This window comes from Kitasatospora sp. NBC_01287 (genome assembly GCF_026340565.1).
Taxonomy (GTDB): Bacteria; Actinomycetota; Actinomycetes; order Streptomycetales; family Streptomycetaceae; genus Kitasatospora.
The window spans coordinates 3,565,247-3,621,543 of sequence record NZ_JAPEPB010000001.1 but is presented as its reverse complement, the minus strand read 5'-3'; the positions used below and the strand labels follow the sequence as shown (position 1 = coordinate 3,621,543).

Sequence of the window (56,297 nt, the reverse complement as noted above, 5' to 3'; positions counted from 1 at the left end):
GGCAGGCCTACGGTCTGCGAGTCTCCGGCGGCGGCGCGGCACCGGACGCCCCGGTCCGCCTCGACCTCGGCACCACTCCGGTGCGGCTCTCGCCCGAGGGCGAGTCCGAGGTGGTCTGGGGCCGCCGGCTCGACCCGGCGCGGGTGGAGGTGCTCTCCATCCCGTTGCCCTCCTCCGGGCGCCGCTGGGGCGAGGTGGTGCTGCACGACGGCGCCCCGCACGGCGAGCGGGTCTCGGCCGGCACCGCCTACCCCGTCTTCGACGAGATCGAGCTGTGGGCGCCCTCGCCGGTGCCCACCTACGTCGTGCTGCTGCAGGCCGCCACCGAGGCCGACCGGGACGCGCTGGAGCGGCTGGTGGCCGAGGCCGGCTACGCGGCCGAGGACTGGACCTCCTCGGTGCGGCTGCTCTGCCGGGCCTGTTCGGAGAGCCGGATGGCCATCGACGACGGTCGCACCGTGCACCACGATCCGCACGACGACGGCGACGCCGCCCACCCCGGCCACCTGAGCCACCTGAGCCAGGGCAGTGGCGGGATGGCCTGGCTGACCGAGCGCGAGTGCGGCATCGCCGCGCCGGCCGGGCTGGTCCGGCTGCTGCTGGACCGCTGGGTCGCGGCCGCACCGACCACCCGGGCCTACCGGGACGTGGAAGAGGTCTGCTGACCGGCGCTCCAGGGCCGCGGTACTAGGCTGGGGAGGTTCCTGAGCAGGCCCACAGAAGCGGAAGAGCGATGGCGGAGCAGCACGAGCACACGCACGACCACGATCACGAGCACGAGCACGATCACGACGAGGCGGCGCAGGCCGAGCAGGCCCCGGCCGAGGTGGTCGGCGAGGAGCCCGATCCCAGCAAGGGCACCGCACGCCCGATCACGGTGGTCGGCAATCCGGTGCTGCACCGTGCGTGCAAGGTCGTCACGGAGTTCGACGCCGAGCTGTCCGCGTTGATCGACGACATGTTCCAGTCGATGTACGCGGCCGCCGGGGTGGGCCTGGCGGCCAATCAGATCGGCGTGGACGCCAAGGTGTTCGTCTACGACTGCCCGGACGACGAGAACGTGCGGCACATCGGCCACGTGATCAACCCGGTGCTGGAGGACCTCCCGGTCGACCGCCGCACGCTGGACGACGGCAACGAGGGCTGCCTCTCGGTGCCCACCGCCTACGCCGAACTGGCCCGCCCCGACTACGCGGTGGTGACCGGGCAGGACAAGGACGGCAACCCTGTCCGGGTCGAGGGCACCGGCTTCTTCGCCCGCTGCCTGCAGCACGAGACCGACCACCTGAACGGCTACCTCTACATCGACCGGCTCTCCAAGCGCGACCGCAAGGACGCGCTGCGGCAGATGGCCGAGGGGACCGCGGCCTACGCGACGGTGCCCAACGACTGACGGGTGCTCGTCGTCCGGGACGCCCGAGGGGCTGGGTCGCGATGTGCGACCCAGCCCCTCGGGCGTCTTGACGATCGATCGGAGTCGTCGGCTCAGCCGTTCGTCGGCTCAGCGGTTCGTCGGCTCAGAAGTCGTCGTCGAAGGCCACCGAGCCCTCGACGGCCACCTGGTAGGCGGAGACCCGGCGTTCGAAGAAGTTGGTCAGCTCCTGGACGTTCTGCAGCTCCATGAAGCCGAACGGGTTGCTCGAACCGTAGCGGATCGGCATGCCCAGCCGGGCCAGCCGCTGGTCGGCGACCGCCTGCAGGTACTCGCGCATCGACTCGGTGTTCATGCCGGGCAGGCCCTCGCCGCAGAGGTCGCGGGCGAACTGGAGCTCGGCCTCGACGGCCTGCTCCAGCATCGCGGTGACCTGCTCGGCCATCCGGTCGTCGAAGAGGTCGGGCTCCTCCTCGCGGACCGTGTCCACCACCGAGAAGGCGAAGTCCATGTGCATGGACTCGTCGCGGAAGACCCAGTTGGTGCCGGTGGCCAGGCCGTGCAGCAGGCCGCGGCTGCGGAACCAGTACACGTAGGCGAAGGCGCCGTAGAAGAAGAGGCCCTCGACGCAGGCGGCGAAGCAGATCAGGTTGAGCAGGAAGGCCCGGCGGTCGTCCTTGCTCTCCAGCGAGTCGAGGTGGTCGACCGCGTTCATGTACGTGAAGCAGAACTGGGCCTTCTGGTGGATGGAGGGGATGTTCTCCACCGCGGCGAAGGCCGCGTTGCGGTCGTCCGGGTCGGGCAGGTAGGTGTCGAGCAGCGTCAGGTAGAACTGGACGTGCACGGCCTCCTCGAAGAGCTGCCGGGACAGGTAGAGCCGGGCCTCGGGGGAGTTGATGTGCTTGTAGAGGCTCAGCACCACGTTGTTGGCGACGATCGAGTCACCGGTGGCGAAGAAGGCGACCAGGCGGCCGATCATGTGCCGCTCGCCCTCGCTGAGCTTGGCGAGGTCGGCGACGTCGGAGTGCAGGTCCACCTCCTCGACGGTCCAGGTGTTCTTGATCGCGTCGCGGTACCGGTCGTAGAAGGACGGGTAGCGCATCGGACGCAGGGTCAGTTCGAAGCCCGGGTCGAGCAGCATCTTCTGGCGGCCCTCGGGCTGGTCGAGGGGGGCGGAACTCACTGGCAGGCCTCGCAGGACTCGGGGTTCTCCAGGGAGCAGGCGATGGCGTCCTGCTCGGCCTGGCTCAGCGTGGGAGCGGGGACGCCCGCGGTGGGGCCGCTGACCGGCACGGCCGCGGGGCGGGCGGCGCCGGAGGCCGCCTGGGCGATCCGGGTGGCCGGGCGCGAGCGCAGGTAGTAGGTGGTCTTGAGACCGACCTTCCAGGCGTAGGCGTACATCGAGCTGAGCTTGCCGATGGTCGGCGCGGCCATGAAGAGGTTCAGCGACTGGCTCTGGTCCAGGTACGGCTGGCGGGCGGCGGCCAGGTCGATCAGCGCGCGCTGCGGCAGCTCCCAGGCGGTGCGGTAGCGCGAGCGCAGCTCGGCCGGCAGCCAGGAGAGCTCCTGCACCGAGCCGTTGGCCTCGCGCAGCGCGTCGCGGGTCTGCTGGTCCCAGACGCCCAGCTCCTTCAGCTCGCGCACCAGGTACGGGTTGACCTGGAGGAACTCGCCGGAGAGGGTCTCGCGCTTGAAGAGGTTGGAGACCTGCGGCTCGATGCACTCGTAGACGCCGGCGATCGAGGCGATGGTCGCGGTCGGCGCGATCGCCAGCAGCAGCGAGTTGCGCAGGCCGGTGCGGGCGATGGTGGCGCGCAGCGCCTCCCAGCGCTCGGTCCACTGCGGGGTGGCGTCGGCGAAGTGGTCGATGTGCAGCTGGCCGCGGGCCGCGCGGGTCTCGGCGTAGGCCGGGTGCTGCCCGAACTGCTCGGCGAGCTCGCTGGAGCGCTCGTAGGCGGTCAGCATGATCCGCTCGGCGATCAGCGTGGACAGCTTCTTGGCCTCGGCGGAGTCGAAGTCCAGGCCCAGCTGGAAGAAGACGTCCTGCAGGCCCATCACGCCCAGGCCCACCGGGCGCCAGCGGGAGTTGGAGGTGGCGGCTTCGCCGGTCGGGTAGAAGTTGATGTCCACCACCCGGTCCAGGAAGGTGACGGCGGTGCGCACGGTGGCGTCCAGCCGCTGCCAGTCCATGGCGGTGAGCAGGTCGGTGGCGGTCGCGCCGGCGGCCACGTGGGCGCCGAGGTTGACCGAGCCCAGGTTGCAGACCGCGGTCTCGGAGTCGTCGGTGACCTCCAGGATCTCGGTGCACAGGTTGGAGGAGTGCACCGTGCGGCCGGGCAGCGCGGTCTGGTTGGCGGCGCGGTTGGCGGCGTCCTTGAAGGTCATCCAGCCGTTGCCGGTCTGCGCCAGGGTGCGCATCATCCGGGCGTAGAGGGTCTGCGCGGGGATGCTGCGGACGGCCTTGCCGGCCTGCTCGGCCTTGAGGTACGCCTCGTCGAACTCCTCGCCCCACAGGTCGACCAGCTCGGGCACGTCGGCCGGGGAGAAGAGCGACCAGTCGGCGTTGGCGTTGACCCGGCGCATGAACTCGTCCGGGATCCAGTGCGCCAGGTTGAGGTTGTGGGTGCGGCGGGCCTCCTCGCCGGTGCTGTCGCGCAGTTCGAGGAACTCCTCGATGTCCGCGTGCCAGGTCTCCAGGTAGACGCAGGCCGCGCCCTTGCGGCGGCCGCCCTGGTTGACGGCGGCGACCGAGGAGTCCAGGGTGCGCAGGAACGGCACGATGCCGTTGGACTGGCCGTTGGTGCCGCGGATCAGGCTGCCGCGCGAGCGGATCCGGGAGTAGGACAGGCCGATGCCGCCGGCGTGCTTGGAGAGCCGGGCGATCTGCGCGTAGCGCGAGTAGATCGAGTCCAGGTTGTCCAGCGGCGAGTCCAGCAGGTAGCAGCTGGACATCTGCGGGTGCCGGGTGCCGGAGTTGAAGAGGGTCGGCGAGGAGGTCAGGTACTCCAGCCGGCTCATCAGGCGGTAGAGCTCGGCGACCTCGGCCACCGACTGCTCGTTGTCGCCCACCGCCAGGCCGCAGGCGACCCGGAGCAGGAAGTGCTGCGGGCGCTCGACCACCTTGCGGGTGATCGGGTGGCGCAGCAGGTAGCGGGACTGCACGGTGCGCAGGCCGAAGTACTCGAAGCGGTCGTCGCCCCGCTCGTCGATCAGCGCGTCCAGCGCGGCGGCGTGCTTGGCCACGAAGGCGGCGGTGACCTCGCCGATCAGGCCCTCGGCGTGGCCGACGGCGATCGAGGCGGTGAACGAGGTGGCGCCCTGGCCCACCGCCTCGTCGGCGATCTCCTGGGCCAGCAGCCGGGCGGCCAGCTTCGAGTACTGGGGGTCCTCGGCGATCATCGAAGCGGCGGCGTCCACGGCCAGCCCGCGCAGCTCGGCGAAGTCCGAGCCGGCGTGGCGGCCGCGCAGCGCGGCGGCGGCGACGTGGCCGGGGTCCACCTGGGGGAGGTCGGCGCTCTTGTCGGTGAGCAGCCGAAGCAGTGCCGCACCGGGATCGGTCTGGGTGGCATCGGCGGCGTGTCCCTGTGACGGCAGGGCAACTGAGGCGGCGACGGTCAAGGCGCTCTCTCTCCTGGGGCGGCGGCGGACTGGGGGAGGTCCGTGGCTCGCGCGCGGGGCAGGGGAGATGGGCACGCCGGTCTGCTCCGGCGCGCGCGTCGTCACCCTGGCCTGCCCGCGAGGCCGGACGGTACAGCTGTGCGTGAGAGGCCTCTGCGGGGAGGCCGGGCGGCACACCGTCGGCAGGTATTCGGACTCGCGGAAACCCCATGGGGGCAAGCGCTCACCGCTGCGGGGCAGTCCCGGACTCGCACCGGGTTCCCCTGCGTCGACAGCGAGAGTGAGCATACATGTAGTGGTGGCCGCTTCAAGCAGCACCATATGTAGTGTCGTGCGGAGTGGCGAAGCCAACACTCGATGGTGCCCGGCGTCAGCTGCTGCCGGGTGCCATCTGGACGTTGTGGTCACCCAGGTCGTCCGCCACCGAGGCCCGGCGGGAGGGGTGGACCCGGCTCAGCAGGACCAGTCGGACCCAGGGCAGGCTGTCGGTCCTGGTGGTCTGGAACTGACTGCGGAGCACCTGCGCGGTCTGCGGCGGGAGCGCCGCCAGCGGGTCGGCGGCGGGGCCGGTGGCCACCAGCCAGATCCGGTTGGTGTTCGCCGCGCAGGCGTCCGGGTCGTCGCACTCCTGGGCCGAGTAGAGGCCGATCTCGGCGGCCGACTTCTGCAGCAGGATATCCTTCGGCGCGGTGCGGACGTCGCGCAGCTCGTAGGCCATCGACATCCGCTCCTGCAGCGTCCCGCTGTAGACGATGCCGTCGCCCGGCTGCTGGTCGTGCAGCATGATCCGGGTGAGCCGGTTGTAGTCCGGCTCGCCCGCCAGGTCCTGGTGGGTCGCTCGGATCCCGGGCCAGGCCGTCCAGCCCAGTCCGGCCACCGCGGCGGCGACCAGCACCCAGCTCAGCAGCCGGCGCGGCAGCGCGGGGGCGGCGCCGCTGGTCAGCGGTCCGCCGACCCGGCACACCGCCGCGGCGGCCAGCAGGGTCCAGGCGGGCAGGGTGAAGAGCAGGTAGCGGTTGAGGAAGAGGTGCAGCCAACTCGCGGTGGCGAAGGTGACCAGGGGCGGCAGCAGCGCCCAGGCCGCGAGCAGCGCGGCGTGACGGCGGGCCGCCAGCAGCCCCAGCAGGCCCACGGCCAGCACCGCGAGCCCGACGTGCCAGGAGAGGAAGAGCGTGTCCGGGTAGGCCTTGAGATCGGCCGGCCCGGTCTTGTTCCAGGCGATCTGGGCGCTCTGCGACCGGCCCTGCAGCACCATCGGCACGGTGAGCGAGCCGCCGGCCAGCACCGCGGCGGTGAAGGCCCAGCGCGGGACCAGGTCGGCCCTGCGGGTCCTGGTCAGCACCGCGGCCAGGTGGCCGGCCAGCACCGAGAGGGTCACCAGGTGGGTCCAGCCGAGCAGCGGGATGGTCACCGCGTACCCGACCCAGCTCTTCAGCGAGGGACGGTCCAGGGCCCGGACCAGCAGGTGGGTGGAGGCGATCGCGACCAGGACCGCGAAGGCGTACGGGCGGGCCTCCTGGCCGTACCGGGTGGTGCTGGGCAGGACTGCCAGCAGCAGGCCCGCCAGCAGCCCGGTGGCGGGCGTGAAGAGCCGCCGGCCGAGCAGTGCCAGCCAGCCGGCCGCCACCGCCATGGCGATCGCGGACGGCACCCGCAGCGCGGTGGGCGAGTCGCCGAACAGGTCGATCCAGCCGTGCAGGAACAGGTAGTAGGGCAGCAGCACGATGTCCACGTTGTGGATCAGCTTGCTGAGGTCGCCGATCGACAGGGTGGACGCCCACCAGCTGGCCTGCTCGTCCCGCCACATCTGCCGCTCGCCGATGTCGTGCAGGCAGCTCGCCAGGGCGGCGGCGGCCGGCAGCGCGACCAGCAGGGCGGCGGAGAGCGGTCCGCCGGCGCGGTCGCGGCGCTCGGCCCGGCGCCTGTCCCGGCGGCTGCCCGCGGGGGGCGTGGCGGCCGGGGCCGGCCGCTGCCCGGGGACGGCCGCGAGCTCGGTGGCCGGTGCCTCGTCCAGGCTCATGGGGGAGTCTCCGCTGGGGGGTCGGGTGGCACGGCCGCGGGTCGCCGGCCTGCTGGGCGGGGTCACTGGCGGGTCCAGATCCGGTAGGTGTTGTCGCCGTACTGGGTGTGGAACGGCAGGGTCGCCACCAGGCGGTAGGCGGAACTGCCCCGCAGCGCGTCGGTGATGGCGGTGTCGGCGTCCGGCGTGACGTTCCCGGTCAGCACGATGACGTTGAAGTAGCCGTCCTTGACCGCGGTGCCGAACCCGTCGTTCCCGTAGTGGTGCTTGTGGTCCTTGCCCACGTAGTCGATCGCGAAGGTGGACTGCCACTGGTCCCAGCTGGTGCTCTTGCGCAGGTAGTACGCCGGGATCTCGTACTCCTCGGCGAGGTAGTGGCCGCCCGGCACGGTCAGCCGCTGGACCTCCTCGGCCATCCGGGTGGAGTCGGGCGGGGTGAACTCGTGGTGGGCCTGGACCATGCCGAAGATCAGCACGGTCACGTAGAGCATGATGCCGAGCTGCGGCTGCCGGAAATGTGGACCGACCAGGCGGGACAGGCCCAGCCCGGCCATCGGGGCGGCGAAGAGCAGGCCGAAACCGACGTGCTTGAAGAGCGAGGTGTCGGTCTGCAGATACGACTGGTAGGCCGGGGCGAGCAGGGCGGAGCCGCAGAGCGTCACGCCCAGCAGGAGGCGCCGGACCCGTCCGGGGGTGTCGCCCGCAGACCAGGGCATCTCGCCCATCCGGGAGCGCCGGACGTACGCGATCGCGCCGCCCACCGCGGTCAGGAAGACCAGCCCGCCCCACTGGCCCGACAGTTCGAAGAGCGACAGCGGCGAGGACGTGCCGTGCGCGCGGGCCGTGGTGGTCTGGCTGAGGCCGCTGACCGCGCCGGAGAAGTACGCCACGACCCCCAGTACGGTGCCGGTGCCGAGCCCGAAGCAGAGTCCGCGGTAGAGCGCCTGGTGCCGTTTCTTGACCGGCGCTCCGGAGAGCACGGCCAGCACCAGCAGGGTGGGCAGGAAGAGGCCGGCCGCGTACTTGACGGCCATCGCCAGGACCGCCGGTGCCACGGCCAGCAGCACGGTCGCCGGGTGCTTGCCGGTGGTCCGCACCACCGTCCAGGCCGACACCGCGAGCAGGAAGAGCGCGGCCGCGTCGAAGGTGGCGAAGTAGCCGAGGAAGATCGTGGACTGCACCACCGAGAAGAGCGCGGCGGCACCCAGCGCGGCCCGGTCGTTGAACATCCGCCTGGTCATGCCGAACAGCAGGCCGGTGGTGGCGAGCATCATGGCCAGGCTGACCAGCCGCACGCCGGTCAGGCCGGCGACCGAGTCGACCGCGCCGGCGAGGACCGGGTAGAGCAGCGGGTAACCGGAGAAGAAGCCGTTGAAGTCGGCGGGCACCGGGGCGCCGTGCAGCAGGTGGTGCAGCTCCAGGTGGCCGGCCGCGATGTAGAGCGCCTCGTCCTCGAAGGCCCGGCCGCGCATCCGCAGCGACAGCCCGGCCTGGATCGCCAGGATGCCCAGCAGCAGCAGCCGGCTGATCCGGCTGGCCCGCCGCGAGTTGACGGACCAGGCGGCATCCGGCGGTGTGGGCAACTGGTAGCCGCGGTCCGGCCGGGCCGGCGCCGCGGTGGGCTCGGTGGGCTCCGCGGGCTCGGTGGGCTCGGTGGGCGCGCTGGGTTCGGTGGGCTCCGACGGGTCGGGTGCAGCGGTCAGGTCGGGTGCAGCGGTCGGGTCGGTCGCGGCGGTCGGGTCGGTCGGTTCGGCGGGCTTCATGGTCATGTCCATCAGGGCTGTCGCACGTCGAAGCCGAAGCGCGGGTCGGCGGCGTTGCGCCGGAACGAGTCCTGTGCCTGCGGGCTGCTGTCGACCCGCCAGTTGGTCTCGCCGACGACGTTCTTGTGGAAGTTGAACCAGACGAAGCCGAGGATGTCGCCGCGTGCCTCGACGCTGGTGAACAGGTCGGTGATGTCGTTCCCCTTGCCAGCGCCGGGGGAGGAGGCGGTCTCGGCGATCAGGAACGGCTTGGCGGTGAAGACCCGGATCTCGTCCAGGGTCGGCTCGAAGAGTGCCTTGAAGGTGTGCAGTTCGCTCTGGCCGTAGTAGCCGATCACCCCGACCCAGTCGACGTAGCCGTCCCCGGGCCAGTACGGCTGCAGCGGGTCGTGCGCGATGTTGGTCTGGTTCGGGCTCCAGACCCAGATCACCGAGGTGGCGCCGACGCTCTGGAAGAGGTCGTGGATGTGCCGCCAGGCCGCGACGAAGTCGGCCGGGGTCGCGTGCTTGTTGCCCCAGGGCGTCCAGTCGCCGTTCATCTCGTGGCCGAAGCTGAGCGCGAGCGGCCGGTTGGTCTGCCGGATCGCGGTGGCCACCTGGCGGATGTAGTCGTCGCTCTTGCCGGCCGCTATGTCGGCCAGCGAGACGGTCTTCGGCTCCCAGGACATGAACGGCAGGGCACCGGAGTTCCAGGCGTTGGCCGAACCGCCGCCGTCGAAGGGGTCGCCCCAGGCGGAGTAGAACTCGACCAGGTTCGGCTTCTTGCCCACCAGGTTGGTGTACTCCTGCACCGACTGCATCGAGTCCGGCGCGCCTTCGGCCGCGACGCCGAAGTACTTGTGCGCCGGGTCGAGCAACGGGCGGATGTCGTACGGCAGGTCCGGGGCCGGCTTGCCCGACGCGGAGGGCTCCGCGGTGGCGGTGGCGGCGGCGGTGGTCGGGACCAGCGGCTGCGGTGCCATCTGGTCCGTGTTGTACTGCGCGCGGCCGGCGGCGGAGAAGGTCGAGCAGCCGGAGAGGCAGGCCAGCAGCACACCGAGGGCGAGCAGGGCGGTCCCGGTCCGCCGCCATCGGGCGCGGCCGGCGCGATCGGTGGGCCGGGGCATCATGACAGCACCTCCTGGGCGTGCGGCTGGATCAGCACCCGGCCGACCACGCACGCGTAGAACAGTCCACCGCTCAGCACCAGGGCGAAGTCCGGCGGATAGAGGGTCAGCAGCCGCCACACCGCGCCACCCACCCACAGCGCGGCGGTCAGCGCGCACCAGCCGTACATGCCGATCCAGAACCGCCGCAGCGACCGGGTCTGCCGGGCGCCCGCCGAACCGGTGGGCTTCCAGCCGATCTCCCTGCCGCGCAACTGGTCCCAGATCGCGAAGACATGGGCCCATCCGTACATCTGCCGCACGGCCCAGGCCTCCAGCCGGTAGGGGTTGCGGTGCCACAGCGGCAGCGCCACAGCGGTGTACAGCACGCTGGGCAGCAGCCAGACGGTCTGCTCGGCGCGCAGCAGGTCGGGGCGGAGCAGCAGCAGGAAGATCGGGATCAGCGGGGCCAGCAGGGTGAACAGCGCGGTCTGCAGGTAGTGCAGGAAGCCCGAGATGAAGCAGAGCCGGGTGGTGAAGGGGAGTTCGGTCTCCCAGAACCGCTTGCTGGTCACCAGGCTCAACGAGCCGGCGCACCAGCGGTACTGCTGGTTCTGGAAGGAGGCCACCGAGTCGGGGCAGACGCCGGTGGAGAGCGGCACCGGCACGTACTCCAGGCTGTAGCCGCGACTGGCCAGGTCGAAGCCGGTGTAGATGTCCTCGGAGTGGTCGATCAGCGTGATGCCGCCGACCTCCAGCAGGGCCGAGCGGCGGTAGACGGCGCAGGAGCCGACGCAGATGGCACCGCCGCTGCGCTGCCTGGACACCTGGACGGAGCGGTAGAACAGCTCCTGGACCGAACCCGCGCCGCGCTCGATCCAGTTCTGCTGGTCCAGGATCCGGAAGTACTGCGGGGATTGGGCGATGGCCGCCTTCGGATCCTCGGCCAGGTAGGGGAGCAACTCCTCCAGCAGGTCCGAGCGGGGGGCGAAGTCGGCGTCCAGGATCAGGATGTACTCGCCCTCGGTGCCGCCCAGCGCGTGGTTCAGGTTGCCCGCCTTCTTGAAGCGGCCGCGGTCCGGGCGCACCACGTAGCGGAAGCCGAAGTCCTTGGCCATCGCGGCGATCTGCGGGTCGTCCGAGTCGTCCAGGACGTACGGCCGGGCGATCCCGGGGTACTGCCAGGAGAGCCGCCGCACATGGGTCCAGGTGTTGTGCAGCACCTCGATCGGCTCTCCGCACACCGGCAGGAAGATGTCGACGCTCGGGTACTCGCTCGGCTGCCAGCCGAGCACCCGGCGCCGGTGCGCCCGCAGGTCGAAGTCGTGGGTGAAGCTGTCCAGTCGCAGGGAGATCAGGTAGTCGAGGCTGATCAGCGCGAGGAACGGCGCGAAGACCCAGAACCACGGGCTGGACGACGAGAAGCGGAACTGGCTGACCGCCAGGCACCCGAAGCAGACCACCGACAGCAGGGTCAGCACCCACACGTGCCGTTTGGCGTAGGAGTACTTCTCCTGGTCGTCCGGTGGTTGCGGCAGGAGGCCGCGCCATGCGGGCGGCCGGCTCCGGCGTGCCGGAGTACCGCGCCGGCGGTTCGCCGTCGCGGTGCTGTTCTTAGGGCTCACCAGGACACCTAACGCAAATCGGGCAGGGCGGTCACCCGGAACCAGCTCCCGCGGGGCGGTTCCGGCGACCGGAGGCGACCAGTCGCCAGTCGTTCGACTGCTACTAGTCCATAATCCACGAAGCGGTGGCCGGCGTATCCGCCAAGGCGCCCTTCGCCGATGAGAGTTGGGAGATCTTGTCAGCCGGCAGCGCCTGGTTCCAGACCTGTACCCGGGCGATCGCCCCGCTCCAGAAGTCGACCGGCTGGCCCTTGTAGACCGCCTTGCCGATCGAGAGCGGCTCGGCGACGTTCAGCACGCCGGTGACCGGGGTGGTGCTGGCCGGCGCGCCGTCCACGTAGAGGCTGATCTTCTGGGTGGACTGGTCGTAGACGCCGGTGAGCAGGGTCCAGCGCCCGGTGGTCGCGTCCTGCTGGGAGAGCGCCTCCTGGCTGTTGCCGTCGCCGGCGGCGGTGTTGACCTTGAAGGCCCACTTGTTCACGCCGTTGTAGCCTTCGCGGCCCAGCTCGAAGGAGAAGCCCCCGGTGGTGCCCTGGCTGATCGCGCTGCGGCTGCCGACCGGGGCGTCGTTGCGGACCAGCGCCGAGACGGTGAAGCTGTGCGAGCTGTCGATCACCGGTCCCGCGGTCTGCGCGAAGGAGCCGTCGACGCCCTGGAGTTCCAGGCCGTGGCCGCTGCGGTCCTTCTCCTCGGCGACCCAGGCGTGCGGGCCGATCGTGGCCGGGTAGGCGCCGCCGCTGTCGGCGAGCGCGCCGTTGGCGGTGGTGATCTGCGGTGCCGGGGTGGACGCGGAGACGGACGGCGTCGGGCTGCCGTGCGCCGGGGTCTTGACGGCCTGGGGGGTGCCGCCCTTCTTCCCGGAGGAGAGCGCGAGGTATCCGCCGACGCCGCCGCCGCCGACCAGGACCACGGCCAGCGCGATGGCGGCGAGCCGCAGCCGCCGCTTGCGCCTGCTGGTCTGCGCGGTCTGGTCGGCCAGGGCCTCCCAGTCCATGGCGGAGGAGGGCTGCGGCCCGAAGTTCTCCTGCGGCGGCGGGAACTGGCCGCCCGGCTGCTGGTAGGGAGGCTGCTGGTACTGGCCGGGGGCCGGTTGCGCGGGCAGCGGGTACGGCCCCGGCCCGGCCGGCGGGAACTGGCCCGCCGGCGCGGCGGGCGCGGTCGGCGGGAAGTGTCCGGCCGACGGGAACGGTCCGGGTGCGACCGGTCCTGGAACGACCGGTCCGGGGGTCGCGGGCCGTGCTCCGGGCACCCCCGCCTGACCGGGGGGCTGAGCACTCGAAGGCCCCCCGGACTGCCACGTAACGCCACTCGGCTGCGCCGGCTGCTCCCCGTTCGCCGGGGCCACCCCGTCCTGCGCGCCACTGCCATCAGTCATGGCTCGGGATCATATGCCATGCCTATGACCGAAAGAGCGGCTCGGTCGGGGCAGCTGCCTTTCCGTGACCCGGGTCCGCCTCGGCAGCACCTCAGGGCAGCAGGGGCATCGCGTACACCCACAGCTCGATCTCGGGTCGCGGGTACCAGTCGCGCTCCGGGGTGCGGCGGAAGCCGACGCGCTCGTAGATCCGGTGCGCGGCCGTCATGGCCGGGCGGGTGGAGAAGGCCATGCCGGACAGGCCCAGGGCGCGGCTGCGTTCGACGCAGGCGCGGACCAGGGCCTCACCGACGCCGCGGCCGCGGGCGCTCGCGGCGGCGGCGAGCATCCGGATCTCGCCCTCCTCGGGGGTGGCGATGTCGGCCCACGGGGTGCCGCCGACGGCGAAGGTGACGCAGCCCAGCACCCGGCCGGTCGGGCCGGCGGAGAGGTCGGCCGGGTCGACGGCGACCAGTAGTTCGGCCTCGGTGGCCCGGCGGCGGGTGTCGGCGAGCTGCTCGACGTAGGGGCTGGCGGCGGAGGTGTGGCCATCGCCGACGAAGGCCTCGACGGTTATCGCGCCCGCGGGGTCGAGATCTGCTTCGGTCGCGGCGCGGATGAGGATGTCCATCGAACCAGTGTGCCAAGGCGCAGGTCGGAGGCGGCGGGGAGGGTGCCGCGCAGGCGGTCGGGGTTCGGGGGAGGGGTGATGGCGGGCGTGGGGGGCGGGCGTGGTGGCAACGGGCGAGGCGGGGACGGGCGAGGCGGGGACGGCGGCCATGGCAGGTGTCGTGGTGGCGGTGGAGTGCAGGCGGTCGGGGAGGTCGGGGTCGGCCGGAGCCCGGTGTTCCGCGGCATTCGGGCCGACCCGCCGCGGGTGACCGCTACGCGCCGCGTGTCCCGCTGAACCTGGTGAGCGCCTTCAGCGTGGCGGCCCGCAGGCCGGGGCTGCCGGTGTGGCCCGAGTCCTCGATCACGGTCAGCTCCGCGTCCGGCCAGGCCTGGGCCAGCTCCCACGCGGTCTTCAGCGGCAGGCCCAGGTCGAGCCGGCCGTGCAGCAGCACCCCCGGGATGCCGGCCAGCCGGTGTGCGTCGCGCAGCAGCTGCCCGTCCTCGAACCAGGAGTCGTTCGCGAAGTAGTGGGCGCAGAGCCGGGCGAGGGCCTGCAGCGCGTCGTCGGGCCGGGCGCTGTAGATGCCCGGACTGCCGTTCGTCTCATGGGCGATGACGGCGTCCTCCCACGCGCACCAGTCCCGAGCCGCCTTCCACCGGACCGCCTCGTCCGGGCTGTTGAGCAGCCGGTCGTACGCCGCGATGAGATTGCCGCCCCGGTCCGCCTCCGGCACCGCGTCCCGGAACGCGGCCCAGGGGCCGGGCAGCAGCCGGCCGACGCCGTGGTAGAGCCAGTCGGTCTCCTCGGGGCGCCCGTTGAAGACGCTGATGAGGACGATCTCGGAGACCCGCTCGGGGTGGCGCTCGGCGTAGGCGAGACTCAGCGCGGTGCCCCAGGAGGCGCCGTAGAGGAGCCAGCGCTCGATGCCCAGGTGCTCGCGCAGGCGCTCCATGTCGGCGATCAGGTGGTCGGTGGTGTTGTGTTCGAGGCTGACGGCCGGGTCGGACGCGTGCGGCAGGCTCAGGCCGCAGTTGCGCTGGTCGTACTGGACGACCCGGAAGACCTCGGGGTCGAACACCTTGCCGCCGCGCCGTCCGCCGCCGCCGGGGCCGCCGTGGACGCACAGCACGGGCTTTCCGTCGGGGTTGCCGCGGGTCTCCCAGGCGATCCGGTTGCCGTCACCGACGTCGAGCAGGCCCTGCGCGTGCGGTTCGGGCAGTGGGGACGGCTGGTACATGGCGATCTCCTCCTGAACGGCGTGAAGAACAAACTCGCCACGCTAGCCGGAGGACGGTTCGGTGTCTCCCGCTTTCCGGGAGTGCTCTGGGCCGGTCAATCAGCCTGTGCCGGAAAGGAAGTGACTGGTACTCAGATGGGTGCGGGTCAGATCGCGGTGACTCGGAACACCGGGTAGCCGGGCGCGATCCGCAGCAGGGTCCGGTCCGTGGCGTCGGCGTCGACGCCGTCGAAGAAGGCGCCGACCTCGAACTGCCACCGCCGCAGGTAGGCGCGCAGCACCTCGGGCTTCTCGGCGTCCGGCAGTTCGGTGGCCCGGAAGGCCTCCGCCCGCCGACCGAGCCGCAGTTCGCCGGTACCTGCCGCGCGCAGGTTGCGCACCCACTGGGTGTGGCCGCGCGGCGCGACCAGGTAGCGGGCGCCGTCGTGGGCCAGCAGGTTGACCGGGGTGGTGCGCCACTCGCCGCTGCTGCGGCCGCGCACGGCGAGCAGCCGTGAGCCCCGGATGCTGAGCCCGGCCCGGCTGAGCGCGGCCATCGCGCGGTTGGCGAGGGCGGTCCACCGGCCGGGGTGCAGGTAGCGGGTGGCGTGCGGGGTGGTGATGGACATGAGGGCCTCCGGGTGGGCGGCGATGGGCGGCGATCGCCGGTTGGAGCAGTGCTCCGTAACGATGGCGATGCTCTTGTTCGAGAGCGGTGCTCTCGCTCTCACCTCTCCACCTTGGCACTGCCTCAAGGTCCGGTCAAGAGCAGTGCTCTCGTTTGTGTCCGCCGCTCCCGTCCCGCCCTCGGCCTGTGGCAGGCTGGGGCCATGGCAGCGATTCGAGGGGCCCGGGAGCGGGCGCGGGCGGAGCTCACCAACGAGATCAAGCGGGAGGCGCGCGCCCAGCTGGCGCGGGACGGCGCCCAGCAGCTCTCGCTGCGGGCCGTCGCGCGGGCACTCGGCATGGCCTCCTCGGCGCTGTACCGGTACTTCCCCAGCCGCGACGACCTGCTCACCGCGCTGATCGTGGACGCGTACACCGACCTGGCCGAGACGGTCGAGCGCGCGGTGGCGACCGCCCGGCCCGCACTGCCCGCACCGGCGGCCCCGTCCGCACCGGCAGCCCCGTCCGGACCGTCCGCACCGTCCGGCGGTGCCGACGACGACTCCCGGCTGGAGCAGGCGCTGCTCGCCCGGGTCCGCTGGCGGGCGTGCTGTGCGGCGGTGCGCGGTTGGGCCAGGGAGCACCCGCACGAGTACGCGCTGATCTACGGCACTCCGGTGCCCGGGTACCACGCCCCGGCCGAGACCATCGCCTCGGCCGCCCGGATCCCGCTCGCCCTGCTCGGCGTGGTCCGCACCGCCGCGCCGCGGCTGGACGCCGTCCCGGGCCGCCCGCAGGCGCCGGAGCTGTCCGCGCAGACCGCGCGGCTGGTCGCCCAGTACGCCCCGGAGCTGCCGCAGGCCGTGGTGGCCCTGGCGCTGATCGCCTGGACCCAGCTCTTCGGCATGGTCAGCTTCGAGCTCTTCGGCCACCTGGCCGGCACGGTCCAGCCGAACGACGCCTTCTTCGCCTACGCCATCGAGCAGATGGCCGACCTGCTGGGCCTGCCGGCCGTCGACTGAACGCGACCGCGCACCGCTGCTCCCGCTCCTCTCGGGCGCGGGGCGGCGGTGCGCGGTCGGTGCGTCGTCGGACCGGCCGTCAGACCGGCCGTCAGACCGGCCGTCAGACCGGCCGTCGGACCGGCCGTCAGACGGGCAGTGACCAGGCCTGGTTCGCCTGGTGGTCGCCGCACGTCCAGACGTCCAGCTCGGTACCGTCCGCCGTGCCGCCGCCGGTGACGTCCAGGCAGAGGCCGGAGCCGGCGGCCGTCAGGGTGCCGTCGCCGTTCGCGGTCCACTGCTGGCCGCTCGCGCCGCAGTCGTTCAGGGTGACGGCGGCCCCCGCTGAGCCGCCGGCGGCCGTGAGGCAGTTGCCGAGGGTGCGGACGGTGCCGTCGGAGTTCAGCGTCCAGCGCTGGTTCGCGTTGCCGGTGCAGCCGTAGAGGATCACCGGGTTGCCGTTGGTCGTCGAACTGTTGGAGTCGTCCACGCACTTGGCGCCGTTGCCGGTCAGCTGCCCGGTCGGCACGGGAGCCGCGCAGCCCTGCGGGGTGAGCCGCCAGATCGCGGTGCCGTGCGCGGGCACGGTGGCGGTGAGGTTCGAGCTGGTGGTCGAACTCGCGCCGGTCCAGAGGTTCTTGGCGCTCACCGTGCAGCCGGGCAGGCCGACCGAGGCCAGCGCGGTGCTGATCGACCGGGCGCTGCCGGTGCGGTTGAGCACGGCCACCGCGCGGTCGCCGTTCGCCAGCGGCCGGGCCAGCACGTCGGTGCTGCCGTTGGTCGAGACCACGGCCGCCTGCTCGCCCGCGCTGTCCTGGTCGAGCGCGACCAGGTCGGTGTTGCCGAGCGCGGCGAGCGCGGCGGGAGTCAGGTGGGCGACGTCGGAGGAGAGGATCATCGGCGCGGCCATCATCGACCAGAGCGCGACCTGGCTGCGCGACTCGTCGTCGCTCAGCCCGCCGTCCCCGGCGATCAGGAAGTCCGGGTCGTTCCAGTTGCCCGGCTTCGCGTAGCGGCCGATCCAGCGGTTGTAGCCGTAGTTGGAGAGCACCGAACTCCAGCGCGAGGCGCTCGGGTTGCTCGCGTCGTAGGTGGCGATGTCGTAGCCCTCGCGCCAGAGCTGGCCGTCCTGGCCGACCCAGCCCAGCACCGAGAACCAGCTCGGGTTGCCCCACTCGCCGCTCTGGAAGTAGGCGGGGGCGGACTCCGAGAAGGTGATCGCCCGGCCGCTGCCGCGCAGGGCGGCCGCCTGGGCGTCGTAGGCCTGGCGGTAGGCCTGCTCCTGGGTCTGGCCGGGTGCCGTCCAGACGTTGCAGCCGTCCAGCTTGAGGTAGTCCACGCCCCAGGACGCGAACGAGGCGGCGTCCTGGGCGAAGTGGTCCGCGCCGCCGCCCTGCGGGAGGCCGCTGCCGGGGTAGCCGCCGCAGGTGCTGGAGCCGGCGTCCTCGTAGATGCCGAACTTCAGGCCCCGGCTGTGCAGGTAGCTGCCCAGCCAGGCCATCCCGTGGGGGAACTCGGCCGGGTCGGCGACCAGGTTGCCGGCGCTGTCGCGGCTGCTCGACATCCAGCAGTCGTCCACCGTCACGGTGGTGTAGCCCTTGGCGGCCAGGCCGCTGCTGACCAGGGCGTCGGCGTTGGCGGTGATGGTCGATTCGCTGATGCCGCACTGGTAGTGCGCCCAGTCGTTCCAGCCCATCGGTGGTGTGGCGGCGAGCAGTTGCGGTACGGCGGATTCGGACGCGGACGCGGACGCGGGAGCGGCTGCGGGCGTGGCCGGACGTGCTGAGGCCACGGCCGGGGCGGCGGCGCCGGCCAGCGGGAGGGCGAGCAGGGCGCAGGTGGTGGCGAGTCGGCCGAGGGCACGGCGTGCCGAGGGCATGGTGGCTCCTTCCGAGCGGGGGCATGGGAAAGTGCGCAACCAGTGCAGCGTTGACGCTCATTCATGTCAAGTGAGTCGTCGAAACGCGCAAGACTGCGCACTTCCAGCCGCCCGAGGCGAGCCCCCGCTACCCCGCCCCCGCTACCCCGCCCCCGCTTCCCCGCCCCGCTACCCCGGCAGGTGCCCGGTCGCGTTCCACAGTTCGGGCCGCAGCCGCCCGTCCGCCGCCCGCCACATGCTGGCCGAGCAGTTGCGCACCGGCGCCAGCTCCAGCAGCTTCTCCTCGCCGAGCCGCTCCAGCGCGTAGCGGAGCATCAGCACCACGTTGTCGTGTCCCACCAGCAGCACCGGGTGCCCGGCCTCCTCCGCGCACAGGTCGCGCAGGCAGTCGCGGACCCGCAGCGCCACGTCGGCCCAGCTCTCCCCGCCCGGCGGCCGGTAGTAGAGCTCGCCCATCTTCCGCCGCCGCGCCGCCTCCTCGGGGTGCCGCTTCTCGATCGCCGCCGCCGTGAGCATCTCCAGGACGCCCAGCTCCCGGTCCCGCAGCCGCTCGTCGTAGCGCACCGGCAGCCCCACCGGCACCGCGCCGAGCCCGGCCGCCTGGGCCAGCGCGATCCGCGCGGTCTCGGCGGTGCGCAGGTACGGGGAGCACCACACGGCGCGTGGCCGGTCGGTGCTGGGCAGTTCGGCCCACCAGCGGCCGAGCGCCTGCGCCTGGGCCTGCCCGTGCATGGAGAGCGGGATGTCGGCGTCGCGGCAGGTGATCGGCACCTCCAGCGCACCGGTCGCCTCGGCGAGTTGGAACTCGACGTTGGCGGTGCTCTCGCCGTGCCGGGTGGCGATCAGGACGGACGGCAGCGCGGGCGCGGCGGCTTCCGACCGCGCGTGGCCGTTGAGGATGGTGCTCAGCTCTGGCATCCGAGTGCTCCCCGTTGCTCTCCAGGACATGGGCCGGGCGGCCCACCCGGCAGTGGTGCGGACCACCAGTGGCGCGGACCACCAATGGTGCACACCACCAGTTGTGCACAAAGGTGATCGCGCCGCCACCTCCTCAGTGTTGAGGCAGGTGGCGGCGCGATCACAGGGCGCGCGACGAGGCGCTTAATGCGCCGCGGCCGGTTGGGGCGCACCGGCAAGCTCGGGGTCGCCCGCCTCCGCGCTGTAGTCCGCCGGGGAGGTCTCGTCCGCGCCCGGGGGCGTCTTCGCCGCCTTGAACACCAGGGTGAGCAGCACCGAGACGGCCAGGTTGAGCACGAAGGCGGTCAGCCCGATGTAGCCGATCTCGCCGATGCCGGGGATCGAGGCGCTGCTGCCGCCGAAGTGCTTGGTGGCGGGTGAGGCGATCCCGTACGCCTTCCAGGTCCCGTAGACCATGCCGACCAGCCAGCCGGCCAGCAGTGCCCAGCGGTGGAACCAGCGGGTGAAGAGGCCGGCCACCACCGAGACGAAGGTCTGCAGTATCCAGATCCCGCCCAGCAGCTGCAGGTTGATCGCCAGTTGCTTGTCCATCCCGAGCACGAAGACCAGCGCACCCACCTTGACCAGCAGCGACACCAGCTTGGCGACCTTGGTCTCCTGCTCGGGGGTGGCGGCGGGCCGGATGAACTCCTTGTAGATGTTGCGGGTGAACAGGTTGGCCGCCGCGATCGACATGATCGCGGCCGGCACCAGCGCGCCGATCCCGATCGCCGCGAAGGCCACTCCGGTGAACCAGTCGGGGAAGAGGCCGGCGAACAGCTGCGGCACCGCCAGCTGCGGGTTGTAGCCCTTGACGCCCTTGCCCACCCCGGCCGCGATGGCCAGGAAGCCGAGCAGCGCGAGCAGCCCCAGCATCAGCGAGTAGGCGGGCAGGATCGCCATGTTGCGGCGCACGGTGGTGCGCGACTTGGCGGCCAGCACGCCGGTGACGGTGTGCGGGTACATGAAGAGCGCGAGCGCCGAGCCGAGCGCCAGGGTCGCGTACGCCCACTGCGCCTTGGGACCGCTGACCATCGCGCCGGTCGGCTGGTGGGTGGCCGGATTGACGGTGCTCATCTTCTTCGCGGCGGTGTCGAAGATGTGTCCGTAGCCGCCCAGCCGCATCGGCAGGTAGATCACCGCGACGATGATCACGATGTAGACCAGGGTGTCCTTGACGAAGGCGATCAGCGCGGGCGCGCGCAGCCCCGAGGAGTAGGTGTAGGCGGCCAGTACCGCGAAGGCGATGAAGAGCGGCAGGTCCTTGACGAACCAGTTGGCGCCCGCCCCGCCGCCCACCCCGAGGGTGTCCAGCACCGCCTGGATGCCGACCAGTTGCAGTGCGATGTACGGCATGGTGGCCAGGATCCCGGTCAGTGCCACGGCCAGCGAGAGCGCCCGCGAGCCGTACCGCCCGCGCACGAAGTCGGCCGGGGTGACGTACCCGTGCACCCGGGCCACCGACCAGAGCCGGGGCAGGAAGAGGAAGACCAGCGGGTAGGCGATGATCGTGTACGGCACCGCGAAGAAGCCCGCGGCCCCCGCGCCGTATACCGCCGCAGGCACCGCGATGAAGGTGTACGCGGTGTAGAGGTCGCCGCCGAGCAGGAACCAGGTGATCCAGGTCCCGAAGCTGCGGCCGCCCAGGCCCCATTCGTCCAGGTGCTGCGTGGTGCCGCCGCGCCGCCAGCGCGAGGCCAGGAAGCCCAGCACGGTGACCAGCAGGAAGAAGAGGACGAACACCACCAGGGCGACCGTGTTCACGCCGTGGTTCATCGCGCCGCACCTCCCCGCAGCGCCTTGCGCCGCCTCGCGTCGTGGTTCAGCAGCAGGTAGGCGGCGCCGGTGAAGAGCGCCGAGACCGGGATCCAGAGGATCTGGTACCAGTAGAAGAACGGCACTCCGCCGAGCCTCGGCGTGAGCGAGGCGTACGAGGAGACCCAGAGCAGCGCGACGACCGGGACGGCCAGGCTGATCCCGGCCAGCACGCGCGCGGGGGTGACCGCCGGCAGCTGGCCCGGGGGCGCCGGCGGGGCGTCAGGTTCTGTGGACATGGGGCGACTCCGGCACAGGACAGGGATCCCCAGCAGCGCCGCGGCGCGCCGACCGGTGGCCGGCTCGCCCTCCCCCAGCCTTCGGCCTGGGGTCCCCATCAGCGGCGTCCTGGTGATCGGCTTTGCACGGAATGTAGGGCACCTGACAGCTCCGTGTCACGAGCCAGGACGCGCGATCTCGGCCAATGGACGACCCGGCCGACGGCTACGTGCGGTCCGGCTGCCGCTGAATGGTCAAGAAGCGTTGACATACGGTCAAGGAACGTTGACCATTAACCCCATGAGCGATCAACCAGCCGCTGACGGCCCCGCCTCGCCCTCCTTCCCCGCCGTCCCCGAGGGCACGGTCCAGCTGACCACCGACGAACAGCTGCGCGCCGTCAACAACGTGGTGCGCCACCGCATCCTCGGGGTGCTGCGCGACGGGCCCGCCACGATCACCCAGGTGGCCCAGAAGCTGGAGCTGGCCAAGGGCAGCTCCAGCTACCACCTGCGGCTGCTGGAGCGGGCCGGGCTGGTCGAGGTGGTGCGCACCAACAAGGTGCGCGGGGTGACCGAGCGGTACTACGGCCGCACCTCGCGCGGCATCGAACTGCCCGACCCGGCGCCCGGCGAGCCCGACATCGTGATGCGCCACGCGATCGCCGACCTGGAGGCCGCCCCGCCCGGACCGCGCTTCGTCGGCCTCACCCACGTGCGGATCAGTGAGGAGCGCTTCGAGGAGTTCACCGAGCGCTTCGCCGCCCTGATCAGCGAGTTGCGTGCCGCCGCCGACCCGGAGGCCCCGACCGCCAACCTCGCCCTCGCCTTCTACCGCCCCCAGGACACCAAGTGACGCTGACCCAGCCCCGGGCCACCAAGGCCGCCGAGCCCGCCGAGCTCACCAAGGCCGCCGCGCCGAAGCTGCCGCCCGCCTTCCACCGCCTCTGGGCGGCCGGCGCGGCCTCCTCGCTCGGTGACGGCGTCTACTTCGCCGCGCTGCCGCTGCTCGCCTCGCGGCTGACCCAGGATCCGGTGCTGATCGGCCTGGTCACCTCGGCCACCCTGGCGCCGTGGCTCGTCTTCGGCCTGCTCGGCGGCGCGCTGGCGGACCGCTGGGACCGCCGGCGCACCATGTGGCTGACCGACCTGGGCCGGGCCGCGCTGCTCGCCGTCCCGGTCGCGGCGACCGCAGCGGGCCTGCTGAGCATCCCGCTGCTGATCGCGGTGGCGTTCCTGCTCGGCATCGGCCAGGTGCTCTTCGACAGCGCCGGCTCGGCCTACCTGCCGCGCCTGCTGGACCGCGACATGGCGCTGCTCCAGCGGGCCAACGCCCGCCAGCAGGGCGCCCGCACGTTCTTCGCCGACCTCGCCGGGCCGCCCGTCGGCAGCCTGCTCTTCACGCTCGGCCGCGCCCTGCCGTTCGGCCTGGACTCGCTCTCCTTCCTGGCCAGCTCGCTGCTGATCCGCAGCATGCCCGCGGACCGGGCGCCGAAGCGCGAGCGGCCGGCCGACGGTGCCTCGCTCTGGGCCGACGCCAGGGTCGGCGTCGGCTTCCTGCTGCGGGACAAGCTGCTGTTCGGCCTGGCGCTGCGCCCGGCGATCGGCAACCTGGCCTTCGTCGGGGCGGACGCGGTGCTGGTGCTCTTCGCCCGCCACACCCTGCACCTGGGTGACCTCGGCTACGGCCTGCTGCTGGCCTGCCAGGCGGTGGGCGGCCTGCTCGGCGCCGGGCTGGCCGGGCGGCTGGGCGCGCTGCTGGGCACCGGCGGCGCGCTGACCGCCACCGCGCTGATCGAGGGCGGCGCGATGGCCGGTTTCGGCCTGTGCGGCGGTCCGGTCCTGGCCGGCCTGGCGCTGGCCGGGATCGGGGCTGCGATGGCGGCCACCATGGTGCTGGCGCCGGCCCTCGGGCAGGCGCTGATCCCGGTCGAGCTGGCCGGCCGGGTGGGCGCCGCCCGCCGGTTGCTCTCGGTCGGCGCGGCCCCGGTCGGCGCGGTGCTGGGCGGCTGGCTGGCCGACACGGCCGGGCTGCGGGCGCCGTTCCTGGTCGGCGGGCTGCTGCTGGCGGCCACCGCGCTGGTGACCGTCACCGTGGCCGGCAACCGCCAGATCGAGCAGGCCCTGGCCGCCCGGGCGGCGGCCGAGCAGGTGGTCGCGGCCTGAGCGCCCAGCCGCCCAACTGCCCAACTGCCCAACTGCCCAACTGCTTAGCCGCCCAGCCGCCCAGCCGCCCAGTTGCCCGGGTGCCGCCAGGGCGGCCAGGGCCGCCGCAGGGTGAGCCGCCCCGGCGCGCTCAGCCCACCGGCTCCGCCGCGGGCACGGCAGCAGCCGCCGCGCGGGCGCCGGCCGCCGCGGGCCAGTGGATCCGCGTGGCGCAGAGCGAGACGATGACGGCCGAGGCGGCCACCGCGCCCATGCCCCACACCAGCCCGCTGCCATCGGCGATGAAGCCGATCACCGCGGGCCCGGCCAGTAGCCCGACCGTGCCCATCGCGGCGACCAGGGCGAGCGAGTCGGAGTCCTGCCGGGCCGCGGCCACGTAGACGCACGGCGTCACGGCCGCCACGCCCAGGCCCACGCAGGCGAACCCGATCAGCGCCGGCACCACACCGCCCGCCAGCAGGGCGAGCGCCAGCCCGAGGCCGGCCAGCGCGCTGCCGACCCGCACGATCCGCCCGTCACCCCAGCGGCTGCGCCAGCCGTCGGCGAAGACCCGGGCCAGCACCATCATGACCGAGACCACCGCGATGCCCATCGGCGCCAGTTCGGCCGCCGCCTTGGCGACGTCCTTCAGGTAGAGCGCCGACCAGTCGTTCATGGCGCCCTCGGTGATGGTGCCGAAGGCCATCGCGCAGCCCATCCAGAGGGTCAGCCGCGAGGGCGGGGTGAGCTTGCGGCGGCTCTTCTTCGCGCTCTCCGGCTGCTGCTGGTCCGCCGTCAGCAGACCGGGCACGGCGTAGCCGATCAGCAGCGCCAGCAGGACGGCGGCGGTGGCGAAGTGGGCCACCAGCGAGGAGCTGACGGCGTTCATCGCGGAGGCGAGCAGCGCGGCGCAGAGCGAGCCGCCGCTGAAGGTCGCGTGCAGCTTGGCCATGGTGGTCCGCTGGTACTTCACCTCCAGCGCGGCGCCCTGCGCGTTCATCGCGACGTTCAGGCAGCCGACGGCCACCCCGTCCAGGCACATCAGCACGAGCGCGGTCGGGTAGTTCGGCACCCAGGCCAGGGCGAGCAGGATCAGGCTCAGGCCCAGCGCCGAGACCCAGGCGAGCCGCCGGGAGCCGAACCGCCGCATCAGCATCGCCACCAGCGGGAACGAGGCGGCCGCGCCCACGCCGGTGGCCATCAGCAGCAGGCCGACCGACGCCGGGGACAGGTCCAGGCGGGCCTTGATCGCGGGCAGCCGTGACGCCCAGGTCCCGTACTGGAACCCCAGGAAGCAGAACAGCGCGGCGACCGCCAACTGCGCTCGGCGGTACTCATCGCGGACGGGGAACATGTGCATCAGCCCACTTCGTCGAACTCGGGTGACCCGGGCAGCGGATCGTCGGTCGGGTGCGGCTGCCGGGTCGGGTGGGCCGGCAGCGCGCGGGACATGTAGAGCGCCGCCGGGCCGTAGCCCGCCGGGAGCGCGACCTCGGCGCGGGGGGCGAAGCCCTGCCGCGACCAGAAGGAGTCGCTGCCGCCCACCGCGATCAGCGAGATCCGTTCGTACCCCGCCGCGTCGGCCCTCGCGCCCAGCCGCCGCAGCAGGCGGGTGGCCAGGCCCCGGCCGCGGAACTCCTCGGCGACGACCAGGTCGTGCAGGTGCAGGTTGCGCGAGGTGAAGGCGACCTGCTCCGCGCGGGCCAGGTCCGGGTAGCTGAACAGCGGGTACGGCAGCGCGAGCAGGTAGCCCACCAGCCGCCCCCCGTGCTCCAGCACGAAGCAGGTGGCGGGGGAGACGCGGGCTCTGGACTCCAGCGCGGCGCGCTCCTCGGAGAGCGCGCACTCGGTGTAGGCGGCGGCCTCCAGCGCTACCACCCGGTCCCAGTCGCCCTCGGCGAGCTGCCGCACCCGTACCTCGGAGCCGTCGTCATCGCCGTCGCCGTCGCCGTCGTCCCCGTAGTCGCCGCCGTCGGCCGCCCAGGTGTACGGCAGCGGGCTGAAGCCGTTGAAGCCCTGGGTCATGTAACTGGTGGCGTAGGCGCCGGCGGAGAGGATCCAGACCGGGTCGCCCGAGGCGGCCGCGGCGGGCACCTGGACGAGCTCTCCCTCTTGCGCGTAGGCGTCGTCGCTGTCGCAGGTCGGTCCCGCCACGGCCGCCGGCACCCGGGCCCCGTCGGGGTGGGTGGGGAAGACCAGCCGGTACCGCAGCTGGTCCATCTCGTAGAGGCCGTTGAACTTCCCGCTGCTCAGGTAGAGCCAGTGCCCGCGCTCGCCGTCGAGCTGCTCGCGGGCGGAGAGCCGCAGCACGTGGGCCCGGACCGCGCCGTGGTCGGCCACCAGGTAGCGGCCCGGCTCCACCAGGAAGTCCAGCGGCGTGACGGAGGCCTCCCGCAGGCGCTGCATGCCCTCGCGGATCGCGGCGAAGATCTTGTCCAGCGGCGGGTCCAGCGGCAGGCCGCGCCGGTCCAGGTAGCCGGTGGCGGGCAGGCCGCCACCGAGGTTGACGTGGTCCAGCAGGATGCCCCGCCGGTTCAGTTCGCCGAGCACCTGCGCCAGGCGTTCGAAGGCCTCCTGCCAGGCCTCGGCGGTCATCTGCTGCGAGCCGACGTGCACGGAGAGCCCGGCCGGGACCAGACCCGCCGCGCGGGCCGCCGCCAGCACCCGCACCGCGTCGTCGGCCGAGCAGCCGAACTTCCGGCTCAGGCCCCAGAGCGCGCCGTCCCCGCTGGTGGCGAGCCGGCAGAAGACCCGGGCGCCGGGGGCGTGGACGGCGATCGCGGCCACGTCCGGCAGGCTGTCGGTGGCGAAGTCCCGGATGCCCAGGCGGTGGGCGTCGGCGATGTTCCGGTCCGACTTGATGGTGTTCCCGTAGTGGATCCGGTCGCTCGGCACCCCGGTGCCGAGCGCCTGGGCGATCTCGTTGGGGCTCGCCGCGTCGAAGCCGGCGCCGCGCGCGGCCAGCGCGGCCAGCACCTCGTCCACCGGACAGGCCTTCATGGCGAATCGCACGGAGACGCCGGGCAGTTCGCGCAGCAGCGCGGCGTACTGCCCCTCGATCCCCGCGAGGTCGAAGACGATCCGGTCGTCGCTGGCGGCGGCCAGGGCGGCGCGCAGCCGGAGGTTCTCAGGCATGTGTGATGGTCCGGGTCCGGATCTGGCTACCGCGAGGGCAGCTGGTGGACGCTCGTGGCCTTGCTCGCCCGGATCAGCGGCTCCCACGCCTCGATCAGCCGGGCGAAGTCCTCGATGTCGGACCGGGCTTCGTCGAGCAGCTCGCCCCGGCGCCCGGCCAGCAGGTCGGCGAACGCGGCGTAGCGGCCGCCCAGGCGCCGGTAGCAGCGGTCCAGGACGTCCAGCCGGGAGGTGTTCTCCGCGCGGTCCAGCCGGACGCTCTCCCGGACGAGGGCGGTGACCGCCCCGACCCGGACGCGGTACTCCTCGTCGAGCAGCGAGGGCCCGGCCTCGGCCATCGCGCGGTAGATCGCGTTGAAGTAGAGCATCGACAGGAAGAACTTGGCGAACCGCAGCTGGTAGGCCAGGAAGCCGGGGTCGGTGCGCCGTTCGCCGGTGTAGAAGTTGACGATGTTGCGGTTGTGCAGCACCCCGGGCAGCTGGGCGTCGCGCACCAGGTGCAGCAGGAAGTAGTCGCTGCCGATGGTGTCGGTGGCCGGCGGCAGCGGTACCTGCTCGTGCACCTGGTGGAAGCTCACGTTGCACATGTCGACCCGCATCGGGTCGACCACGGTGAGCAGTGAGTGGTCCCCGGTGAACGGCTCGGTGCCGGCCCCGCGGAAGGACTCCTCGACCAGCTCGCGCTTCTCCTGGGCCGACCGGTCGAACGGCGCCCAGAGGCTGACCACCTCGTGGTAGACCTCCGGATCGAGCCGCTGGATCTCGCTGATGTCCACCGACAGCTCGCCGACGAAGGAGCTGCCCACCAGGACCACGGGCCGCTGCTCCTGGTCCGGCTCCAGCACGGTCTCGCAGACCCCGGCGGCCGCGTCCAGCGCGCGCTTGCCGAGCGAGGCGAGCTCGTGGTGGATCGGGAAGACCGGTTCGCCGTCGTGCAGCTGGTAGCTGCTGTCGGAGTCCCGGCGGTGCACCGAGCGGCAGCCGAGCGCGGCGGCGAGCAGGAACGCCCGGTTGGTGCAGGCGCCGTAGGAGACGCCGGACGGCAGCATGAGGTCCAGCAGCGCCGCCGGGCCCGGGAGTTCGGCGGGGAGTTCGGCGCGCTCGATCACCCGCCGCAGGAAGTCCCGCTGGGCCGCCTCGTCGAGGTGGTGCACCAGCACGTTCGGTACCGGCTGCGCCTCGGCGACGACCTTGGCGTGCTCCGCGAAGACCGGCCGCTCGGCGGAGTCCAGGATCAGCAGGTGCACCTCGACGTCGAAGTGCCCGGCCGCGTAGGCCGCTTCGGCGCGGATCTCCGATATCGTCCCGGCGCAGGCCCGGTTGGTCGGCAGGGTCAGGCAGATTCGGTGCATGCCGGTCCCTCGTTCCAGGACCGCAGCCCCAGCAGCTTCTCGCCGAGTCCGGTCAGCGTGGCGGTGCCGTAGCGCAGCGACTCGTGCCGCCGCGCGTCGCCGACCAGCGTCCGGTTCCAGGTCGGGGTGGAGAGCTCGCGCCAGGAGTCGATCCGGGACCGCCGCAGCTCCGCGGCCTCCTCCAGGGCGGGCATCATCGACAGGTACTGGACCGAACGCACCCCGCTCCCCGAGGTGTTGCGGGCCACCCCGTGCGCCAGCAGGCCGTTCCAGATCAGCAGGTCACCGGCCTGGAGCTCGGGCCGGACGACCGGGAACTCGGTGCGGTCGACGGCGGGCCTGATCGGATCCCGGTCGGCCGGCTGCGCGAGCCTCCACTCCTCGAACCGGCGGAACAGCTCGGGGTCGCACTGGAAGCCGCCGTGGTCGGGCACGGTGTCGTTGAGCGCGATGATCCCCTGCACCCGCTGCGGCAGCACACCGAGCGTGGTGTCGACGTCCCAGTGCAGCTCGATGTCGAAGCCCGTGTCGGTGGGCGCGATCAGCGCGCGGTCGCGGTTCTTGACGTTCGGCGGGTTCAGGTTGAGCCGGTCCAGCGTCACCCAGAGCTCTTCGCAGTCCCAGACGTCGACGAACGCGTCGTAGACCCGCTGGGCCTGGCGGCTGTCCCAGATCAGCTGGTGGTGGTACGCCTCGACGAAGCCGTAGATGTGCAGCTCCCGGTCCAGGTCGTCGCGGTACTCCCGCTCCTCGTACCAGGTCTCGGGCCGCGCCGGGTCCAGCCCCTCGAACTCCCAGGCGAAGTCCAGCAGTCGGCGCGCCGCCTCGGCGGGGATCGCCTCCTTCACCACGACGAAGCCGTACGTCTGCCAGTGCGCGAAGTCCGCCTCGGAGAGCACCCGCAGCGGGCGCGCCTTCTCGATGTCGCGCAGCGGCGTCCGGGCGAGGTAGGACTCGGTGTCGGCGCTGAAGTAGGCGGTCTGCGAGGCGGCGCGGTACAGGTGTCTGTCGTCGGGCGTCGGCATGCGATCACTCCAAGGCTCGAAGGTCTGCGCGGTCGGGGGAGCGGCCGGCCGATTCCGGGCACGGCGAAGCCGCCCTCGGCTCGTCGGGATCCCCACCGGTGTGCTCCGTGCCCGTCGCAGCTCGGGCACGCGTAGACGACTCACGTCATCGGGCGCCTGGCTCACTCACCTCGGCAAACGTCCACTTCGTCAACATTGGACTAGACCAACTAGCCATGTCAACAAAGGTTTTGGGGAGATCGGGGGTCGAGGTCGGGCGGTGGCGGGTGTGGCGGGTGTGGCGGGCGCGGCTGCCGGCGGCCCGGTGGCTGGGGATCGGGGCATGCCGAGCCGCCGGATCGGATGGGGTGTCGGCTCAAGACCCTAACCGGGCGTCAGGTCGTGGTCCAGACCAATCGGGTGAGCGCGGAGTTACGCGGAGCAGGAACCGGCGGGTAGGGCTCCGGTTGAGTTGGCGGCAGTCAAGGCGTCGGGATCAGCGGTCCGCTCAAGTGCCGCCCCTGCTGTGGAAAATAGGCCGGGCCCCGACCGATCGACGGTCGGGGCCCGGCTCGCTCAGATCAGGCGATGTCGAAGGTGCCGGCCTTGACGCTCGCGACGAAGGCGGTGAAGGAGGCGGCGGGGAAGCTGAGCGCGGGGCCGGCCGGGTCCTTGGAGTCGCGGACCGGGACGAGGTCGGCGAACTGGCCGTCGGCGACCTCGACGCACTCTCCCTCGTGGTCGCTGTAGCTCGACTTGCGCCACTGGGCATCAGCCAGTTCGTAGCTCATGAGTACATGTCCTTCCGAACTCTGCGGATCAACTCCAGGGAAGCATCCTTGGCGAGGGCTGCGACCTGGAGGAGAGCATACCGACGCTGCCATTGGCTAACAGTGGCGTGATCACGTACCAGTGTGCCCTGTTGAAGCGATTCGGTGTAGCCGACTGTCGAGCCGTCAGGAAGGCTCAGCAGGTGCACCGACTTCCATAGCGGCAGTTGTTCGCCGAGTGCCAGAGGCGCCACTTGGAGTACGACGTTCGGAAGCTCGGCGGCGGCTTCCAGGCGGTCGAGTTGCTCGCGCATCACCTCCTGGCCGCCGACCGGCCGTAGCAGTGCTCCTTCGTCGATGACGAAGAATGCGAAGGCGGGAGTGTCGGAGGTGAGGATCTGCTGACGTTCGAGCCGTAGCGCCAAAGCCTCCTCAAGCGTGTCCGGCGTGTCATCCCTCGGGCTCCTCCAGGCTGCCCAATTGCCCATGAGGGCACGCGCGTAGGCGGGTGTCTGCAGCAGGCCGGGCACGCAGGATGTCTCGAAGTTCCTCAGCTCGACGGCCTTGGCCTCTTCGTCCACGTAGTCCATGTATCCCTCGCGGAACGCCTCAGCCAACCGCCGCTTCACATAAGGCATCAGCAACCCCAGTGCCCCGCCCGTCTGCAGCAGCTCGTCGCACCGCTCCGCGAGGTCGTCCTTCGGCGCCCGCGTGCCGCTCTCGATCTTGCTGATCAGGCTGTCGTCGCAGGGGATCCTCGCCGCCAGCTGAGGCTGCGAAATCCCCCGCAACTCCCGGTAGTGGCGCAGCATCCCGCCGAACAGACTGCCGGGCGACTCGCTCGGGTCCAGCTCGTTCTTCCGACCGGCCATCCTGGTTCCCCTTCCTGCCGCAGGGCTCACCGCAGCCGTCAACGTTCCGTCAGGTGAGGCAACATGTCAGCCCTATCGAGACCATGTCCCTGTGCCGATCCTGGAATCACACAGTCACCGCACCGTCGCAGTGTGCACTCCAGAACGGGACGACACGCCCATGTCAGGGAATTCCCCACTCACCCGTGAACTCGCCCAGGCCCGCCAGGACGCCGCCGACGCCCTGGACGACTTCCTCGCCACCCTCGCGCTGGCCGGCGTCGTCCTGCCCAGCGTCGGGGTCGACTGGCGGATGGGGCAGGCCACCGGCCGCTTCCTGATCGACCTCGGCGCCGCCCGCCCCGACGTCGTCGGCAAGCTCACCGACGTGCTGCGCAAGGGGCTGACCGCCGATGCCTGACCGTCCAGCCCGCAGCCGCGGCGGCAGCCGGATGACCTTGCGTGTCTACCGGATCACCGAGACCGGCAAGCGCGTGACAGTCGCACCCAAGCGCACCGTCCGGATCGAGCCGGGCTTCTTCCACTCCCGTCTCTTCGACCTGTGGCCCGACTGCGCCTGCCCCCGCCACGCGCGCGTCAGGCCGTCCTGAGTGGGCCTGCACCGCGCCGGAGCCTGGCGGGCGGCATCCCGCACCGCCACCCGCGGGGTCCGGACAGGGGAGGGCGGCACGATATCTTCGAACGCCGACCGAACTCTGACGGGGGATCACGTCTTGACCTCGCCCTACCCGCCACCGGGCCCCAACCCGTACGCCAACCCCAATCCCTACGCCGCCGCGCCGCCTCAGCCCTACCCGCAGCAGCCGCCCCAGCCCTACCCGCAGCCCCAGCCCCACCAGGCCCCCGGCGCGTACGGACAGCCCACGTACGGCCAGCCCGCAGCCGCCCCGCCGTACGGGGCCCCGCCCCACGGCGCACCGCCCCACGGCGCACCGCCGTACGCCGCACCGCCGTACGCCGCACCGGCCTACGGCGCCCCGCTCCCCGGCCAACCCGCCCCGGCCTACCCCGCCCCCGGCTTCCCGCCGCCCGCCCCCGACGGCACGCTCACCTGCCGCTTCTGCGGCGGCTACCCGGCCGTGCAGACGACCGTCCGCGGCCACCGGGGCATGGTCGTCTGGATGGTGTTCCTGCGCCGGTCGGGCCCGTTCTGCCGGACCTGTGGAACGGCCGTGGTGCGCCACATGTCGGCCCAGACGATCGTGCGGGGCTGGTGGAGCTGGGCCTCGGCCGTGATCGCCCCGCTCACGCTGCTGTGGAACGTGGTCGCCTACCGCAAGATCAGGAAGCTGCCGCCCTCGATACCGGGCGGGCTCGGCCCGCAGCTCGACATGGGCAAGCCGCTGGTCCGGCGTCCGGCGATGCTGATGCTGCTCGTGCCGCTGGCAGCGATCCTGCTGGTCATCGCCGGGGCGGTGGCCGGTGGCGGGTCCGACACGGACGACTCGTCCTTCCCCACGACGACGCCCACCCGGCTCGCGCCCGAAGTCGCCACCGGCGACTGCGTGCACAACGCGGGTACGGACGACAGTCCGGCGATCTCGGTGGTGCCCTGCTCCGACCCGAGTGCCCAGTTCACGGTGCTGGCCAGGGTCGACGGCACCACCGACGCCGACACGGCGTGCGCGAAGTACCCGAGCAGCGACAACCAGCTGACCCACACGGAGCCCGGCGACAACTACGTCCTCTGCATGCTGTCGAAGGCCACCAAGGCCCCGGCCGCCTCCTGACCCCGGCCGCCCGCTCCGCCGCCCCCTGCGGGGCGGCGGAGCGGGCGGGACGGGCCCTAACTCGGCCGCTGCAGCCGGGTGATGAACTTGTACCGGTCGCCCCGGTAGATCGAGCGCACCCACTCCACCGGCGCCCCTTCGGCGTCGAAGGAGTGCCGCGAGAGCTGCAGCATCGGCAGGCCGAGGTCCGAGCCGAGCAGGCCGGCCTCGCGCGGGTTGGCGAGGGTGGTCTCGATGGTCTCCTCGGCCTCCGCCACCACCACGCCGTAGACCTCGCGCAGGGCGGTGTAGAGCGAGTTGTGCTTGACCAGGTTGCGGCGCAGCGCCGGGAACCGCTTGGCCGACAGGTGGGCCACCTCGATGGCCATCGGGTCGCCGTTGGCCAGCCGCAGGCGTTCGATCCGCAGCACCCGGCTGCCGGGCTTGATGTCGAGCAGCGGGGCCAGGTGGTCGTCGGCGGTGACGTAGCCGACCTCGATCAGCCGCGAGGTGGGCTCCAGGCCCTGCGCGCGCATGTCCTCGGTGTAGGAGGTGAGCTGCAGCGCCTGGGCCACCTTGGGCTTGGCGACGAAGGTGCCCTTGCCCTGGATCCGCTCCAGCCGGCCTTCGACGACCAGCTCCTGCAGCGCCTGGCGCACGGTGGTGCGCGAGGTGTCGAACTGCGCGGCGAGCGCCCGCTCCGGCGGCACCGGGGTGCCGGCCGGCTGGGTCTCGGTGAGTTGGAGCAGGTGCCGCTTCAGTCCGTAGTACTTGGGCACGCGCGCGGTGGCGGTTTCGCCACCGGCGGGGGTGGGCAGCGTGCCCGCCTGGGGCTCGTTCGCCCGAAGCTGGGCCGTGGTGCCCCCGTCGCTGCTCATGGGTGGCTTCTCCGCTCCTCGTGGGACCCGCACGGCCCCACTACCTCGTTAACGGCACACATCGTCGCACGTATGCCAGAGCGACGGGGAGCTCATCACGCGATGAACGATGAGCGGTGTCGGCTTGATAACGGCTCGTCCGGATAGGTCTTCGGGCCGTTGACACGCCCATTGGTCTAGGCCAAGCTCCAGGCATCTGGTCTACACCACTGCAGGCCAACTCATGAATCCCCACACCATCTCAGGGTTCGCGGCTTCACTTCCCCCACTTCACGGGAGTCATGCCGCAGGCCACCGATGGGGGGCAACCGGGCATCCCTCAGGAGGATGGCGTGAAGCGTCAGCTCATCGCGGCGGTCGGCGTCGCGGCAATGGTCGTCGGCATCGCGGCGTGTGGTTCGTCCGCCAAGAAGGACGACAACGCGGGCAAGTCGGCCAGCGGCAAGACCGTGACCATGTGGCTCATGTCCGGTTCGGCCCCGCAGGCCTGGCAGGACGGCGTCAAGGCCGACTTCGAGGCGGCTTACCCGGGTGCCAAGCTCAACATCCAGATCCAGCCGTGGGACAACATCGGCCAGAAGATCACCACCGCGCTCTCCGACGGCTCGGTGGATGTGCTGGAGGTCGGCAACACCCAGACCGCGGGCTACGCCTCCACCGGCGGCCTGATGGACCTCACCTCGGCCAAGGCGGACCTGGGCGGCAACGACTGGACGCCCAGCCTGAACACCTCCGCGGTGTTCGACGGCAAGCAGTACGCCGCCCCGTGGTACTACACCAACCGCGTGGTCATCTACAACAAGGCGCTGTGGACCAAGGCCGGCATCACCGCCCCGCCCACCACGCTGGACGAGTTCTACGGCGACCTGGACAAGCTCAAGGCGTCCGGCGTGCCGAACCCGATCTACCTGCCCGGCCAGGAGTGGTACACCTACTTCGGCCTGCTGGCCGGCGAGGGCGGCCAGATCGCCAAGCAGGACGGCGGCAAGTGGGTCGGCAACCTGGAGTCCCCGGAGGCCAAGGACGCCTTCGCGACCTACCAGAAGCTGCAGAGCTACTCGACCGCGCCGAAGGACAAGGACGAGGCCACCCCCCAGCAGTCGACCCTGTTCCCCAAGGGCGACATCGGCTCGATGATCGGCGTCGGCTGGGAGGCTCCGGCCCCCAAGGACATGCCGGCCGAGAACGTGGGCTACTTCCCGATCCCGGGCAAGACCGCTGACAAGCCCTCCGGCGTCTTCCTCGGCGGCTCGAACCTGGCCGCCGCCCAGGACAGCAAGAACCCCGACCTGGCCAAGGGGCTGCTCAAGATCGCCCTCTCGGACAAGTACGAGAGCCTGATGGCCTCCTCCGGCCAGTTCCCGAACAAGTCCTCGCTGAACTCGCTGGCCAACACCCCGTTCGCGCAGGCCGCGCTGAAGGGCGCGGTCAACGGTGCCATCACGCCGAACCTGGCGAACTGGTCGAACGTCGAGAACCCGCCGGCCCCGATCAAGGAGTTCATGACCGCCGTCCTCCAGGGCGCGGACTACGACTCGACCGCCAAGAAGTACGACGGTCAGATCACCGACCTGCTGGGCCAGAAGCAGTAGCACTTGAGCGGCGCCGCTCACCGGTTCCCCCGAGGGGCCGGTGGGCGGCGCCGTACCCCTGTTTCATGGCCACCCAGTCCGGCCAGGCGTGAGGAAGAGAGAACGATGGCTGTTCAGTCGGAACCGGTGCGGGCACGGTCCCCCCGTCAATCGGGGGCGAGCGGCGCCCAGAAGAGTCGCAGGCCGGCCGCCGGTTCGAGCCTGCTGAGCCGCGCGACGCCCTACCTGCTGCTGCTGCCGGCCTCCGTGGCCACGCTGGCACTGCTGGGCTGGCCGCTGGTCAAGACCCTGCTGCTGTCCTTCCAGAACCTCAACCGCCGCCAGCTGGTGCAGCACACCACCGAGTGGACCGGGTTCGACAACTACAAGCAGCTGCTCAGCAGTGCCGACTTCTGGCACACCACCGGCCGCTCGATCGCCTTCACCGCGGTCAACGTGGTGCTGATCATGGTCGGCGGCACCCTGGTCGGCCTGCTGATGAACCGGCTGGGCAGGAGGATGCGGCTCTTCCTGCAGATCGGCCTGGTACTCGCCTGGGCGATGCCGATCGTGGCCCAGACCACCGTCTTCACCTGGCTCTTCGACTCGCGGTACGGCGTGGTCAACTGGTTCCTGGACCAGCTGGGTTGGCACAGCATGGCCACCTACAACTGGTACAGCAGCCAGCTCTCGACCTTCTTCGTGATCGTGCTGCTGATCGTCTGGGGCTCGATCCCGTTCGTCGCCTTCAACATGTACGCGGCGCTGACCACGATCCCCACCGAGCTCTACGAGGCGGCCGAGCTGGACGGCGCCGGCCCGGTCAAGATCTTCACCAAGGTGGTCTACCCCAGCCTGAAGCCGTTCTTCCTCGGCACGACCTTCCTTGAGGTCATCTGGGTGTTCAAGTGCTTCACCCAGGTCCTGGCCATCAACAACGGCGGCCCGCAGCGGCTCACCGAGACGCTGCCCGTCTACGCCTACATCGAGGGCAGCGGAAACCAGCACTACGGCGTCGGCTCGGCGATCGCCGTGCTGACCATCCTGATGCTGGCCGTGCTGATGTCGTACTACTTCCGGATCATTCTGAAGCAGGAGGACGAGCTGTGAGGCGCTCGCTCATCGGACGCAGCTGGCCCAACATCGTCGCGGTCGTCCTCTTCGTGTTCTTCGCCTTCCCGGTCTACTGGATGGTGAGCACGGCGTTCAAGCAGAACGCCGACATCATCAGCAAGACCCCGGTCTTCCTGCCGCTCAGCGGCACCCTGGACCACTTCACCCGGGCCACCGGTGCCGCCCAGTTCTGGGAGATGGTCGGCAACAGCTTCCTCGCCACGGTGGGTGCGGTGGTCGCCTCGCTGGTGATCGCCACGCTGGCCTCGTTCGCGATCTCGCGGATGAAGTTCCGCGGTCGCAAGGCCTTCGTGCTGGTGATCATGGTGGCCCAGATGGCGCCCTGGGAGGTCATGACGATCTCGGTCTACATGATCGTCCGGGACCAGTCGATGCTCGACAGCATCGTCCCGCTGCTGCTCTTCTACATGATGATGGTGCTGCCCTTCACGATCTGGACGCTGCGCGGCTACATGGCCGCCGTGCCCAAGGAGCTGGAGGAGTCGGCGATGGTGGACGGCTGCACCCGCCCGCAGGCCTTCGTCAAGATCGTCTTCCCGCTGCTCGCCCCCGGTCTGATGGCCACCTCGCTCTTCGGCTTCATCACCGCGTGGAACGAACTGCCGCTGGTGCTGATCCTCAACAAGTCCACCGGGCCCGGCACCGCCCAGACGCTGCCGCTCTGGCTGACCGAGTTCCAGACCACCTTCGGTGACGACTGGGGGGCCACCATGGCCGCCTCGGCCCTGTTCACCATCCCGGTGCTGATCATCTTCCTGATCCTCCAGCGCAAGGCCGTCGGTGGCTTGACCGCCGGCGCAGTGAAGGGCTGACCGACCGCCGTGAGCATCCTCATCCCGAGCGTTCCGGACAGCGACCAGCTGCACCGCGACGCCCTGACCGTCCTGCAGCCCGGCTTCGAGGGGACCACCTCGCCCGAGTGGGTCCGCCGCCACGTGGCGGCCGGCCTCGGCTCGGTGGCGCTCTTCGGCCGCAACGTCAGCGACCAGGCCCAGCTGGCCGCGCTGACCGCGGAGCTGCGCCAGGAGAACCCCGACATCCTGATCGCGATCGACGAGGAGGGCGGCGACGTCACCCGCCTGGAGGTCGGCTCCGGCTCCTCCTGGCCGGGCAGCCTCGCCCTGGGAGCGGTCGACGACCCCGCGCTCACCCGCGACGTGGCCCGCGAGTTGGGCCGGGCGCTGGCCGAGTGCGGCATCAACTACAACTGGGCGCCCTCGGCGGACGTCAACTCCAACCCGGGCAACCCGGTCATCGGAGTGCGCTCCTTCGGCGCCGACCCCGAGCTGTGCGCCCGGCACACCGCCGCCTGGGTCGAGGGCCTGCAGTCGGTGGGCGTGGCGGCCTGCGCCAAGCACTTCCCCGGCCACGGCGACACGGCGATCGACTCGCACCACGGCCTGCCGATGATCGACGTCGACGAGGACCTGCTGCGCTCGCGCGACCTGGTGCCGTTCCGGGCCGCGATCGAGGCCGGCGCCAAGGCCGTGATGAGCGCGCACATCATGCTCCCGGCGGTGGACAAGGTGTACCCGGCCACGCTCAGCCGGGCCGTGCTCACCGGGCTGCTGCGCGGCCGCCCGGAGGACGGCGGGCTCGGCTACCAGGGCCTGATCGTCACCGACGCGATCGAGATGGGCGCCATCGCGAGCACGTACGGCATCGAGGAGGGGACGGTGCTGGCGCTGGCCGCCGGCGCCGACGCGATCTGCGTCGGCGGCGGTCTGGCCGACGAGGAGACGGTGCTCCAGCTGCGGGACGCCATCGTGGGTGCGGTCCGGTCCGGCCGGCTGCCCGAGGAGCGGCTGGCCGACGCCGCCGAGCGGGTGCGCTCGCTGGGCAGCTGGGCCCGGCTCGCTTCGTTCGGCACGGGGGCGGCGCAGGCCGCGCCCACCGAGCCGGACCTGGCGGTCGGCCTGCGGGCGGCCCGCCGCGCGCTGCTGGTGACCGCCGACCCGGCGCAGCCGTTCACCCCGGTGACCGAGCGCCCCTACGTCGCCTCCTTCTCGCCCGAGCCGAACATCGCGGTGGGCGACGTGACCCCGTGGGGCGTGGCCGGCATGCTGGCCGAGCGCTTCCCCGGCACCCGGGTGCGCAGCGTCTCGCCGGAGGACATCGCCGCGCCGGGCGAGCTGGACGAGCTGGTCGCCGCCACCGTGCGCGAGGCCGAGGGGCGCCGGCTGGTGCTGGTGGTGCGCGACCTGCACCGGCACGAGTGGATGGCGGCCGCGCTGCGGCTGCTGCTGGCGGCCCGCCCCGACGCCCTGGTGGTGGAGATGGGCGTGCCGCAGGCCGCCCCCGTCGGCGCGCTGCACATCGCCACCCACGGCGCGGCCCGGGTCTGCGGCCTGGCCGCCGTCGAGGTGCTCACCGGCCAGCCGACGGTGCGCACCCAGTAGGACCGCTCGCAGGACCAGCCGTTCGACCACCTGACCGCCGCTCAACAATGCGGGCCCCGCGGGGGAATTCCTCCTCCGCGGGGCCCCTTTGTCTTTTCGGAAATCCGATCGTCCATCAATTGTCATGCCTTAAGCAAGCATTAAGACACGAATGCGCAACGGCCTGCCGCGAGGACTCTGGAATGCGTTGACAGCCGCTTTGGTCTAGGCCAGGCTCCTCGAATCTGGTCTGAACCACTCCGGAGGCTCATGTGAAGCGCCGTCAGCTGCTTGCCGCGTCCGTCACCATCGCGCTCGTCGCGGGCCTGGCCGCCTGCGCCGGGGGGAGTGGCTCGCAGGCCAAGCAGTCCACGGGCCCCAACACGGCCTCCGGGACCCTCACCGTCTGGCTGATGAGCGACGCCCAGGCCAGCTGGCCCGACCTGGTGCAGCAGGTCAACGACGAGTTCGGCGCCGAGTACCCGAACATCACCCTCAAGCTGAGCTACCAGGGCTGGGCGGACAAGGTGAACAACCTGGACACCGCACTCGGCCAGGGCAAAGCACCGGACGTGGTCGAACTTGGCAACACCGAGACCATGAAGTACATCCTGAACGGCTCGCTGGCACAGGTGGACAAGACCGACTTCGAGAACTCGGACAGCTGGATCCCGGGTCTGGAGAACACCTGTACATACAACGAGAAGCTCTATTGCGTGCCGTACTACGCCGGTGCCCGGGTGGGCATCTACAACACCGCGATGTTCCAGCAGGCCACCGGCAGCGCGGACTTCCCCACGACCGAGGACGGGCTGACCGCGGCGCTGGACAAGCTCCAGGCCGCGCACAAGGGGGACAAGTCCTACTCCGCGCTCTACCTGCCCGGCCCGTACTGGTACGCCGCGATGTCCTACGTGGCCGCCTACGGCGGCACGATCGCCCGCTTCGACTCCTCCGGCAACTGGCACGGCACCCTGGAGGACCCCAAGGCGCAGCAGGGCATCCAGCACTTCGTCGACCTGGTGAAGCGCTACAACCACGGCGACCTGACGGTCAACGAGCTGCACCAGTCGGACGTGCTGGGCAAGCAGGAGGCCGGGGTGATCTACGGCAACGGCTGGGAGGCGACCAGCGCCGTCACCGCGCCGGCCGGCAACCCGGCGCTGGCCAACAGCCTCAAGCCGGCCATCTTCCCCGGCCCCGACGGCAAGCCGCTGCCCAGCTTCATCGGCGGTTCGGACCTCGCGATCACCGCCAGGACGAAGGTCGCCGACGCGGCCACCGCCTGGGTGAAGCTCTTCACCAGCGCCAAGTCCGAGGCGGTGCTGGCCGGCAAGAACATCCTGCCGAACAACCTCAGCCAGCTGGACCCGTTGAAGTACAAGCCGGAGACCGCGGCCGCGGCCAACGCGGTGCCGGACGCCTGGTTCACCCCGCTGGCCCCCGGCTGGGCGGCGATCGAGAAGCAGAACGTCCTGGTGAACATGCTGAACGGGATCCTGGCCGGGCAGTCGGTGGACCAGGCGACCAAGGCCGCCGACACGCAGATCAACCGGTTGATCAACACCCAGTCCTAGCGCCGGTCCTAGGATCGGCACTGCCCGCGACCCCCGCGGGCGAGGCCCTGCCGGCCCGGCCGATCCTGCCGGACAGGACCCAGGCGAAGGCACCGGAGGCTCAGCTGATGTCGGACCACCAGTCGCACCTCCCGGGGAAGATCATGGCGGCCGAGATGGCCGAGCAGCCGGCCGTGCTGCGCCGGATCCTCGACGAGGGGGCGGACCGGATCCGGGAGATCGCCGCCGAGATCGCGCTCCGGGAGCCTCGCTTCGTGCTGCTCACCGCGCGCGGCACCTCGGACAACGCGGCGCTCTACGCCAAGTACCTGATCGAGGTGCTGCTCGGCAAGCCGGCCGGGCTCACCTCCATGTCCACCACCACCGCCTACGGTGCCAAGCCCGACCTGCGGGACGTGCTGGTGATCACGGTGAGCCAGTCCGGCGGCTCGCCGGACCTGGTCGCCTCCACCAAGGCGGCCCGGGAGGCCGGCGCGATCACCCTGGCGGTCACCAACAACGCGGCCTCGCCGCTGGCCGAGGTCTCCGAGTTTCACATCGACGTGCTGGCCGGGTCGGAGAAGGCGCTGCCGGCCACCAAGACCTACACCGCCGAGCTGCTCGCGCTCTACCTCTTCGTGGACGGCCTGCGCGGGGGCGGGGGAGCGGCGCTCGCCGATGAGCTGCCGCGGCTGGCCGCCGAGGTGCTGACCCGCCAGCCGGAGGTGCGGGCGCTGGCCGAGCGGTACCGGTTCGCGCAGCGGCTGGTGATCACCTCGCGCGGCTTCGGCTACCCGACCGCCCGGGAGGCGGCGCTGAAGCTGATGGAGACCACCTACATCCCGGCCACCCCGTTCTCCGGTGCCGATCTGCTGCACGGGCCGCTGGCGATGGTGGACAACGTCTCGCCGGTGATCGCCATCGTGCCGGACGGCAAGGGCGGGGAGGCGCTGCAACCGGTCCTGGACCGGCTGCGCGGGCGGGGCGCGGATCTGGTGGTGGTCGGCCAGCAGGAGCAGGTGGACGCCGCCTCCGCGGGCTTCGCGCTGCCCGCCGGGGTGCCGGAGGAGCTGCAGCCGATCCTGGAGATCCTGCCGCTGCAGCAGCTCGCCTACGAGGTCACCATCGCCCGCGGCCAGGACCCCGACGCCCCGCGCGCCCTGGCGAAGGTCACCGAGACCCACTGACGGGCCCGCGGCCGGAAAGCACTACGGGCCACGGCGCCGACACAGGACCCTCAGCCTTCCCTCCTTGCCCGCGACGGGCAGGAGGGGCCCATGGCACCGCGACCCGGAGCTGTCGGTCCTGGGGCGGCCGGAAAACACTACGGGCCACGGCGCCGACACAGGACCCTCAGCCTGTGCGGCACCGCGACCCGGAGCTGTCGTCGGCCGCCTTGGTGCGGTGCCGGGACTGTGCGGGGTCCCGGTGGCGCGGCGGCCGACCGAGGAGGAGCCGCGCGCGGTCAGGGCAGTTTGCGCGAGTGGCCTCTCCTTGGTGCCCTTCCATTGTGGACTAGACCAATTGCGATGTCCAGGACTCGCCGGGCATTGGTCTGGACAACCAGCGGACACCCCGGCTCGGCGGGCTACTCTCGCCCTGTGCCCTCGTTGAACGAACTCGTCCGCCGCCACACCACCCTCACCGGTGCCGATGTGGAGTGGCTCCACATGCTGGTCTCGGAGTGGCAGCTGCTCTCCGACCTCTCCTTCGCCGACCTGGTGCTGTGGATCCCCACCTGGGACGGCATCCGGTACGTCTCGGTCGCCCAGATGCGCCCCAACACCGGCCCCACCTCCTACCAGGACGACATGGTCGGCCACCTGGTCCCGCGCGGGCGCCGCCCGCTGCTGGACGCGGCCTTCGACGAGGGGCGGATCGTCCGCGAGGGCGACCCGGAGTGGCGCGAGGAGGTGCCGGTGCGGGTCGAGTCGATCCCGGTCCGCCGCGAGGGCCGGGTGCTCGGGGTGATCGCCCGCAACACCAACCTGCTCACCGTGCGCACCCCGAGCCGGCTGGAGCTCACCTACCTGCAGAGCGCCTCCGACCTGGCCCAGATGATCGCGGCCGGCACCTTCCCGTACGCGGGCGAGCAGGTGGACATGGACGCGGCGCCGCGCGCCGGCGACGGCCTGATCCGGCTGGACGCCGACGGCATCGTCACCTACGCCAGCCCCAACGCGCTCTCCGCCTACCACCGGATCGGCCTCACCACCGATCTGGTGGGGGGTCACCTGGGGCGCACGACAGCCGAGTTGGCGCTCCCCTCGCGCGGCGCGGTGCACGAGGCGCTGGTGAAGCTGGCCAGCGGCTGGGCGCCCCGGCAGACCGAGGTGGAGGCCCAGGGCGGGGTGGTGACGCTGCGGGCGATCCCGCTCAAGCCCAAGGGCGTGCACACCGGCTCGCTGGTGCTGGCCCGGGACGTCACCGAGCTGCGCCGGCGTGACCGGGAGCTGATGACCAAGGACGCCACCATCCGGGAGATCCACCACCGGGTGAAGAACAACCTGCAGACGGTGGCCGCGCTGCTGCGCCTGCAGGCCCGCCGGCTGCCGGAGGAGTCGGCGCGCGCCGCGCTGGACGAGGCGGTGCGCCGGGTCGGTTCGATCGCCATCGTGCACGAGACGCTCTCGCAGACCCTGGACGAGCAGGTGGCCTTCGACGAGATCGCCGACCGGGTGCTGGCGATGGTCATGGAGCTGTCCCAGGACGGCCAGGTGACCACCCGGCGCAGCGGCAGCTTCGGCATCCTCTCCGCCGAGGTGGCCACCCCGCTGGCGATGGTCCTCACCGAACTGCTGCAGAACGCGCTGGAGCACGCGTTCGGGCCCAAGGCGGCCGGCAACCTCTCGGTCAGCGCGCTGCGCGGGCGGGCGCCGTCCAGCGGGATGGGCTGGTCGGACAGCTGGAACGGGGGTGCGAAGCCGGACGAGTACCTGCTGATCACCGTGCAGGACGACGGGCGCGGCATGCCGGAGGGCTTCGATCCGCAGCAGGGCGGCAACCTCGGGCTGCAGATCGTGCGGACCCTGGCCACCGGTGAACTGGGCGGCACCTTCGACATGGTCGCGGCGCCCGGCGGTGGCACCAAGGTGGTGCTGGAGATCCCGGTCCGCTGAAGCCGGGCGATCGCCGAGTCGGGCGAGCGGGGCCGGGCCAGGGCCCCGGGGGAGCGGGGGCAGCGGGCGCGGTCAGAAGAAACGAGGCCCTGTCGACCGGGGGGGGGAGGGTCGACAGGGCCTCTCAACCCGTTCCGGCCGTCGGGGGGAGTCGGTCGGAACGGGGGCTCTGTGGTGCGCGACACCCAGTGGGGCGCGTCAGTCACTACCAGGTCGCCCGCTCCGTCATATTGCGTACGGTGAGCGTCCCAGGTCCACGATATTGCTCTGAGTGAACAGTATCAAGTGTCCGGACCGAGCCGGCCAAGGTGTCGAGGTCGCCGCGCCGACCAGTTGCCCGCTGCGCGACGGCTCCTGCGGAAGGCTTCGACGGAGTGGCGGTCGAAGCCTGTGATCATGTGTTGATCAGTACTGCCGTTGATCAGTGTTGCTGTCGTTCGGTGTTGCTGTCGTTCAGTGTTTCTGTCGTCTGCCGCTGACCGGGTCCTGCGTCAGCGGTGCGGTGCCGAGGCACCGCTCAGGCGGTGCGGGCGCGGTTGCGGGCGGCGCGACGCTTCATCGCACGACGCTCGTCCTCACTCATGCCGCCCCAGACGCCGGCATCCTGGCCGGTCTCAAGAGCCCACTGCAGACACTGCTCCATGACGGGACAGCGGCGGCACACGGCCTTGGCTTCCTCGATCTGCAGCAGAGCAGGACCGGTGTTCCCGATCGGGAAGAACAGCTCCGGGTCCTCTTCGCGGCAGACAGCGCGGTGGCGCCAGTCCATGGTCGTCCAACTCCTCCTGCCGACGGGCGGTGACCCGGGCGGCACTATCGATGGCTTGTGAATGTGAACGCTTTCACGAATCCCACAACGGCAAAAGGGACCTAAGGCCTTCGCGGCCCGGCAGTCTGTGCAGAAGGGGGGTTCGGGCGCATCCTGAGGCACTGCTCAGCAGGTACTCACCCTGAGGAGCTCCAGCGGCCGTAGGCGCCAGGTGCTGCTCAGGGGGGCCGCCTCGCTTGTCCCGCTGCGACGCGTCCCGATCGCCATGTAGAGGTTCGCAAACCTCGGGCTCGGATACAACCCCCTTCGAGGAGGAATTTTTGATTCTTCGGTGTCGCCTACCTCACAGGCGGTACTTCTATGGGGTGAAGGGGGCTAGCGCGTTCGAGAAGAAGGGCGGGACCCCCTTCTGGTCACACAATCACACGCAGTGCCCGGCGTACGCCTGTGAAACTGACGCGACTCCTGTCTCCAAGGTGGTCCCCATCGACCTGAAATGGCGCCGGTTCCTGTGAAACCAAGGTGAAGTGCCTGACGTCGTGATAGGAGACGACGTGCTTCCCGGTCGGTCCGTCAGCCTTCCGGGATTGCTCCGAAGGAGTGTGCGGCCGCAGAATCTGACGGACCGTACGAGCGGTTCCGAACGCTGTCATTCGAGTGATGCCGAAGACGTCAAGGTCGGTTTCGAAGGAAGCCGAAGGAGAAGGCAGCACCGGGCGATTACCGAGAAAAGTCCACGGCGAGGTGTTCGACACTATGGTCATCACCAGCCCTGGCTGCGGTGCGCGGCCCGGGATTTCCAGGGTCACGGGGCCGTTCCGGCGGTGCTCACGCTCGGTGACGTAGTGCCGGAGTGCTTCGCGCACATAGAGCGCGTGCGTCGACTTCCGCCCCGATCTGCGCTGCTCCTCCACCCGGCCGACCACGCCGGCATCGAAACCGAGGCCGGCGGTGAAGGTGAACCAGCGGTCCGGCAGACCCTCGGTCATCGCCTTGCCGAGCGAGACGGCCCGCTCCCGGCGGTGGTCCAGCGCGTCCAGCAGCTGCCCGGTGGCCTCCACCGGGTCGTTGGGCAGGCCGAGCGCGCGGGCGAAGACATTGGTGCTGCCGCCCGGCACCACGGCCAGTCGCGGCACCCGTTCGCCGGGGCCGTGCGAGAGCAGCCCGTTGACCACCTCGTTGACCGTGCCGTCCCCGCCGAGCGCCACCACCAGGTCGACGGTGCCGTCCGCCACCGCCTGGCGGGCCAGGTCGCGCGCATGGCCGCGGTAGTCGGTGACCGCCACCTCCAGCTTGAGATCGCTGCGCAGCGCGTGGGTGAGTACGTCCCTGGTTCGGCCACTGGTGGTGGTGGCCTTCGGGTTCACGACCAGGAGCGCGCGCATGAGGCTCAGCCTACGGCTCACCGGCGGCGGGGCGGCGGCTACCCTGCTGGAGTGACCGCAGAAACCTCCGCCGCCGCCCCTGCCGCCAGCTCCGTGCCCGCCCGGCCGGCCCTCCTGCTGGCCGCCGTCCTGCTGACCGCCGCCGAGGGCGCCGCGCTGGCCGCCTGGGGCGGCTACATGATCGTGGCCGGGCTGGTCGAGACCACCAGGAACGAGGGGCTCGTCGAGTACGGCGGCGCGGTGATCCTGATCCTCGGGCTGCTGCCGCTGTTCGCCTCCTGGGCGCTGCTCAAGCTGCGGCGCTGGGGCCGCAGCCCGGCGGTGCTGACCCACTCCACCTGCCTGCCGGTGGCGTACTACATGCTGCAGAGTCACGGCCCGATGCCCGCCCTGGGCGCGCTGGTCGCCGTGGTCGGTCTGGCCGGCCTGGTGACCACGCTCCACCCGCGGGTCACCGCCCTGCTCTACCGCGCCGAGGACTGACCCGCGGCTCAGCGGGTGCCGGGCGGCTCAGCGGGCGGCCCGGCGGGTGCCTCGGCCCACCGGGCCGCCCGCCCTCACTCCTCGACGAGCAGCTTGTCCCGCAGCTGGGCCAGAGTGCGGGCGAGCAGCCGCGAGACGTGCATCTGCGAGATGCCCACCTCGGCGGCGATCTGAGACTGCGTCATGTTCCGGAAGAACCGGAGCACCAGGATCTTCTGCTCGCGCTGCGGCAGTTGGGCCAGCAGCGGCTTGAGCGACTCGCGGTACTCCACGCCCTCCAGCGCCTCGTCGGTGGCACCCAGGGTGTCCGCCACGGCCGGCGACTCGTCGTCGCTGTCGGGGACGTCCAGCGAGAGGGTGGAGTAGGCGTTGGCCGACTCCAGGCCCTCCAGCACGTCCTCCTCGGAGATGCCGAGGTGCTCGGCCAGCTCGTGCACCGTGGGGGAGCGGCCGTGCCGCTGGGAGAGCTCGCTGGTCGCGGTGGTCAGCGAGAGCCGCAGCTCCTGCAGCCGTCGCGGCACCCGCACCGCCCAGCCCTTGTCCCGGAAGTGCCGCTTGATCTCGCCCACGATGGTCGGGGTGGCGTAGGTGGAGAACTCCACCCCGCGCTCGTGGTCGAACCGGTCCACCGACTTGATCAGGCCGATGGTGGCCACCTGGGTCAGGTCGTCCAGCGGCTCGCCGCGGTTGCGGAAGCGCCGGGCCAGGTGCTCGACCAGCGGGATGTGCATCCGGACCAGCTGGTTGCGCAGCTCCACCCGCTCGGCGGAGCCCTCGGGAAGCTCGGCCAGGCGCACGAAGAGCGCGCGCGCCGCCTCCCGGTCCGGGGCGCCGCTGCGGTGCTGGCCGACCCCCTGCGCCGGCAGGGTGGCCCTGACCAGCTCGGCGGTCGGCACCTCTTCCGCCGCCTGCTCGCCCAGGGGGCCGGTCTCGTCGGCCGGCGGGCGTGGCCCGGCCGTCGGTTCCGGCGTCGGGTCGGTCGGCTGGCTCATCCGGTGGGCGTCCTTCGGGTGGGCGTCGTGGGGGGAGGCGGGGGCGGGCACGGTAAGACGGCGGGCCGGACCGGGCACGGCCCGGTCATCGGCGGACGCCTCGTCCGCGGCGCGGCCGTCCACGGGCAGCGGCCCGACAGCAGAGTTCCGATCCAGATCACTCACGGCGATCCCCCGTTCCGTTCCGGGAGCGCCCGGGCCACAGTCGCGGCCGGGCCATCACATTGGTTGTACCGCGTTCGGGCCCCGGAGCGGGAACGTCGCCGCTCCGGGAGGGTGTGCGGCGGCGCCCCGCCCGGGCCCTCGGCGGGTCGGGCCGGGGCGGCCGGATTCACGGTTGGAGGATCGTCCCGCCGCGCTTCTTGTGCAGGCTGATGCTGACCGTGCGGTCCTCGGCGACCGAGGACTCCACCTCGCCGGCCAGTGCGGAGAGCACCGTCCAGGCGAAGGTGTCGCGCTCGGGTGCCCGGCCGTCCGTGGTCGGCGCCGAGACGGTGACCCGCAGCGCGTCGCCCACCAGCCGGAACTCGCACGTGAGCACCGAGCCCGGCACCGCCTGCTGGAGCAGGATGGCGCAGGCCTCGTCCACCGCGATCCTCAGGTCCTCGATCTCGTCGAGGGTGAAGTCCAGCCGCGCCGCGAGGCCGGCCGTGGCCGTCCGCAGCACCGAGAGGTAAGCGCCCTGGGCGGGCAGTCGGACCTCCACGAAATCCGTGGCGGCCGTTTCGTCCCCGGATTCGGCAGCGCCGTTGATCTGGGACACCCTCACCTCCTGGGTGACGTGCTGTGCTGGTGACCCGTGGGCCGCGGCACGTTCTGTTGCTTGGCTCAACTGCTTCGCCCCAACTGTCTTGAGGGGTGGTGCGGTACGTCCCAGTCCTACCCGCTCGGGGGGCTCCGGACGCGGGCCGCCCGCCGAGACGTTACCGCGATCGGCCGATGGATGTCGCGACCTGTGACCGGATTCCTCGCAGGTCGTCAGCGCTTTCCCAGCTCGCGCAGCGGTTCGCCGGCCAACCTGAAGGTCGTCCACTCGTCCATCGGCTGGGCGCCGAGCGACTTGTAGAAGCCGATCGAGGGCTCGTTCCAGTCCAGCACCGCCCACTCCAGGCGACCGTAGCCGCGCTCCACCGCGATCCGGGCCAGTTCGGTGAGCAGGGCCTTGCCGTGGCCGCCGCCGCGTTCGGCGGGGCGCACGTAGAGGTCCTCCAGGTAGATCCCGTGGGTGCCGGTCCAGGTGGAGAAGTTGCGGAACCAGAGGGCGAAGCCGACCGTCCGGTGGCTCCCGGTGGCCTCGTCGACGGACTCGGCGATCAGGGCGAAGACCGCCGGGTGCGCGCCGAAGAGGGCCTCGCGCAGTTGCTCCTCGGTGGCCTTGGCCTGGTCCAGGGCCTTTTCGTACTCCGCGAGTTCGCGGATCAGCTCGATGATGGTGGGGACGTCCTCGGCGACGGCGCTTCTGATCATGCTTCCGAGGGTACTGGGGTCCGGGCACGACTGACGCCCTTCACTCGAAGGAGCGAAGGGCGTCAGTCGCGGGTTGACCGTGCGCGGCCTCAGGCCTGCTTGGTCTCCCAGAAGATCTTGTCGATCTGGGCGATGTAGTCCAGCAGCGTCTGGCCGGTGGCCGGGTCCGTCGAGGCCTTGGCGGCCGAGGCGGCCTTCAGCGCGTCGTTGAAGAGCTGGTGCAGCTCGGGGTACTTCTCGAAGTGCGGGGCCTTGAAGTAGTCGCTCCACAGGACCGACAGGTGGTGCTTGACGGCCTCGGCGCGCTGCTCCTTGATGATGATGGCGCGCGCGCGGAAGTGGGCGTCCTCGTTGGCCTGGTACTTCTCCTGAGTACCCTTCACCGACTCGGCCTCGATCCGCGCCTGAGCGGGGTCGTAGACACCGCAGGGCAGGTCGCAGTGGGCGTGAGCGGTGACCCGCGGCGCAAACAGGCGAGAGAGCATGTGAGTCCTTCCTTGGAGATCGTCTTCCCGGGCCTGAGACTACCCCGCGGCTTCCCGGAATTCGCGGCCGGGACGGCGGCCTAGGGCAAAAGGTTGAGTCGGAACCGGTCGATATCGGGCGCGCGTTGTCCCTGGAGGATGTACGGGATGCTGGTGCGCGACGGAGCGGACCGGCTGGCGCGACGAGGAGGCACGGCGATGCGGCGAAAGGGCACTGACGCGGGCCCAGAGCCCGTGGAGCGTACGGAGGGTGGGTTGGTCCCGTTCGGGCTGATGGACGTGGCCGGGCCCTCGATGGTCCCCACCCTCTACCACGGTGACCGGCTGGTGGTCAGGTACGGCGCCCGGGTGCGGCCCGGCGCCGTGGTGCTGGTGCGGCACCCGCTCCGGCAGGACCTGCTGGTGGTCAAACGGGCCACCGAGCGGCGGGCCAAGGGCTGGTGGCTGCTCTCCGACAACCAGTTCGTGGAGAACGACAGCCGGGAGTACGGCCCGGTACCTGACGATCTGGTGCTGGGCCGGGTGCTGCTGCGGATCGCCCCGAACCCGGTCTGGCTGGCGCCGGCCGGCTGGCTGGAGCGGCTGCTCTGCGCCCGCCCGCTGGGCCGCTGGCCGGGGCTGGCCGCGCGGTTCGGGGTGTTCCGGCGGCTCAGCCCCGAGCTGTAGCCGCGCCGCCCGGGCCGTCCTCGGCCGCAGGCCCGTCCTCGGCCGCCAGCGCGGCCTCCTGGCGCTTGCGGGCCCGGTAGGCCGCCACGTTGGCCCGGGTCGCGCAGCGGTCCGAGCAGTAGCGGCGCGAGCGGTTGGTGGAGGTGTCCAGGTAGGCGTTGCGGCAGGGCGCGGCCTGGCAGATGCCCAGCCGGTCCGCGCCCAGCTCGGTCAGGTGGATCGCCAGCCCCATGCAGGCCACCGCCGTGAACGCGGCGGTCGCGGTGCCCGCGTTGTCCGCCAGGTGCAGGTGCCAGCGCGGCCGCCCCTGCTCGTCCAGGTAGTCGTGGCCGGAGACCAGCGGGCTGACCGGGTGCTCGATCATCAGCCCGTTCAGCAGGTCGACGCCGCGGACCTCGTCGCCGCCGGCCGCGGCCTCGAAGACCGCCCGCAGCCGGCCGCGCACCGCCCGCAGCCGGGCCACGTCGGCGGTCTCGGTGAGCCGGGCCGTCTCCGACTCGGGGTTGCCGAACAGTGCGCGCACCGCGTCCACGCTGACCAGCGCGTCGGTGCCGCGCTCCGGCTCCTCGCTGTTGACCAGCCGGACGGCGTAGTCGGCGTACAGGGCCAGCTCCACCGGGAACCCTCCGCAGGAAGTAATAGGTAGTCTGCTCGAAGCCTATTACCTTTTGCCCGGAACGCGTAGGCGCCGGCCCGGGGACCGGCGCCTACGCGGGGCCTAGAGCACCTTGGAGAGGAACGCCTTGGTGCGCTCGTGCCGCGGGTTGGCGAGCACCTCGCGCGGGTGGCCCGACTCGACCACCACCCCGCCGTCCATGAAGACCAGGGCGTCGCCCACCTCGCGGGCGAAGCCCATCTCGTGGGTGACCACGATCATCGTCATGCCGTCCTCGGCCAGGCCGCGCATCACGTCCAGCACCTCGCCGACCAGCTCGGGGTCGAGCGCCGAGGTGGGCTCGTCGAAGAGCATCAGCTTGGGCTCCATGGCCAGCGCCCGGGCGATCGCCACCCGCTGCTGCTGGCCGCCGGAGAGCTGGGAGGGGTAGCTGTCCGCCTTCTCGGCCAGCCCCACCCGCTCCAGCAGCGCCCGGGCCTGCTCCCGGGCCGCGGCCTTGGCCTCGCCCCTGACCTGCACCGGGGCCTCGGTGACGTTCTCCAGCGCGGTCATGTGCGGGAACAGGTTGAAGTGCTGGAAGACCATGCCGATGTCGCGCCGCTTGAGCGCCACCTCGCGGTCCTTCAGCTCGTAGAGCTTGTCGCCCTGCTGCCGGTAGCCGACCAGCTCGCCGTCGACCCAGAGCCGGCCGGCGTTGATCTTCTCCAGGTGGTTGATGCACCGCAGGAAGGTGGACTTGCCCGAGCCGGACGGGCCGACCAGCACGAACACCTCGCCCTGCCGCACCTGCAGGTCGATGCCCTTGAGCACGTGCAGCTGGCCGAAGGACTTGTGCACCTCCTCGGCCCGGACCATCACCCCGCCCGGGGCGCGGTCCGGGGCGATGGGCGCCTGCGTCTCGCTCATAGATGACCGCCTCCTTCAAGGCCGGGGACCACGTCGACCGCGTCCGTCGGCGGCACCCGCCTGCCGCGGAAGAGCCCGCGCAGCCGCTGCAGCGGGGTCGGCGGCAGGATCCGGTTGGCGCCGCGCGCGTAGTGGCGCTCGATGTAGTACTGGATGACGGTCAGGATCGAGGTCAGGAACAGGTACCAGATGCTCGCCACGATCAGCAGCGGGATGGTCTGGAAGGTGCGCGAGTAGATGTCGTGCGCCGCGCCGAGCAGCTCCACCAGGGAGATCGAGTAGGCGAGCGAGGTGGTCTTCAGCATCGAGATGGTCTCGTTGCCGGTCGGCGGGATGATCACCCGCATCGCCTGCGGCAGGATGATCCGCCGCAGCGTCCTGCCCTTGCTCATGCCGAGCGCGTGGGCCGCCTCGGTCTGGCCCAGCGGGACGGACTGGATGCCGCCGCGCACGATCTCCGCCATGTAGGCGGCCTCGTTCAGGCCGAGGCCGAGCAGGGCGGCGGTGAAGACCGGGATCAGCGTGTTGGTGGACTCGGACCAGAAGTCGGTGCCGAACGGGATGCCGATCGAGAGCCGGGGCCAGAGCGAGCCCATGAACTCCCAGAACAGCAACTGGACCAGCACCGGGGTGCCGCGGAACACCCAGATGTAGACCCAGGCGGTGCCGGAGAGCAGCGGGTTGGGCGAGAGCCGCATGACGGCGAGGACGACCCCGCCCACCACGCCCATCACCATGGCCAGGGCCGTCAGCTCAAGGGTGGTGACGAGCCCGTTGATGATGGTGTGGTCGAACAGGTACTTGCCCACCACGTGCCACTGGAAGGCTTTGTTGAAGAGCAGGGCGTGGACCAGCATCGCCGCGAGGATCGCGACGACGACGGCTCCCGCCCAGCGGCCGGGGTGGCGCACCGGCACGGCCTTGATGTCCGCCGGCCGTCGCCTGGTCACCGACTCCTGATCAGATGGGTTCACTGTGGCCCCAGGGAGTGAGTTCGAGCGTCGGTCAGCTGGTCGCGCCGTTGACCGTGGAGGTGTCGACGGCCCCGGCCTGGACGCCCCACTTGGTGAGGATCGCCTTGTAGGTGCCGTTCGCCATCAGGGACTCCACGGCGCCCTGGACGGCCTTGGTCAGGGGGGAGTTCTTGGCGACCACGATGCCGTACGGGGCGGTGTCCGTGGTGGAGCCGACCTTCTGCAGCTGGCCGCCGGTCTGCTGCACCGCGTAGTCGACGACCGGCGAGTCGGCCAGCATCACCTGGTCGCGCCCGGCCACCAGGGCCTGGGTGACGTCCGTCTGCAGGTCGAACTTGTCGCCGTCGTTGGGGACGGTCGGCTTGCCCGCCGCCGTGCACGCGGGGTTGATGGTGTTCTTGATCTCGTCGGCCTGGGTGGTGCCGGTCTGCACCGCGACCTTCTTGCCGCACAGGTCGGTCGGGTCGATGTGGTCCGGGTTGCCCGACTTCACCGCGGCACTGGTGCCGGCCGAGAAGTAGGTCACCATGTCGACCGTGGCCTCGCGGTCCTTGGTGTCGGTGAAGGAGCTCATGCCGAGCTGGTACTTGCCCGAGGTGATGCCGGGGATGATCGAGGTGAAGTCGGCGTTCTGCACGTCGGCGCTCAGCCCCAGGGTCTGCGCGATGGCCTTCGCCATGTCGACGTCCATGCCGACCACGTTGCCGCTGGCGTCCTTGAACTCGTTGGGCGCGTAGGACGCGTCCGCGGCGACCACGAGCTTGCCGCTCGACTTGAGGTCCGGCGGGACCAGGGCGGCGAGTGAGGCGACGGCGGTCGGGGTGGGTATCGCCGAGGCGCTGCTGCCGCCGCCGGAGCCGCTGCTACTGCTGCTACTGCTGCAACCGGTGACGGCCAGCGCGCCGGCGAGGGCCAGTGCCCCGAGGGCGGCGAGGTTGGAACGGCGGGTGCGTGTGCGCATGGGGGAGCCTCCTGGTGAGAGGTGAGGCGGATAGGCCGCGGGGTCGGTCCTGTGCGGGGTGGTCCACCCTCCGCCTGGGTGGTGGGGGAATCCTGCCATCACCGAACAGTTGAGCGGAGCACTATTGAGATCAAAAATGCGTAACGCGATCGCTCCGCCGCTCTTTTCCTGCCAGGTTCTCACCGGTGATCGGCTCCCGCCCGGTGGTGCGGCCGGGCGGGAGCCGATCAGTGGCCGGACGAGCGGCCGGATAAATGGCTGGATCAGTGGCTGGTCAGCCACTGGCCAGGGTGCTGGCCAGGGTGCCCACCGCCGCGTCAGAAGCCGCCGTTCACCGTAGCGGCGGGCACGGCGCCGTCCTTGGCGTTCCACTTGGCCAGGATCTGGTCGTAGGCGCCGGTGCGGATCAGCTGGTCGAGTGCCGTGGAGACGACGTCGCGCAGCGTGCCGTTCGCCTTGTTGACGGTGATCCCGTAGGGGCTGGTCTGCAGCACGGCGCCGGTCACCTGGAACCGGCCGCCGCCGCGGTCGGGCTCGGTGTTGTAGGCGGCGACCGGGTAGTCGTTGAGGTCGGCCGCGGCCGCTCCGGAGTCGACCTCGGTCAGGGCCTGCGCGTCGGTGGCGAACTGGTCGATCTTCAGCGGTTTGCCGGCCTGCTGGCAGGCGGACACCTGGCGGGTGGCGATCTCGGCCTGGACGGTGCCGCTCTGCAGGGCGACGGTGTGCCCGCACAGGCCGTCCAGGTTGAGCACCGAGAGCGGATTGCCCGCCTTCACCAGGATCGAGGTGCCGGTGACGAAGTAGTCCACGAAGTCGACGCCGGGGTTGCTCCGGGTGCCGTTGTCGTCCAGGCCCTGCTCCCGCTCCTGGGTGTCGATGACGGCCGACATGGCCAGGTCCAGCCTGCCGGCCTGGACATCCGGGATCAGCTGGGCGAAGGGCTCGTCGACGATCTGGACCTTCATGCCCAGGTAGCCGCCCAGGGCGTCGGCCAGGTCGACGTCCAGGCCGCTGGGACGGTCGGTGCTCGGGTCCTTGAAGTCGACCGGAGCGTAGTTGAGGTTCGAGCCGATCTTGAGGACACCCGCGGCGCGCAGCGCCTTGGGCAGTTGGGCCCGCAGACCGGGGCCGCTGGTCACCGCGGCGGAGGGGGCGGTGGCGCAGCCGGCGAGCAGCAGGCTGCTGATGCCGAGTGCGGGTACGAGGATGCGGTTGCGCATGGCTGGACTGGCTTCCTGAGGGAGGGAAGGAGAGTGAGGTCCGCCACGGCGGGGCTGCTGGGGTGTGCAGCGCGACCTCGGGTCTGCCCAGGTGGCCGCGGGTTCAGGGGTACGCGGCCGGTGTCCGTCGAGGTTGCCGAAAGGGGGGCGGGGACGGTGATCCTCCCATCCCTGTCTGCCGCGCGGAGCGCCGGGTGTGTCAGAATCTGCTATCGGGTGATCCCCGACACCGAACAGAGCCCGCCGGCGCGCGACAGTGCCGGGGTGCACAGGACCGGAAGTCATGACGCCGACTCCGTAGCCGCGGCACCAGCTCCCCTGACGGGCCCCCTGTTCACCCCTGCGTGGCACGTCCCGACCCACCGATACCGGTGAACAGTGCGTGACGAGAGACCGAGGCACACGTGCGATGCCGCCTCTCGCCCTAGGCTCGCCGGAAAGCACCGCGCAGGCTCATCAAAACCCTCACCAGAGGCCCGCTGTCCGACGCGCCTTTCGACCGCCGTCGCACACCGCGGGCCTCGCTGATCATGACGAAGAGGTCATCGTGGCAGCGGAGATCATCCACCCCCGTACCCAGGACACCGACGATCCGGTGGACGCCGTTTTCGCGCTCCACCGCGGCGGCAAGATGGAGGTGCGCGCAACCGTTCCGGTGCGCGACGCGGACGACCTGTCCCTGGCCTACACCCCCGGGGTCGCCCGGGTCTGCACCGCCATCGCGGAGCACCCCGAGCTGGTCAACGACTACACCTGGAAGGCCAACACCGTCGCGGTGGTCACCGACGGCACCGCCGTGCTGGGCCTGGGCGACATCGGCCCGCAGGCCTCGCTGCCCGTGATGGAGGGCAAGGCGATCCTGTTCAAGCAGTTCGGCGGCGTGGACGCGGTCCCGATCGCGCTGGCCTGCACGGACGTGGACGAGATCATCGAGACCGTGGTCCGGCTGGCGCCCTCCTTCGGCGGCGTCAACCTGGAGGACATCTCGGCGCCGCGCTGCTTCGAGATCGAGCGCCGGCTGCAGGAGGCGCTGGACATCCCGGTCTTCCACGACGACCAGCACGGCACCGCGATCGTCAGCACCGCCGCGCTGTGGAACGCCGCCAAGGTCACCGGGCGCGAGATCGGTTCGCTGCGTGCGGTCATCTCCGGCGCCGGCGCGGCCGGCATCGCGATCGCCAAGATGCTGGTGGCGGCCGGCATCGGCGACGTCTCGGTCTGCGACCGGCGTGGCGTGGTCCACCAGGGCCGCGAGGACCTGACCGACGTCAAGGCCGAGATCGCCGGGCTCACCAACAAGGCCGGCCTCACCGGCTCGCTGGCCCAGGCGCTGGACGGGGCGGACGTCTTCATCGGCGTCTCCGGCGGCACCGTGCCGGAGGAGGCGGTGGCCACCATGGCCAAGGACTGCTTCATCTTCGCGATGGCCAACCCGAACCCGGAGATCCACCCCGAGGTCGCGCACAAGTACGCGGCCGTGGTCGCCACCGGGCGCTCGGACTTCCCGAACCAGATCAACAACGTGCTGGCCTTCCCCGGCATCTTCGCCGGCGCGCTCCAGGTGCGGGCCACCCGGATCACCGAGGGCATGAAGCTGGCGGCCGCCCAGGCGCTGGCCGCCGTGGTGGCCGACGAGCTGACGGCGCAGAAGGTGATCCCCTCGCCGTTCGACGCGCGGGTGGCGCCGGCGGTCAGCAAGGCGGTCGCCGAGGCGGCCCGGCGCGAGGGCGTCGCGCGGCGCTAGGCGTACTGACCACGAGGACCGGCGCACGGTGGGCCCGGGACACGCGGCGGAGGTCACACTCCCGCGTGGTTCCGGGCCCCGTCGCTTCTTGGCTAGTGTCCGGTCCATGTTCGCCGCCTACGCAGCCCGCATCGATGCCGACGATCCCCTGAGCGCCCTGGAACTCGGGGAACTGCCCGAGCCCGAGGCCCGACCCGGCTGGAGCGTGGTGACCGTCAAGGCCGCCACCCTCAACCACCACGACCTCTGGTCGCTGCGCGGGGTGGGACTGCCCGCCGAGCGGCTGCCGATGATCCTGGGCTGCGACGCGGCCGGGATCGACGAGCAGGGCAACGAGGTGGTGATCCACTCGGTGATCGGCCAGAGCGGTCACGGGGTCGGGCCCGAGGAGCCGCGCTCGATCCTCACCGAGCGCTACCAGGGCACCTTCGCCCAGCGGGTGGCGGTGCCGACCTGGAACCTGCTGCCCAAGCCGGCCGAGCTCTCCTTCGCCGAGGCGGCCTGCCTGCCGACGGCCTGGCTCACCGCCTACCGGATGCTCTTCACCAACGCCGGGGTGCGCCCGGGCGACACCGTGCTGGTGCAGGGCGCGGGCGGCGGGGTGGCCACCGCGCTGATCGTCCTGGGCAAGGCGGCCGGCCTACGGGTCTGGGTGACCGGCCGGGACGAGGCCAAGCGCGCCCGGGCCGTGGAGCTGGGCGCGGACGCCGCCTTCGAGAGCGGCGCGCGGCTGCCGGCGCGGGTGGACGCGGTGATGGAGACGGTCGGGGCGGCCACCTGGTCGCACTCGGTGAAGTCGCTGCGCCCGGGCGGGACCATCGTGATCTCCGGCGCCACCTCGGGACCGAGCCCGAAGTCGGCCGA

Annotated in this window: 51 protein-coding genes, 1 pseudogene and 1 riboswitch (2 of these 53 running past the window's edge); of the genes and pseudogenes, 19 read left to right on the top strand and 33 right to left on the bottom strand. The window is 71.5% G+C overall.

Translation table 11 applies throughout. From position 1 onward, the window contains the following. Both OG455_RS15140 and def read left to right on the top strand, forming a co-directional pair. On the top strand, positions 1 to 665 hold the 3' portion of the coding sequence (locus OG455_RS15140) for a hypothetical protein (protein ID WP_266293962.1). 322 nt of this gene lie to the left of the window's left edge; 665 of the gene's 987 nt are visible here — the last part of the coding sequence; its start codon lies beyond the left edge, outside the window; its stop codon occupies positions 663 to 665. A gap of 68 nt (positions 666 to 733) precedes the next feature. Continuing rightward, positions 734 to 1,393 (top strand): peptide deformylase, encoded by a 660-nt coding sequence (gene def / locus OG455_RS15135; protein ID WP_266293960.1) that lies wholly within the window; start codon positions 734 to 736, stop codon positions 1,391 to 1,393. A 124-nt stretch (positions 1,394 to 1,517) separates the two neighbouring features. Here the strand turns inward: def and OG455_RS15130 are convergent, their stop codons facing one another. From OG455_RS15130 to OG455_RS15085, 10 genes are all read right to left on the bottom strand, one after another. After that, positions 1,518 to 2,513 carry a ribonucleotide-diphosphate reductase subunit beta gene (locus tag OG455_RS15130; RefSeq protein ID WP_266300793.1) on the bottom strand — a complete coding sequence of 332 codons (996 nt, stop codon included), beginning with the start codon at positions 2,511 to 2,513 and terminating at the stop codon, positions 1,518 to 1,520. A gap of 38 nt (positions 2,514 to 2,551) precedes the next feature. Beyond that, entirely contained in the window at positions 2,552 to 4,966 is a 2,415-nt protein-coding gene (locus OG455_RS15125; RefSeq protein ID WP_266300792.1) for a ribonucleoside-diphosphate reductase subunit alpha, read from the bottom strand. A gap of 187 nt (positions 4,967 to 5,153) precedes the next feature. After that, positions 5,154 to 5,284, bottom strand: a riboswitch (cobalamin riboswitch). 76 nt (positions 5,285 to 5,360) lie between these two features. Next, a complete protein-coding gene (locus OG455_RS15120) occupies positions 5,361 to 7,010 on the bottom strand; it encodes a glycosyltransferase family 39 protein (RefSeq protein WP_266293958.1) in 1,650 nt (549 codons plus the stop codon). Positions 7,011 to 7,072: 62 nt separating this feature from the next. Further along, a complete protein-coding gene (locus OG455_RS15115; protein ID WP_266293956.1) occupies positions 7,073 to 8,779 on the bottom strand; it encodes a glycosyltransferase family 39 protein in 1,707 nt (568 codons plus the stop codon). A gap of 5 nt (positions 8,780 to 8,784) precedes the next feature. Further along, positions 8,785 to 9,882: a glycoside hydrolase family 26 protein gene (locus OG455_RS15110; RefSeq protein WP_266293954.1), complete on the bottom strand. Its 1,098-nt coding sequence runs from the start codon at positions 9,880 to 9,882 to the stop codon at positions 8,785 to 8,787. Beyond that, positions 9,879 to 11,345, bottom strand: a complete 1,467-nt coding sequence (locus tag OG455_RS15105; RefSeq protein ID WP_266300791.1) for a cellulose synthase catalytic subunit — start codon at positions 11,343 to 11,345, stop codon at positions 9,879 to 9,881. Before OG455_RS15105 ends, OG455_RS15110 begins: the two co-directional genes overlap by 4 nt. Before the next feature lie 241 nt (positions 11,346 to 11,586). Further along, positions 11,587 to 12,858 (bottom strand): LamG-like jellyroll fold domain-containing protein, encoded by a 1,272-nt coding sequence (locus tag OG455_RS15100; RefSeq protein WP_266293952.1) that lies wholly within the window; start codon positions 12,856 to 12,858, stop codon positions 11,587 to 11,589. Positions 12,859 to 12,949: 91 nt separating this feature from the next. Continuing rightward, on the bottom strand, positions 12,950 to 13,468 hold the full coding sequence (locus tag OG455_RS15095) for a GNAT family N-acetyltransferase (protein WP_266293950.1): 519 nt from the start codon (positions 13,466 to 13,468) through the stop codon (positions 12,950 to 12,952). A gap of 253 nt (positions 13,469 to 13,721) precedes the next feature. Then, positions 13,722 to 14,687, bottom strand: a complete 966-nt coding sequence (pip, locus tag OG455_RS15090; protein WP_266293948.1) for a prolyl aminopeptidase — start codon at positions 14,685 to 14,687, stop codon at positions 13,722 to 13,724. A 146-nt stretch (positions 14,688 to 14,833) separates the two neighbouring features. Continuing rightward, positions 14,834 to 15,295: a nitroreductase family deazaflavin-dependent oxidoreductase gene (locus OG455_RS15085; protein WP_266293946.1), complete on the bottom strand. Its 462-nt coding sequence runs from the start codon at positions 15,293 to 15,295 to the stop codon at positions 14,834 to 14,836. Positions 15,296 to 15,496: 201 nt separating this feature from the next. On the opposite strand from OG455_RS15085, the gene OG455_RS15080 reads away from it, so the two are divergent. Next, positions 15,497 to 16,294, top strand: coding sequence for a TetR/AcrR family transcriptional regulator (locus tag OG455_RS15080; RefSeq protein WP_266293944.1), 798 nt, complete (start codon positions 15,497 to 15,499; stop codon positions 16,292 to 16,294). Between the two features lie 127 nt (positions 16,295 to 16,421). On the opposite strand, the gene OG455_RS15075 is transcribed toward OG455_RS15080, so the two are convergent. The 4 genes from OG455_RS15075 to OG455_RS15060 all read right to left on the bottom strand — a co-directional run bounded on the left by OG455_RS15075 (position 16,422) and on the right by OG455_RS15060 (position 21,163). Then, complete coding sequence (locus tag OG455_RS15075; RefSeq protein WP_266293942.1) at positions 16,422 to 18,152, bottom strand: ricin-type beta-trefoil lectin domain protein; 1,731 nt, start codon at positions 18,150 to 18,152, stop codon at positions 16,422 to 16,424. A gap of 168 nt (positions 18,153 to 18,320) precedes the next feature. Beyond that, the gene (locus OG455_RS15070) at positions 18,321 to 19,070 is read right to left on the bottom strand and encodes a histidine phosphatase family protein (protein ID WP_266293940.1); all 750 of its coding nucleotides are present in this window, start codon (positions 19,068 to 19,070) and stop codon (positions 18,321 to 18,323) included. A gap of 183 nt (positions 19,071 to 19,253) precedes the next feature. After that, positions 19,254 to 20,885, bottom strand: coding sequence for a monocarboxylate uptake permease MctP (gene mctP, locus OG455_RS15065; protein ID WP_266293938.1), 1,632 nt, complete (start codon positions 20,883 to 20,885; stop codon positions 19,254 to 19,256). Beyond that, complete coding sequence (locus OG455_RS15060; RefSeq protein ID WP_266293936.1) at positions 20,882 to 21,163, bottom strand: DUF3311 domain-containing protein; 282 nt, start codon at positions 21,161 to 21,163, stop codon at positions 20,882 to 20,884. The genes mctP and OG455_RS15060 overlap by 4 nt, the downstream gene beginning before the upstream one ends. Before the next feature lie 280 nt (positions 21,164 to 21,443). Here OG455_RS15060 and OG455_RS15055 point away from each other — a divergent pair, with 280 nt between their 5' ends. Beyond that, positions 21,444 to 21,998, top strand: coding sequence for a transcriptional regulator (locus OG455_RS15055; RefSeq protein WP_266293934.1), 555 nt, complete (start codon positions 21,444 to 21,446; stop codon positions 21,996 to 21,998). Beyond that, complete coding sequence (locus tag OG455_RS15050; protein ID WP_323185512.1) at positions 21,995 to 23,308, top strand: MFS transporter; 1,314 nt, start codon at positions 21,995 to 21,997, stop codon at positions 23,306 to 23,308. Before OG455_RS15055 ends, OG455_RS15050 begins: the two co-directional genes overlap by 4 nt. A 130-nt stretch (positions 23,309 to 23,438) precedes the next feature. On the opposite strand, the gene OG455_RS15045 is transcribed toward OG455_RS15050, so the two are convergent. The 7 genes and pseudogenes from OG455_RS15045 to OG455_RS15015 all read right to left on the bottom strand — a co-directional run bounded on the left by OG455_RS15045 (position 23,439) and on the right by OG455_RS15015 (position 30,420). Next, a complete protein-coding gene (locus OG455_RS15045; RefSeq protein WP_266300789.1) occupies positions 23,439 to 24,641 on the bottom strand; it encodes an MFS transporter in 1,203 nt (400 codons plus the stop codon). A gap of 5 nt (positions 24,642 to 24,646) precedes the next feature. Then, positions 24,647 to 25,165, bottom strand: a complete 519-nt coding sequence (locus OG455_RS15040; RefSeq protein ID WP_323185640.1) for a GNAT family N-acetyltransferase — start codon at positions 25,163 to 25,165, stop codon at positions 24,647 to 24,649. A 105-nt stretch (positions 25,166 to 25,270) separates the two neighbouring features. Next, positions 25,271 to 26,422: pseudogene (locus OG455_RS15035) on the bottom strand (type III PLP-dependent enzyme); the annotation flags it as partial. Positions 26,423 to 26,448: 26 nt separating this feature from the next. Beyond that, entirely contained in the window at positions 26,449 to 27,774 is a 1,326-nt protein-coding gene (locus OG455_RS15030) for a DUF6271 family protein (RefSeq protein ID WP_266293932.1), read from the bottom strand. Beyond that, on the bottom strand, positions 27,756 to 28,799 hold the full coding sequence (locus OG455_RS15025; protein ID WP_266293930.1) for a phytanoyl-CoA dioxygenase family protein: 1,044 nt from the start codon (positions 28,797 to 28,799) through the stop codon (positions 27,756 to 27,758). The genes OG455_RS15030 and OG455_RS15025 overlap by 19 nt, the downstream gene beginning before the upstream one ends. 560 nt (positions 28,800 to 29,359) lie before the next feature. Then, on the bottom strand, positions 29,360 to 29,569 hold the full coding sequence (locus OG455_RS15020) for a DUF397 domain-containing protein (protein ID WP_266293928.1): 210 nt from the start codon (positions 29,567 to 29,569) through the stop codon (positions 29,360 to 29,362). Beyond that, entirely contained in the window at positions 29,566 to 30,420 is an 855-nt protein-coding gene (locus OG455_RS15015; RefSeq protein ID WP_266293926.1) for a helix-turn-helix transcriptional regulator, read from the bottom strand. The genes OG455_RS15020 and OG455_RS15015 overlap by 4 nt, the downstream gene beginning before the upstream one ends. Positions 30,421 to 30,580: 160 nt before the next feature. Between OG455_RS15015 and OG455_RS15010 the strand changes: the two genes are divergently transcribed. The 3 genes from OG455_RS15010 to OG455_RS15000 all read left to right on the top strand — a co-directional run bounded on the left by OG455_RS15010 (position 30,581) and on the right by OG455_RS15000 (position 32,150). After that, positions 30,581 to 30,820 (top strand): hypothetical protein, encoded by a 240-nt coding sequence (locus OG455_RS15010; protein WP_266293924.1) that lies wholly within the window; start codon positions 30,581 to 30,583, stop codon positions 30,818 to 30,820. Next, the gene (locus tag OG455_RS15005; RefSeq protein WP_266293922.1) at positions 30,813 to 31,010 is read left to right on the top strand and encodes a hypothetical protein; all 198 of its coding nucleotides are present in this window, start codon (positions 30,813 to 30,815) and stop codon (positions 31,008 to 31,010) included. The genes OG455_RS15010 and OG455_RS15005 overlap by 8 nt, the downstream gene beginning before the upstream one ends. A gap of 123 nt (positions 31,011 to 31,133) precedes the next feature. Further along, positions 31,134 to 32,150, top strand: a complete 1,017-nt coding sequence (locus tag OG455_RS15000) for a hypothetical protein (RefSeq protein WP_266293920.1) — start codon at positions 31,134 to 31,136, stop codon at positions 32,148 to 32,150. A 56-nt stretch (positions 32,151 to 32,206) separates the two neighbouring features. Here the strand turns inward: OG455_RS15000 and OG455_RS14995 are convergent, their stop codons facing one another. After that, positions 32,207 to 33,007, bottom strand: coding sequence for a GntR family transcriptional regulator (locus OG455_RS14995; RefSeq protein ID WP_266293918.1), 801 nt, complete (start codon positions 33,005 to 33,007; stop codon positions 32,207 to 32,209). Between the two features lie 332 nt (positions 33,008 to 33,339). Between OG455_RS14995 and OG455_RS14990 the strand changes: the two genes are divergently transcribed. The 7 genes from OG455_RS14990 to OG455_RS14960 all read left to right on the top strand — a co-directional run bounded on the left by OG455_RS14990 (position 33,340) and on the right by OG455_RS14960 (position 42,765). Further along, the gene (locus tag OG455_RS14990) at positions 33,340 to 34,599 is read left to right on the top strand and encodes an extracellular solute-binding protein (protein WP_266293916.1); all 1,260 of its coding nucleotides are present in this window, start codon (positions 33,340 to 33,342) and stop codon (positions 34,597 to 34,599) included. A 105-nt stretch (positions 34,600 to 34,704) separates the two neighbouring features. After that, the gene (locus OG455_RS14985) at positions 34,705 to 35,688 is read left to right on the top strand and encodes a carbohydrate ABC transporter permease (RefSeq protein ID WP_266293914.1); all 984 of its coding nucleotides are present in this window, start codon (positions 34,705 to 34,707) and stop codon (positions 35,686 to 35,688) included. Next, positions 35,685 to 36,524: a carbohydrate ABC transporter permease gene (locus tag OG455_RS14980; RefSeq protein ID WP_266293911.1), complete on the top strand. Its 840-nt coding sequence runs from the start codon at positions 35,685 to 35,687 to the stop codon at positions 36,522 to 36,524. The genes OG455_RS14985 and OG455_RS14980 overlap by 4 nt, the downstream gene beginning before the upstream one ends. Before the next feature lie 9 nt (positions 36,525 to 36,533). Further along, positions 36,534 to 38,111: a glycoside hydrolase family 3 protein gene (locus tag OG455_RS14975; RefSeq protein ID WP_266293909.1), complete on the top strand. Its 1,578-nt coding sequence runs from the start codon at positions 36,534 to 36,536 to the stop codon at positions 38,109 to 38,111. 251 nt (positions 38,112 to 38,362) lie between these two features. Continuing rightward, positions 38,363 to 39,667, top strand: a complete 1,305-nt coding sequence (locus OG455_RS14970; protein ID WP_266293907.1) for an extracellular solute-binding protein — start codon at positions 38,363 to 38,365, stop codon at positions 39,665 to 39,667. 107 nt (positions 39,668 to 39,774) lie between these two features. Next, on the top strand, positions 39,775 to 40,833 hold the full coding sequence (locus OG455_RS14965; RefSeq protein ID WP_266293905.1) for an SIS domain-containing protein: 1,059 nt from the start codon (positions 39,775 to 39,777) through the stop codon (positions 40,831 to 40,833). A 414-nt stretch (positions 40,834 to 41,247) separates the two neighbouring features. Then, positions 41,248 to 42,765, top strand: a complete 1,518-nt coding sequence (locus OG455_RS14960; RefSeq protein WP_266293903.1) for a sensor histidine kinase — start codon at positions 41,248 to 41,250, stop codon at positions 42,763 to 42,765. A gap of 517 nt (positions 42,766 to 43,282) precedes the next feature. Here the strand turns inward: OG455_RS14960 and OG455_RS14955 are convergent. Continuing rightward, a complete protein-coding gene (locus OG455_RS14955; RefSeq protein WP_014138019.1) occupies positions 43,283 to 43,534 on the bottom strand; it encodes a WhiB family transcriptional regulator in 252 nt (83 codons plus the stop codon). Positions 43,535 to 43,947: 413 nt separating this feature from the next. Next, a complete protein-coding gene (locus OG455_RS14950) occupies positions 43,948 to 44,919 on the bottom strand; it encodes a diacylglycerol kinase family protein (RefSeq protein WP_266293901.1) in 972 nt (323 codons plus the stop codon). A 51-nt stretch (positions 44,920 to 44,970) separates the two neighbouring features. Between OG455_RS14950 and OG455_RS14945 the strand changes: the two genes are divergently transcribed. After that, entirely contained in the window at positions 44,971 to 45,402 is a 432-nt protein-coding gene (locus OG455_RS14945; RefSeq protein WP_266293899.1) for a hypothetical protein, read from the top strand. A gap of 74 nt (positions 45,403 to 45,476) precedes the next feature. On the opposite strand, the gene OG455_RS14940 is transcribed toward OG455_RS14945, so the two are convergent. From OG455_RS14940 to sodN, 4 genes are all read right to left on the bottom strand, one after another. Next, entirely contained in the window at positions 45,477 to 46,559 is a 1,083-nt protein-coding gene (locus tag OG455_RS14940; protein WP_266293897.1) for an RNA polymerase sigma factor SigF, read from the bottom strand. Positions 46,560 to 46,725: 166 nt separating this feature from the next. Continuing rightward, the gene (locus OG455_RS14935) at positions 46,726 to 47,148 is read right to left on the bottom strand and encodes an anti-sigma regulatory factor (protein ID WP_266300787.1); all 423 of its coding nucleotides are present in this window, start codon (positions 47,146 to 47,148) and stop codon (positions 46,726 to 46,728) included. A gap of 224 nt (positions 47,149 to 47,372) precedes the next feature. Then, positions 47,373 to 47,861, bottom strand: a complete 489-nt coding sequence (locus OG455_RS14930) for a GNAT family N-acetyltransferase (RefSeq protein WP_266293895.1) — start codon at positions 47,859 to 47,861, stop codon at positions 47,373 to 47,375. Positions 47,862 to 47,950: 89 nt separating this feature from the next. Continuing rightward, positions 47,951 to 48,346, bottom strand: a complete 396-nt coding sequence (sodN, locus tag OG455_RS14925; RefSeq protein ID WP_266293893.1) for a superoxide dismutase, Ni — start codon at positions 48,344 to 48,346, stop codon at positions 47,951 to 47,953. 273 nt (positions 48,347 to 48,619) lie between these two features. Between sodN and sodX the strand changes: the two genes are divergently transcribed. After that, complete coding sequence (sodX, locus tag OG455_RS14920) at positions 48,620 to 49,012, top strand: nickel-type superoxide dismutase maturation protease (protein WP_266300786.1); 393 nt, start codon at positions 48,620 to 48,622, stop codon at positions 49,010 to 49,012. Here sodX and OG455_RS14915 read toward each other — a convergent pair. The 5 genes from OG455_RS14915 to OG455_RS14895 form a co-directional block, all read right to left on the bottom strand. Then, entirely contained in the window at positions 48,996 to 49,628 is a 633-nt protein-coding gene (locus OG455_RS14915; protein WP_266293891.1) for a CGNR zinc finger domain-containing protein, read from the bottom strand. The genes sodX and OG455_RS14915 overlap by 17 nt on opposite strands. Before the next feature lie 102 nt (positions 49,629 to 49,730). Beyond that, the gene (locus OG455_RS14910; RefSeq protein WP_266300785.1) at positions 49,731 to 50,483 is read right to left on the bottom strand and encodes an amino acid ABC transporter ATP-binding protein; all 753 of its coding nucleotides are present in this window, start codon (positions 50,481 to 50,483) and stop codon (positions 49,731 to 49,733) included. 47 nt (positions 50,484 to 50,530) lie between these two features. After that, complete coding sequence (locus OG455_RS14905) at positions 50,531 to 51,484, bottom strand: amino acid ABC transporter permease (protein ID WP_266293889.1); 954 nt, start codon at positions 51,482 to 51,484, stop codon at positions 50,531 to 50,533. A 55-nt stretch (positions 51,485 to 51,539) separates the two neighbouring features. Continuing rightward, positions 51,540 to 52,469 (bottom strand): ABC transporter substrate-binding protein, encoded by a 930-nt coding sequence (locus tag OG455_RS14900; RefSeq protein ID WP_266293887.1) that lies wholly within the window; start codon positions 52,467 to 52,469, stop codon positions 51,540 to 51,542. Positions 52,470 to 52,786: 317 nt separating this feature from the next. Further along, entirely contained in the window at positions 52,787 to 53,689 is a 903-nt protein-coding gene (locus tag OG455_RS14895; RefSeq protein ID WP_266293885.1) for an ABC transporter substrate-binding protein, read from the bottom strand. 547 nt (positions 53,690 to 54,236) lie between these two features. Between OG455_RS14895 and OG455_RS14890 the strand changes: the two genes are divergently transcribed. Beyond that, entirely contained in the window at positions 54,237 to 55,433 is a 1,197-nt protein-coding gene (locus OG455_RS14890; RefSeq protein WP_323185510.1) for an NADP-dependent malic enzyme, read from the top strand. A 106-nt stretch (positions 55,434 to 55,539) separates the two neighbouring features. Next, positions 55,540 to 56,297: the 5' portion of a zinc-binding dehydrogenase gene (locus OG455_RS14885; protein WP_266293883.1), read on the top strand. Its footprint extends 205 nt past the window's final position; only the first 758 of its 963 coding nucleotides appear in the window; its start codon is at positions 55,540 to 55,542; the stop codon falls past the right edge of the window.

What these genes read in the sequence shown, in the direction of transcription:
- OG455_RS15120 (WP_266293958.1), bottom strand. Translation starts at nt 7,010, where the DNA reads ATGAGCCTGGACGAGGCACCGGCCACCGAGCTCGCGGCCGTCCCCGGG.
- OG455_RS15075 (WP_266293942.1), bottom strand. Translation starts at nt 18,152, where the DNA reads ATGCCCTCGGCACGCCGTGCCCTCGGCCGACTCGCCACCACCTGCGCC.
- OG455_RS15100 (WP_266293952.1), bottom strand. Translation starts at nt 12,858, where the DNA reads ATGACTGATGGCAGTGGCGCGCAGGACGGGGTGGCCCCGGCGAACGGG.
- OG455_RS14950 (WP_266293901.1), bottom strand. Translation starts at nt 44,919, where the DNA reads ATGCGCGCGCTCCTGGTCGTGAACCCGAAGGCCACCACCACCAGTGGC.
- OG455_RS15030 (WP_266293932.1), bottom strand. Translation starts at nt 27,774, where the DNA reads ATGCACCGAATCTGCCTGACCCTGCCGACCAACCGGGCCTGCGCCGGG.
- pip (WP_266293948.1), bottom strand. Translation starts at nt 14,687, where the DNA reads ATGTACCAGCCGTCCCCACTGCCCGAACCGCACGCGCAGGGCCTGCTC.
- OG455_RS14930 (WP_266293895.1), bottom strand. Translation starts at nt 47,861, where the DNA reads ATGATCAGAAGCGCCGTCGCCGAGGACGTCCCCACCATCATCGAGCTG.
- OG455_RS14895 (WP_266293885.1), bottom strand. Translation starts at nt 53,689, where the DNA reads ATGCGCAACCGCATCCTCGTACCCGCACTCGGCATCAGCAGCCTGCTG.
- OG455_RS14955 (WP_014138019.1), bottom strand. Translation starts at nt 43,534, where the DNA reads ATGGACTGGCGCCACCGCGCTGTCTGCCGCGAAGAGGACCCGGAGCTG.
- OG455_RS15080 (WP_266293944.1), top strand. Translation starts at nt 15,497, where the DNA reads ATGGCAGCGATTCGAGGGGCCCGGGAGCGGGCGCGGGCGGAGCTCACC.
- OG455_RS15115 (WP_266293956.1), bottom strand. Translation starts at nt 8,779, where the DNA reads ATGACCATGAAGCCCGCCGAACCGACCGACCCGACCGCCGCGACCGAC.
- OG455_RS15095 (WP_266293950.1), bottom strand. Translation starts at nt 13,468, where the DNA reads ATGGACATCCTCATCCGCGCCGCGACCGAAGCAGATCTCGACCCCGCG.
- OG455_RS14995 (WP_266293918.1), bottom strand. Translation starts at nt 33,007, where the DNA reads ATGAGCAGCGACGGGGGCACCACGGCCCAGCTTCGGGCGAACGAGCCC.
- OG455_RS15025 (WP_266293930.1), bottom strand. Translation starts at nt 28,799, where the DNA reads ATGCCGACGCCCGACGACAGACACCTGTACCGCGCCGCCTCGCAGACC.
- OG455_RS14965 (WP_266293905.1), top strand. Translation starts at nt 39,775, where the DNA reads ATGTCGGACCACCAGTCGCACCTCCCGGGGAAGATCATGGCGGCCGAG.
- OG455_RS15045 (WP_266300789.1), bottom strand. Translation starts at nt 24,641, where the DNA reads ATGTTCCCCGTCCGCGATGAGTACCGCCGAGCGCAGTTGGCGGTCGCC.
- def (WP_266293960.1), top strand. Translation starts at nt 734, where the DNA reads ATGGCGGAGCAGCACGAGCACACGCACGACCACGATCACGAGCACGAG.
- OG455_RS14900 (WP_266293887.1), bottom strand. Translation starts at nt 52,469, where the DNA reads ATGCGCACACGCACCCGCCGTTCCAACCTCGCCGCCCTCGGGGCACTG.
- OG455_RS14910 (WP_266300785.1), bottom strand. Translation starts at nt 50,483, where the DNA reads ATGGTCCGGGCCGAGGAGGTGCACAAGTCCTTCGGCCAGCTGCACGTG.
- OG455_RS15020 (WP_266293928.1), bottom strand. Translation starts at nt 29,569, where the DNA reads ATGAGCTACGAACTGGCTGATGCCCAGTGGCGCAAGTCGAGCTACAGC.
- mctP (WP_266293938.1), bottom strand. Translation starts at nt 20,885, where the DNA reads ATGAACCACGGCGTGAACACGGTCGCCCTGGTGGTGTTCGTCCTCTTC.
- OG455_RS15130 (WP_266300793.1), bottom strand. Translation starts at nt 2,513, where the DNA reads ATGCTGCTCGACCCGGGCTTCGAACTGACCCTGCGTCCGATGCGCTAC.
- OG455_RS15085 (WP_266293946.1), bottom strand. Translation starts at nt 15,295, where the DNA reads ATGTCCATCACCACCCCGCACGCCACCCGCTACCTGCACCCCGGCCGG.
- sodX (WP_266300786.1), top strand. Translation starts at nt 48,620, where the DNA reads ATGGACGTGGCCGGGCCCTCGATGGTCCCCACCCTCTACCACGGTGAC.
- OG455_RS15055 (WP_266293934.1), top strand. Translation starts at nt 21,444, where the DNA reads ATGAGCGATCAACCAGCCGCTGACGGCCCCGCCTCGCCCTCCTTCCCC.
- OG455_RS15005 (WP_266293922.1), top strand. Translation starts at nt 30,813, where the DNA reads ATGCCTGACCGTCCAGCCCGCAGCCGCGGCGGCAGCCGGATGACCTTG.
- sodN (WP_266293893.1), bottom strand. Translation starts at nt 48,346, where the DNA reads ATGCTCTCTCGCCTGTTTGCGCCGCGGGTCACCGCTCACGCCCACTGC.
- OG455_RS15010 (WP_266293924.1), top strand. Translation starts at nt 30,581, where the DNA reads ATGTCAGGGAATTCCCCACTCACCCGTGAACTCGCCCAGGCCCGCCAG.
- OG455_RS15070 (WP_266293940.1), bottom strand. Translation starts at nt 19,070, where the DNA reads ATGCCAGAGCTGAGCACCATCCTCAACGGCCACGCGCGGTCGGAAGCC.
- OG455_RS15060 (WP_266293936.1), bottom strand. Translation starts at nt 21,163, where the DNA reads ATGTCCACAGAACCTGACGCCCCGCCGGCGCCCCCGGGCCAGCTGCCG.
- OG455_RS15015 (WP_266293926.1), bottom strand. Translation starts at nt 30,420, where the DNA reads ATGGCCGGTCGGAAGAACGAGCTGGACCCGAGCGAGTCGCCCGGCAGT.
- OG455_RS14985 (WP_266293914.1), top strand. Translation starts at nt 34,705, where the DNA reads ATGGCTGTTCAGTCGGAACCGGTGCGGGCACGGTCCCCCCGTCAATCG.
- OG455_RS15110 (WP_266293954.1), bottom strand. Translation starts at nt 9,882, where the DNA reads ATGATGCCCCGGCCCACCGATCGCGCCGGCCGCGCCCGATGGCGGCGG.